At 71.5% G+C, this 56,204-nt stretch carries 52 protein-coding genes (2 of these 52 running past the window's edge); 27 read left to right on the forward strand and 25 right to left on the reverse strand.

All coding sequences use genetic code 11. From position 1 onward, the window contains the following. On the forward strand, window positions 1-148 hold the 3' end of the coding sequence (locus B0675_RS15770) for a DUF2550 domain-containing protein (protein WP_081219456.1). The gene continues 299 nt to the left of window position 1, outside the view; only the last 148 of its 447 coding nucleotides appear in the window; the start codon falls outside the window, past its left edge; it ends in the stop codon at window positions 146-148. A gap of 118 nt (window positions 149-266) precedes the next feature. Here B0675_RS15770 and B0675_RS15775 read toward each other — a convergent pair whose 3' ends face one another. The 4 genes from B0675_RS15775 to B0675_RS15790 all read right to left on the reverse strand — a co-directional run bounded on the left by B0675_RS15775 (window position 267) and on the right by B0675_RS15790 (window position 4,729). Next, on the reverse strand, window positions 267-2,105 hold the full coding sequence (locus B0675_RS15775; protein ID WP_081219457.1) for a glycoside hydrolase family 18 chitinase: 1,839 nt from the start codon (window positions 2,103-2,105) through the stop codon (window positions 267-269). 461 nt (window positions 2,106-2,566) lie between these two features. Continuing rightward, window positions 2,567-3,139 (reverse strand): cob(I)yrinic acid a,c-diamide adenosyltransferase, encoded by a 573-nt coding sequence (locus B0675_RS15780; RefSeq protein WP_081219458.1) that lies wholly within the window; start codon window positions 3,137-3,139, stop codon window positions 2,567-2,569. Window positions 3,140-3,152: 13 nt separating this feature from the next. Next, entirely contained in the window at window positions 3,153-3,902 is a 750-nt protein-coding gene (locus B0675_RS15785; protein WP_081219459.1) for an ABC transporter permease, read from the reverse strand. Between the two features lie 44 nt (window positions 3,903-3,946). Continuing rightward, a complete protein-coding gene (locus B0675_RS15790; RefSeq protein WP_081219460.1) occupies window positions 3,947-4,729 on the reverse strand; it encodes an ATP-binding cassette domain-containing protein in 783 nt (260 codons plus the stop codon). Window positions 4,730-4,809: 80 nt separating this feature from the next. On the opposite strand from B0675_RS15790, the gene B0675_RS15795 reads away from it, so the two are divergent. The 4 genes from B0675_RS15795 (at window position 4,810) to B0675_RS15810 (ending at window position 9,762) form a co-directional block, all read left to right on the forward strand. Continuing rightward, entirely contained in the window at window positions 4,810-5,451 is a 642-nt protein-coding gene (locus tag B0675_RS15795) for a TetR/AcrR family transcriptional regulator (protein ID WP_081219461.1), read from the forward strand. A 123-nt stretch (window positions 5,452-5,574) separates the two neighbouring features. Next, entirely contained in the window at window positions 5,575-6,423 is an 849-nt protein-coding gene (locus tag B0675_RS15800) for a 3-hydroxyacyl-CoA dehydrogenase family protein (RefSeq protein WP_081219462.1), read from the forward strand. Between the two features lie 216 nt (window positions 6,424-6,639). Beyond that, window positions 6,640-6,963, forward strand: coding sequence for an STAS domain-containing protein (locus tag B0675_RS15805; protein WP_053753244.1), 324 nt, complete (start codon window positions 6,640-6,642; stop codon window positions 6,961-6,963). Between the two features lie 267 nt (window positions 6,964-7,230). Next, window positions 7,231-9,762, forward strand: coding sequence for an AAA family ATPase (locus B0675_RS15810; protein WP_081219463.1), 2,532 nt, complete (start codon window positions 7,231-7,233; stop codon window positions 9,760-9,762). A 109-nt stretch (window positions 9,763-9,871) separates the two neighbouring features. Here the strand turns inward: B0675_RS15810 and nucS are convergent, their stop codons facing one another. Further along, window positions 9,872-10,543: an endonuclease NucS gene (nucS, locus tag B0675_RS15815; protein ID WP_081219464.1), complete on the reverse strand. Its 672-nt coding sequence runs from the start codon at window positions 10,541-10,543 to the stop codon at window positions 9,872-9,874. A 351-nt stretch (window positions 10,544-10,894) separates the two neighbouring features. Between nucS and B0675_RS15820 the strand changes: the two genes are divergently transcribed. Then, window positions 10,895-11,287: an SCO5389 family protein gene (locus tag B0675_RS15820; protein WP_081219465.1), complete on the forward strand. Its 393-nt coding sequence runs from the start codon at window positions 10,895-10,897 to the stop codon at window positions 11,285-11,287. Between the two features lie 102 nt (window positions 11,288-11,389). On the opposite strand, the gene B0675_RS15825 is transcribed toward B0675_RS15820, so the two are convergent. Continuing rightward, a complete protein-coding gene (locus B0675_RS15825; protein WP_081219466.1) occupies window positions 11,390-12,418 on the reverse strand; it encodes an LLM class flavin-dependent oxidoreductase in 1,029 nt (342 codons plus the stop codon). 222 nt (window positions 12,419-12,640) lie between these two features. Here B0675_RS15825 and B0675_RS15830 point away from each other — a divergent pair, with 222 nt between their 5' ends. Next, window positions 12,641-12,973, forward strand: a complete 333-nt coding sequence (locus tag B0675_RS15830) for an ATP/GTP-binding protein (RefSeq protein WP_081219467.1) — start codon at window positions 12,641-12,643, stop codon at window positions 12,971-12,973. Window positions 12,974-13,005: 32 nt separating this feature from the next. Here the strand turns inward: B0675_RS15830 and B0675_RS15835 are convergent, their stop codons facing one another. The 3 genes from B0675_RS15835 to B0675_RS15845 form a co-directional block, all read right to left on the reverse strand. Then, window positions 13,006-13,830 carry an ABC transporter permease subunit gene (locus B0675_RS15835; RefSeq protein WP_241539946.1) on the reverse strand — a complete coding sequence of 275 codons (825 nt, stop codon included), beginning with the start codon at window positions 13,828-13,830 and terminating at the stop codon, window positions 13,006-13,008. 17 nt (window positions 13,831-13,847) lie between these two features. Continuing rightward, on the reverse strand, window positions 13,848-15,101 hold the full coding sequence (locus tag B0675_RS15840) for an ABC transporter ATP-binding protein (protein ID WP_081219469.1): 1,254 nt from the start codon (window positions 15,099-15,101) through the stop codon (window positions 13,848-13,850). A gap of 228 nt (window positions 15,102-15,329) precedes the next feature. Beyond that, a complete protein-coding gene (locus B0675_RS15845) occupies window positions 15,330-16,220 on the reverse strand; it encodes a hypothetical protein (RefSeq protein ID WP_081219470.1) in 891 nt (296 codons plus the stop codon). Window positions 16,221-16,402: 182 nt separating this feature from the next. Between B0675_RS15845 and B0675_RS15850 the strand changes: the two genes are divergently transcribed. Beyond that, entirely contained in the window at window positions 16,403-17,392 is a 990-nt protein-coding gene (locus tag B0675_RS15850) for a hypothetical protein (protein ID WP_081219471.1), read from the forward strand. Between the two features lie 21 nt (window positions 17,393-17,413). Here the strand turns inward: B0675_RS15850 and B0675_RS15855 are convergent, their stop codons facing one another. Beyond that, entirely contained in the window at window positions 17,414-18,460 is a 1,047-nt protein-coding gene (locus tag B0675_RS15855) for a WYL domain-containing protein (RefSeq protein WP_081219472.1), read from the reverse strand. 90 nt (window positions 18,461-18,550) lie between these two features. Here B0675_RS15855 and B0675_RS15860 point away from each other — a divergent pair, with 90 nt between their 5' ends. Further along, window positions 18,551-18,964, forward strand: a complete 414-nt coding sequence (locus B0675_RS15860) for a VOC family protein (RefSeq protein ID WP_081219473.1) — start codon at window positions 18,551-18,553, stop codon at window positions 18,962-18,964. On the opposite strand, the gene B0675_RS15865 is transcribed toward B0675_RS15860, so the two are convergent. The 5 genes from B0675_RS15865 to mce all read right to left on the reverse strand — a co-directional run bounded on the left by B0675_RS15865 (window position 18,945) and on the right by mce (window position 26,584). Next, window positions 18,945-19,715, reverse strand: coding sequence for an ABC transporter permease (locus B0675_RS15865; RefSeq protein WP_081219474.1), 771 nt, complete (start codon window positions 19,713-19,715; stop codon window positions 18,945-18,947). The two genes, B0675_RS15860 and B0675_RS15865, sit on opposite strands and share 20 nt — an antisense overlap. A gap of 1 nt (window position 19,716) precedes the next feature. After that, entirely contained in the window at window positions 19,717-20,778 is a 1,062-nt protein-coding gene (locus B0675_RS15870) for an ABC transporter ATP-binding protein (RefSeq protein WP_081219475.1), read from the reverse strand. 157 nt (window positions 20,779-20,935) lie between these two features. Continuing rightward, window positions 20,936-21,871: a cellulose-binding protein gene (locus B0675_RS15875; protein ID WP_081219476.1), complete on the reverse strand. Its 936-nt coding sequence runs from the start codon at window positions 21,869-21,871 to the stop codon at window positions 20,936-20,938. Between the two features lie 183 nt (window positions 21,872-22,054). Continuing rightward, window positions 22,055-25,900 carry a polarized growth protein Scy gene (scy, locus tag B0675_RS15880; RefSeq protein ID WP_081219477.1) on the reverse strand — a complete coding sequence of 1,282 codons (3,846 nt, stop codon included), beginning with the start codon at window positions 25,898-25,900 and terminating at the stop codon, window positions 22,055-22,057. A gap of 243 nt (window positions 25,901-26,143) precedes the next feature. Next, on the reverse strand, window positions 26,144-26,584 hold the full coding sequence (gene mce / locus B0675_RS15885) for a methylmalonyl-CoA epimerase (RefSeq protein ID WP_081219478.1): 441 nt from the start codon (window positions 26,582-26,584) through the stop codon (window positions 26,144-26,146). A 148-nt stretch (window positions 26,585-26,732) separates the two neighbouring features. On the opposite strand from mce, the gene B0675_RS15890 reads away from it, so the two are divergent. From B0675_RS15890 to B0675_RS15905, 3 genes are all read left to right on the forward strand, one after another. Continuing rightward, on the forward strand, window positions 26,733-27,935 hold the full coding sequence (locus tag B0675_RS15890; protein WP_081219479.1) for an acetyl-CoA C-acetyltransferase: 1,203 nt from the start codon (window positions 26,733-26,735) through the stop codon (window positions 27,933-27,935). A 38-nt stretch (window positions 27,936-27,973) separates the two neighbouring features. After that, the gene (meaB, locus tag B0675_RS15895; RefSeq protein WP_081219480.1) at window positions 27,974-28,930 is read left to right on the forward strand and encodes a methylmalonyl Co-A mutase-associated GTPase MeaB; all 957 of its coding nucleotides are present in this window, start codon (window positions 27,974-27,976) and stop codon (window positions 28,928-28,930) included. Between the two features lie 239 nt (window positions 28,931-29,169). Then, on the forward strand, window positions 29,170-30,450 hold the full coding sequence (locus tag B0675_RS15905) for an MFS transporter (protein WP_081219482.1): 1,281 nt from the start codon (window positions 29,170-29,172) through the stop codon (window positions 30,448-30,450). 102 nt (window positions 30,451-30,552) lie between these two features. Here the strand turns inward: B0675_RS15905 and B0675_RS15910 are convergent, their stop codons facing one another. Continuing rightward, on the reverse strand, window positions 30,553-31,446 hold the full coding sequence (locus tag B0675_RS15910) for a PepSY domain-containing protein (protein ID WP_081219483.1): 894 nt from the start codon (window positions 31,444-31,446) through the stop codon (window positions 30,553-30,555). 162 nt (window positions 31,447-31,608) lie between these two features. Here B0675_RS15910 and B0675_RS15915 point away from each other — a divergent pair, with 162 nt between their 5' ends. Then, window positions 31,609-32,271 carry a response regulator transcription factor gene (locus B0675_RS15915; RefSeq protein WP_081219484.1) on the forward strand — a complete coding sequence of 221 codons (663 nt, stop codon included), beginning with the start codon at window positions 31,609-31,611 and terminating at the stop codon, window positions 32,269-32,271. After that, on the forward strand, window positions 32,268-33,902 hold the full coding sequence (locus B0675_RS15920) for a HAMP domain-containing sensor histidine kinase (RefSeq protein ID WP_081219485.1): 1,635 nt from the start codon (window positions 32,268-32,270) through the stop codon (window positions 33,900-33,902). The genes B0675_RS15915 and B0675_RS15920 overlap by 4 nt, the downstream gene beginning before the upstream one ends. A 133-nt stretch (window positions 33,903-34,035) precedes the next feature. On the opposite strand, the gene B0675_RS15925 is transcribed toward B0675_RS15920, so the two are convergent. The 4 genes from B0675_RS15925 to B0675_RS15940 all read right to left on the reverse strand — a co-directional run bounded on the left by B0675_RS15925 (window position 34,036) and on the right by B0675_RS15940 (window position 36,686). After that, window positions 34,036-34,512, reverse strand: a complete 477-nt coding sequence (locus B0675_RS15925) for a MarR family transcriptional regulator (protein ID WP_081219486.1) — start codon at window positions 34,510-34,512, stop codon at window positions 34,036-34,038. A gap of 92 nt (window positions 34,513-34,604) precedes the next feature. Then, a complete protein-coding gene (locus B0675_RS15930; protein WP_081219487.1) occupies window positions 34,605-35,405 on the reverse strand; it encodes an AIM24 family protein in 801 nt (266 codons plus the stop codon). After that, entirely contained in the window at window positions 35,402-36,052 is a 651-nt protein-coding gene (locus B0675_RS15935; RefSeq protein WP_081219488.1) for an AIM24 family protein, read from the reverse strand. The genes B0675_RS15930 and B0675_RS15935 overlap by 4 nt, the downstream gene beginning before the upstream one ends. A 1-nt stretch (window position 36,053) precedes the next feature. After that, a complete protein-coding gene (locus tag B0675_RS15940; protein WP_081221817.1) occupies window positions 36,054-36,686 on the reverse strand; it encodes an AIM24 family protein in 633 nt (210 codons plus the stop codon). A gap of 224 nt (window positions 36,687-36,910) precedes the next feature. On the opposite strand from B0675_RS15940, the gene B0675_RS15945 reads away from it, so the two are divergent. The 5 genes from B0675_RS15945 to B0675_RS41960 all read left to right on the forward strand — a co-directional run bounded on the left by B0675_RS15945 (window position 36,911) and on the right by B0675_RS41960 (window position 42,011). Continuing rightward, the gene (locus B0675_RS15945) at window positions 36,911-37,255 is read left to right on the forward strand and encodes a DUF3817 domain-containing protein (protein ID WP_081219489.1); all 345 of its coding nucleotides are present in this window, start codon (window positions 36,911-36,913) and stop codon (window positions 37,253-37,255) included. Beyond that, window positions 37,252-37,545, forward strand: a complete 294-nt coding sequence (locus B0675_RS15950) for an MTH1187 family thiamine-binding protein (RefSeq protein WP_081219490.1) — start codon at window positions 37,252-37,254, stop codon at window positions 37,543-37,545. The genes B0675_RS15945 and B0675_RS15950 overlap by 4 nt, the downstream gene beginning before the upstream one ends. Before the next feature lie 186 nt (window positions 37,546-37,731). After that, window positions 37,732-39,516 carry a cellulose synthase catalytic subunit gene (locus B0675_RS15955; protein WP_081219491.1) on the forward strand — a complete coding sequence of 595 codons (1,785 nt, stop codon included), beginning with the start codon at window positions 37,732-37,734 and terminating at the stop codon, window positions 39,514-39,516. A 3-nt stretch (window positions 39,517-39,519) separates the two neighbouring features. Beyond that, window positions 39,520-41,475 (forward strand): kelch motif-containing protein, encoded by a 1,956-nt coding sequence (locus tag B0675_RS15960; protein ID WP_081219492.1) that lies wholly within the window; start codon window positions 39,520-39,522, stop codon window positions 41,473-41,475. Between the two features lie 245 nt (window positions 41,476-41,720). Next, window positions 41,721-42,011: a glycoside hydrolase family 6 protein gene (locus B0675_RS41960; RefSeq protein WP_241539794.1), complete on the forward strand. Its 291-nt coding sequence runs from the start codon at window positions 41,721-41,723 to the stop codon at window positions 42,009-42,011. Between the two features lie 64 nt (window positions 42,012-42,075). Here B0675_RS41960 and B0675_RS15970 read toward each other — a convergent pair whose 3' ends face one another. Then, complete coding sequence (locus B0675_RS15970; protein ID WP_081219493.1) at window positions 42,076-43,059, reverse strand: DUF5937 family protein; 984 nt, start codon at window positions 43,057-43,059, stop codon at window positions 42,076-42,078. A 74-nt stretch (window positions 43,060-43,133) separates the two neighbouring features. On the opposite strand from B0675_RS15970, the gene B0675_RS15975 reads away from it, so the two are divergent. The 4 genes from B0675_RS15975 to B0675_RS15990 all read left to right on the forward strand — a co-directional run bounded on the left by B0675_RS15975 (window position 43,134) and on the right by B0675_RS15990 (window position 47,263). Next, the gene (locus tag B0675_RS15975; RefSeq protein WP_081221818.1) at window positions 43,134-44,507 is read left to right on the forward strand and encodes an MFS transporter; all 1,374 of its coding nucleotides are present in this window, start codon (window positions 43,134-43,136) and stop codon (window positions 44,505-44,507) included. A gap of 10 nt (window positions 44,508-44,517) precedes the next feature. After that, window positions 44,518-45,027 carry a MarR family transcriptional regulator gene (locus B0675_RS15980; protein WP_081219494.1) on the forward strand — a complete coding sequence of 170 codons (510 nt, stop codon included), beginning with the start codon at window positions 44,518-44,520 and terminating at the stop codon, window positions 45,025-45,027. 100 nt (window positions 45,028-45,127) lie between these two features. Further along, complete coding sequence (locus B0675_RS15985; RefSeq protein ID WP_081219495.1) at window positions 45,128-45,466, forward strand: DUF3817 domain-containing protein; 339 nt, start codon at window positions 45,128-45,130, stop codon at window positions 45,464-45,466. Window positions 45,467-45,562: 96 nt separating this feature from the next. Beyond that, window positions 45,563-47,263, forward strand: coding sequence for a methylmalonyl-CoA mutase family protein (locus B0675_RS15990; protein WP_081219496.1), 1,701 nt, complete (start codon window positions 45,563-45,565; stop codon window positions 47,261-47,263). Between the two features lie 271 nt (window positions 47,264-47,534). Here B0675_RS15990 and B0675_RS15995 read toward each other — a convergent pair whose 3' ends face one another. Next, complete coding sequence (locus tag B0675_RS15995) at window positions 47,535-48,161, reverse strand: TetR/AcrR family transcriptional regulator (protein ID WP_081221819.1); 627 nt, start codon at window positions 48,159-48,161, stop codon at window positions 47,535-47,537. A gap of 258 nt (window positions 48,162-48,419) precedes the next feature. Here B0675_RS15995 and B0675_RS16000 point away from each other — a divergent pair, with 258 nt between their 5' ends. The 4 genes from B0675_RS16000 to B0675_RS16020 all read left to right on the forward strand — a co-directional run bounded on the left by B0675_RS16000 (window position 48,420) and on the right by B0675_RS16020 (window position 52,668). Continuing rightward, window positions 48,420-49,397, forward strand: a complete 978-nt coding sequence (locus B0675_RS16000) for a tetratricopeptide repeat protein (protein WP_081219497.1) — start codon at window positions 48,420-48,422, stop codon at window positions 49,395-49,397. 618 nt (window positions 49,398-50,015) lie between these two features. After that, the gene (locus tag B0675_RS16010; RefSeq protein ID WP_081219498.1) at window positions 50,016-50,648 is read left to right on the forward strand and encodes a DUF6230 family protein; all 633 of its coding nucleotides are present in this window, start codon (window positions 50,016-50,018) and stop codon (window positions 50,646-50,648) included. 117 nt (window positions 50,649-50,765) lie between these two features. Further along, complete coding sequence (locus B0675_RS16015; protein WP_081219499.1) at window positions 50,766-51,344, forward strand: DUF6114 domain-containing protein; 579 nt, start codon at window positions 50,766-50,768, stop codon at window positions 51,342-51,344. Further along, the gene (locus tag B0675_RS16020) at window positions 51,334-52,668 is read left to right on the forward strand and encodes a hypothetical protein (protein ID WP_081219500.1); all 1,335 of its coding nucleotides are present in this window, start codon (window positions 51,334-51,336) and stop codon (window positions 52,666-52,668) included. The genes B0675_RS16015 and B0675_RS16020 overlap by 11 nt, the downstream gene beginning before the upstream one ends. Before the next feature lie 90 nt (window positions 52,669-52,758). On the opposite strand, the gene pyk is transcribed toward B0675_RS16020, so the two are convergent. From pyk to pta, 3 genes are all read right to left on the reverse strand, one after another. After that, a complete protein-coding gene (gene pyk, locus B0675_RS16025) occupies window positions 52,759-54,189 on the reverse strand; it encodes a pyruvate kinase (RefSeq protein WP_081219501.1) in 1,431 nt (476 codons plus the stop codon). Between the two features lie 96 nt (window positions 54,190-54,285). Further along, on the reverse strand, window positions 54,286-55,551 hold the full coding sequence (locus tag B0675_RS16030) for an acetate kinase (RefSeq protein ID WP_081219502.1): 1,266 nt from the start codon (window positions 55,549-55,551) through the stop codon (window positions 54,286-54,288). Continuing rightward, window positions 55,548-56,204, reverse strand: the 3' end of a protein-coding gene (pta, locus tag B0675_RS16035; RefSeq protein ID WP_081219503.1) for a phosphate acetyltransferase. 1,434 nt of this gene lie beyond the right edge of the window; 657 of the gene's 2,091 nt are visible here — the last part of the coding sequence; the start codon falls outside the window, past its right edge; the stop codon is at window positions 55,548-55,550. The genes B0675_RS16030 and pta overlap by 4 nt, the downstream gene beginning before the upstream one ends.

Below are 56,204 nucleotides of genomic sequence, written 5' to 3' on the forward strand. Positions count from 1 at the left end.
GGAACTCGCGCTGCTCTCCGACGCGATCATCCTGACCTGTCTCCACCGTGGTACGCGTCTCGAACTGGCGATGAGCGAGGACGCGCTCACCGGCTTCCTGGCGTGGCTGGAGGCGGCCCCGCCCGGCCAGCGCGTGAACGTCGCCTGACCCGACACCTGCCCTGCCCGTACACCGGCCCGGTCGGTGCCGCTCGGGCCGCCGGAAAAGAAAGCCGCGGACAGACCCGGAGGTCTGCCCGCGGCTTTCGTGCGAGGTGGTGCGGGGGTCAGCTCAGGCCGCTGTTGATGGCGCTGACGAGTTCACCATTGCTGGTGTCGCCGCTGAACTCCCAGAAGAACGCGCCGCCCAGACCCTGGGTCTTGGCCCACGACATCTTGCCGGCGATGGTCGACGGGGTGTCGTACGACCACCAGTTGCTGCCGCAGTGGGCGTACGCCGTGCCGGCGATGGTGCCGGTGACGGGGCAGGACGTCTTGAGGACCTTGTAGTCCTCGTTGCCCGGCTCGTACGTGCCCGGTGCGGGACCGGTCGCGGTGCCGCCCGGGGCGTCCTGGGTGACGCCGGTCCAGCCGCGCCCGTAGAAGCCGATGCCGATCAGCAGCTTGCTGGCCGGTACGCCCTTGGACTTGAACTTGGCGATCGCGTCGGCCGTGGTGAAGCCGGCCTGCGGGATGCCGCTGTACGAGGTGAGCGGGGAGTGCGGGGCGGTCGGGCCGTCCGCGTCGAACGCGCCGAAGAAGTCGTACGTCATCACGTTGTACCAGTCGACGTACTGCGCGGCGCCCGCGTAGTCGGCGGCGTCGATCTTTCCGCCCGAGGTGCCGTCGGCCGTGGTGGCGGCGGTGACCAGGTTGTTCGTGCCGAACTTGGCGCGCAGCGCCTGCATGACGTTCTTGTAGGCCGCGGCACCGCTGGTGTCGCAGGTCAGGCCACAGGCGTTCGGGTACTCCCAGTCGATGTCGATGCCGTCGAAGACATCGGCCCAGCGCGGGTCCTCGACCAGGTCGTAGCAGGACTGGGCGAAGGCCGCCGGGTTCTTGGCCGCGTCACCGAAGCCGCCGGACCAGGTCCAGCCGCCGAAGGACCACAGCACCTTGATGTTCGGGTACTTGGCCTTCAGCTCGCGCAGCTGGTTGAAGTTGCCGCGCAGCGGCTGGTCCCAGGTGTCGGCGACGCCGCTGACCGACTGGTCGGCGGTGAAGGCCTTGTCGTAGTCGGCGTAGGAGTCGCCGATCGCGCACTTGCCGCCGGTGACGTTGCCGAAGGCGTAGTTGATGTGGGTGATCTTGGCGGCCGAGCCGGACGTCACGAGGTTCTTGACGTTGTAGTTGCGGCCGTAGATGCCCCACTCGGTGAAGTAGCCGAGCTTGACGGCGTTGCCGGTGGGCGGGGGAGTGGTGCCGCCGCCGGTGGTGTGCACGGAGACCGCGCCGCTGACCGGACCGGTCTGGTCGGCGGTGTCACGGGCCTGGACCGTGTACGAGTAGTCGGTGCCGGCGGTCAGGCCGGTGTCCGTGTACGAGGTGGTCGTCACGGTCGCGACCTTGGTGCCGCCGCGCAGGACGTCGTAGTTCTTGACGCCCTTGTCGTCGGTGGCCGCGCTCCAGGAGAGCTTCACCGAGGTGTCGGTGACGGCCGAAGAGGTGGGCGTGCCGGGCGCGGAGGGCGCGCTGTCACCGGGGACGGTGGGGCCGCCGTCACAACTGCCGCCGTTCAGGGTGCAGTTGGTGGGCGAGCCGGAGCCGGCGCCGTTGAAGCCGAAGGAGAGGGAGGCGCCCGCGGCGAGGGTGCCGTTGTAGGACTTGTTCTTGGCGGTCCAGTGGTTCCCGGAGTGGGTGACGTCCGCGTCCCAGGCCGAGGTGACGGACGTGCCGGTGGGGAAGTCCCACTCGATGGTCCACGAACTGATGGCTGCGGTGCCGGTGTTCTTGACGGTCCACTGGCCGCCGAACCCTGTGCCCCAGTCCTGTGTCTTGGTGTACGTCGCGGTGGCGCTGGTGGCCGCCTGTGCGGGACCCGCGAGGCCGACGAGTGCGGCGAGGGGGAGGAGCAGGGTGGTGAGCCCCGCCACGGTTCTGTGTCTGGCTCTCTGCCGGAAGCGCATGGATGCCTCTCCTCTTTCGTCTGGTGCCTCGGTGGCGCCGTGACGAGCGGGGGAACCGCGACCGTGCTCAGCCCGGTGGGCGTGCGCGCGCTCGCGCTCCCGCCGCCCTCGCGCCCCCTCGGCCGGGGGTGTCGTGGGCATGGCTAAGCGCAGTGCGGCGAGAATAGAAAGGTCTGGACCACGGGTCAATAGGTCTGGACCAGTGCAATGTGCCGGGGGTGATCCCTCAACTACCCCGGAAGGAGCGCCGCTTGGGCTCGACGCCCGGGGCCGGGCGGGGCCGGCAGGTGGGCTGACGTGCAGGCTCGGCCGTCCGGCGCCGCGGGGCGATGCCGCGGGGCACGGCCACCGGGGGCCGTCCACGACCGGCAAAAAAGGTCCGGTCCGACCTCTGTCGGAGAGCGCCGACGACCCCTCGCCGTTCCTCCGGGCGAGGGGTGCGCTTCGGTGCGGCTCGGGTGCTAGCGCTCTCCGCCCGGAACCCACAGGACGTCACCGGTGTCCTTGTTGGCCGTGCGCGCGAGGATGAACAGGAGGTCCGACAGGCGGTTGAGGTAGGTGGCGGTGAGCGGGTTCATCGCCTCCCCGTGGACCTCCAGCGCCGCCCAGGTGGAACGCTCGGCGCGGCGGACGACCGTGCACGCCTGGTGCAGCAGGGCCGCGCCCGCCGTGCCGCCGGGCAGGATGAACGAACGGAGCTTCTCCAGCCGCTCGTTGAAGCGGTCGCAGTCCGCCTCCAGCTTGTCGACGTAGAACTGCTCCACCCGCAGCGGCGGGAACTGGGGGTCCTCGACCACCGGTGTGGAGAGGTCCGCGCCCACGTCGAACAGGTCGTTCTGGACCCGGGTGAGCACCTCGACGACCTCGGCCTCCAGGCCGCCCAGCGCGATGGCCGTGCCGATCACCGCGTTCGCCTCGTTGGCGTCGGCATACGCCGAGATCCGCAGGTCGGTCTTGGCGACCCTGCTCATGTCGCCGAGGGCGGTGGTGCCCTGGTCGCCGGTCCGGGTGTAGATGCGCGTGAGATTGACCATGGGGTCAGCCTAGTTAGGCGCCGGTCCTGCGGAAGACGCGTGTGCCCACTGTCACGGCGAGTGCGGCGAGGCCCAGGGCCACCAGGACGCCGTACAGCATGTGCGCGGTGGCGTAGGAGCCGACGTACGCGTCCCGTACCGCGTCCACCAGATAGCGGAACGGCATGAAGTGCGAGAGCACGTCCAGCCACCCGGGGGCCAGCGCCATCGGCAGCATCAGGCCGGACAGCAGCATGGACGGCATGGTCAGCGCGTTCACCGTGGGTCCGAACTCCTGCGGCGTGCTGACCTTCAGGGCGAGGGCGTACGACAGCGAGGCGAGCGAGACGGTCAGCAGGGCGACGAAGGCGAAGCCGATCAGGATACCGGCGAGGGGTGCGCGCAATCCCATCAGCAGGGCCGCGAGGACCAGCAGAACCCCTTGGAGGACGAAGACGGCGGCGTCGCGCAGCACCCGGCCGAGCAGCAGCGCGAGACGGCTCACGGGGGTGACCCGCATCCGTTCCACGATGCCGAGATTCTTCTCGATGATGATCGAGAACCCGGCGAACGCGGCCCCGAACAGGCCGAGTTGGAGCAGCAGGCCGGGGACGAGGACCTGCCAGGAGGTGCCCCGGGTGGCGAGGGGCAGACCGGTCAGGAGCGGTCCGAAGAAGAGCAGGTACAGCAACGGCATCAGGACGCCGAAGAGCATCGCGAAGCGGGAGCGCAGGGTCTGGCGGGCGTAGCGCCCGAAGATCAGCGCGGTGTCGTGGAGAAGCATCGGTCCTCGGTCCTGTGTGGCGGGGCGGTCGGCTGCGGGCGGTGTCAGACGGCCACGGGCGTGGCGTCGGCCGGGTCGGGGCCGCGTCCGGTGATGGCCAGGAAGGTGTCCTGGAGGGTCGCGTCGGGGGAGCCGCCGTGCGCCCGCTTCAGCCCGCCGGGCGTGCCGTCGGCGACGACCACACCCCGGTCGACGATCACCAGCCGGTCGGCGAGCGCGTCCGCCTCGTCGAGGTAGTGGGTGGTCAGGAAGACCGTGGTGCCGTGGGTGTCGCGCAGTTTGCGCACGAGGTCCCAGAGGTCGGCGCGGCTGCCGGGGTCGAGTCCGGTCGTCGGCTCGTCGAGGAAGAGCACCACGGGCCGGTGGGTGAGTCCCAGCGCGATGTCCAGTCGGCGTCGCTGACCGCCGGAGAGCGCGGAGGTGCGGCGGTCCATGAGGCCGGTGAGGCCGAGTTCGTGGGCCAGTTCGTCGGCCCGCTCGACCGCGCGCGGCCGGGGCAGCCGGTACAGCCGTCCCTGGGTGACGAGTTCCTCCCGCACGGTGACGTGCGGGTCGACGCCGCCCGATTGGGCGACGTAGCCACAGGCGCGGCGCACCCCCGCGGGGTCGCCGGCGAGGTCGCAGCCCGCGACGGTCGCGGCACCGCCGGTCGGGGCGAGCAGGGTGGTGAGCATCCGGAGCGTGGTGGTCTTGCCCGCGCCGTTGGGTCCGAGGAGGCCGAGGATCTCGCCGGGCCGCACCGTGAGGTCGATGCCGCGCACCGCCTCCACCGGCCCCCGCTTGGTCGAGAAGGTGCGGGCCAGCCCGGCCGTACTGATGATTGCCATGCCGCCAGAAAAACAGAGTCTCTCAAATTTTGCAATGACTCCAAGAATTCAGTCGGCCCAGCGAAAGCTACGATGCGGACATGGCGGAAGGGCTCAGGGAGCGGAAGAAGCGGCAGACGCGGCAGTACATCTCCGACGTCGCCACGGGCCTGTTCCTGGAGCGGGGCTTCGACGCGGTGACCGTCGCGGAGATCGCGGACGCCGCGGACGTCTCGGTGAACACCGTCTACAACTACTTCCCGGCCAAGGAGGACCTCTTCCTCGACCGCTCACGGGGCGTCGTCGACCGCCTCGCCGGCTGGGTCCGCGGCCGGGCGAAGGGCGAGTCGGCCGCCGCCGCCGTCCTGCGCGAACTGCGCGACGAGGTCCGGGCCGTGTCCCCGAGGCTCGGCCTGATGACCGGGTACGCCCGTTTCATGGAGGTCATTCAGGAGGCGGCCGCGCTCCGCTCGCGACTGTGGGCGATCGGTCAGGAGATCCTCGTCAACCTGGAGGAGGCGCTGCGCGAGGACGTCGGCGCGTCACCCGGGGACCCGCTGCCGGGCCTCGTCGCCGGTCAGATCAACTGGGTGCACCAGACCGTCATGTCGGTCATCGGCCGGGAGATGATGGCCGGCCGGAATCCGGACGAAGTGTCACGCGAGGTGCTTCTGCTCCTCGACGACATGGAGGACCTGTTGAGCCCCAAGGTGCTCAACTACGCCGTACGGGCGGTCGAATGACCCGTGCCGGTGTGATGTCCGTCAGATGAGACGTGACGCGCGTTACTTACCGGTCACACAGGCGCACACGGACGCTAGGGTCCGCCGGGAGAGCAACTCATTCAGCGTGTTGAGGGAGTCGGAGTGGCACGGAAGCTCGCCGTCATCGGAGCCGGACTCATGGGGTCCGGCATCGCCCAGGTCTCCGCGCAGGCGGGCTGGGACGTCGTCCTGCGCGATGTCACCGACGAGGCGCTCGGCCGTGGCCTCGACGGGATCAAGGCCTCGTACGACAAGTTCGTGAGCAAGGGCAGGCTGGAGGCGGCCGACGCCGAGGCGGCGCTCGCGCGCATCACCGCGACCACCGATCTGGACGCGGCGTCCGACGCGGACATCGTCGTCGAGGCCGTCTTCGAGAAGCTCGAGGTCAAGCACGAGATCTTCCGGGCCCTCGACAAGATCGTGCGCCCCGACACCGTGCTCGCCTCGAACACCTCGGCCATCCCGATCACCAAGATCGCGGCGGCCACCGAGCGCCCGGAACGCGTCGTCGGCGTGCACTTCTTCTCGCCGGTGCCGATGATGCAGCTCGTCGAACTGGTCCGCGGGTACAAGACGAGCGACGAAGCACTCGCCACCGCACGGGAGTTCAGCGAGTCGGTCGGCAAGACCTGCATCGTGGTCAACCGTGACGTCGCCGGCTTCGTGACCACCCGTCTCATCTCGGCCCTCGTCGTCGAGGCGACCAAGCTGTACGAGTCGGGCGTGGCCTCCGCCGAGGACATCGACCTCGCCTGCCGGCTGGGCTTCGGCCACGCGATGGGGCCCCTCGCCACGGCCGACCTCACGGGCGTCGACATCCTGCTGCACGCCACCGGCAACATCTACACCGAGACCCAGGACGAGAAGTTCGCACCGCCCGAGCTGATGCGCCGGATGGTTGACGCCGGTGACATCGGGCGCAAGAGCGGGCAGGGCTTCTACAAGCACTGAACGATCACCGCGGCGACGGACGACCCCGTCGCCGCATTCGGCACGAAACCGCACGCGCCTCTCGGGTGTCACCCCATGAGGTGAATTCGGTATCGGTTCGCTTACAGACGGCAACCTCTGCGGCCCTCAGGCAGTCAGACGGTGCACAACATACAGACGCGAAGACGCGGTAACAGACACACGCGGAGTTACGAGACGCATTCTCGGGGAGCGCATATGTACATCAGGGGCGACCACGCCGAGCTGGTCGTCGGGGGCCGCCTCGACGTACGCAGCGCGGCGGACGCCCGCACGGTCCTGCACACGGCCGTCGACGACGGAGTCGGCGACCTCGTGCTGGACCTGTCCGAGCTGGACTCCTGGGACGCCACCGGGCTCGGTGTCATCATGGGGGCCCACCGACGCGCCGGGCGGTGCGGCAGACGGCTCGTGCTGCGCGGGGTCCCACCGCAGATGCAGCGCCTGCTGGTGGCCACCCGGCTGCACCGGATCCTGGCGATCGAGGGTGGTATCGGGGTCGAGTCCCTGCCCCGCGTCTGACCCGGGCGAGCACCCCACCGCGCAGCGTGCGCGACCGCGTCCGCGCCCTGACCGGCGGGGGAAACGCATCCCGTGCACAATCCTCACGAAGCTGTGACGGTTCGGACGGCGCGGTACCCCGCCTGTTCGTAGATACTGTGCGAAGGTTTAGGGTTCGGCTGCCCGCCGCCTGAAACCCTACGAGCGGGCACCGGACCAGAAGCGACAGCGCGGTGTGCAGCACGGCCGGGAGGGCTTGGCACACGACGCTTTTGGGGGGCTTGGAACATGGACCCGACCAACCGGGGACCCGAAGAGTACGGCCATGACGACGACGGCCAGGCGCCTCGCCCGCGCCCGCCGCGCGACCCGCTCGCCACCGACCTGGGCCAGCACGCACCCGCCCTCGTCCGCACGGTCCAGCTCGTCTCGGGCGACTTCCTGCTCACGGTCAACCCCGTCGACGGCAGCGAGATCGAGAACTGCCCGCCGCACGAGCGGCCGCAGCCACCGGTGAAGCACGGCACCGCCGCACGCGCCGAACTGGCCCGCGCCGCCCGCCCGCCCGTGCCGCCCGGCCCCGCGCAGCCCCGGCTGCCCCTCCTGGAACGCCAGGAGGAACGCGAGCGGCTCGTACGCCTCCTCGCCCGCGGCCGTTCCGTACGGCTCACCGGCCCCTCCGGCGCCGGCCGCACCGTCCTGCTCGACGCCGTCGCCGACGACTGCGCGGACCTCGCCCCGGACGGCGTCGTCCGGCTCTGCGGGCACCGGCGCACCGCGGCGGACCTGCTCCACGACCTCTTCGCGGCCGTCTACGACGCCCCGCGGTACCGCCCCGACCGTGACGAACTGCTCCGCCTTGTCCGCGACATCGGAGCCGTCGTGGTCGTCGACGACATCGAGATCGGCGGCAGCGCCCTCGACGAACTCCTCGATGCCACCCCCGAGTGCGCGTTCGTCGTCGCCGCCACCCCGGACGTCCCGGCACCCTCCGGCGAGGCCCTCCTCGAAGAGGTCGTCCTCGGCGGACTCGACCGCAGCGGCGGCCTCGAACTCCTCGAACGCTCCGTCGGACGCGTCCTGACCGAGGAGGAGTCGAACTGGGCGGGCGACCTCTGGTTCGAGTCCGAGGGACTGCCCCTGCGCTTCATACAGGCGGGCGCCCTGCTGCGCCAGCGCGACCGGCTGCAGGCCGGCGAGGACGCCCTCGACGAGTACGGCGTCTTCCAGGAGGTCCCGGAGGACGCGACCTTCGAGGCGGCCGGCGACGCCCACGACGTGCCGCTGCCCTCCCTCGCCGAAGGGGCCGCGCCGGCCGCGCTGCTCGCGTCCCGGCTCAGCGAGTCGGCCCGCGCCACGCTGCGCTTCGCCGTCGCGCTCGGCGGCGAGGTGCCCCACCAGGCGCACCTGCCCGCCCTCGTGGGCGACACCCACGCCGACGCCGCGCTCGCCGAACTCGCGGGCTGCGCGCTGATCTCCCCGGTCGGCTCCCGCTACCGGCTCGCCGCCGGCGTGCAGGCGCAGCTGGAGGCCTCCGGATACGCGGACGGCCTGGAGGAACAGGCCCTCGCCGCGGCCCAGCACTATGCCTGGTGGGCCGGGCACCCCTCGGTCACCCCGGAGCGGGTCTCCGCCGAGGCCGACGCCGTGCTCGCCGCACTCACCTGCCTCGTGCCCGGCACGACCGCCCCGCTCGACGACGAGGACGAGACCCCCGCCGTCCGACTGGCCCGCACGGCCGGCCCCGCCTTCGCCGCCGGGCTGCACTGGAGCGCCTGGGAACGCGCCCTGCGCTCCGGCGCCGAGGCATCCCGGCTCTCCGGAGAGGTCGGGGAACAGGCCTACTTCCACCACGAGTTGGGCATCCTCGCGCTCTGCGGCGGCCAGCTGGACCGGGCCCGCGCCGAGCTGGAGGCGTCCATAGGCCTGCGCGGCGCCCTGGCCGACAAGCGCGGCACCACCGCCGGTCGCCGCGCCCTCGCCCTGGTCGCCGACCGCTCAGGAACCCCGTACGCCCTCGGCGGACGCACCGCGGGGGAGGAGGTGCCGGACGCCCGGCAGGAGGAGTCGATGTCGCCGCCCGGCGGCGTCCCGACGCCGTTCCCGACGGTCGTCGACACCTCCGGCGGCACCGTGACGGTGCTCGCCCACCCCGCCGACCCGGGCATCCCCGCGGACAAGCGCCAGAGCGTCGCCGGGCGCCTCGTCACCGGCACCCGCCGCAACCTGGTCGCCGCGGGCGCCGGTGCGCTCCTCGTCGCCGTCCTCGGCACCGTCGTCACCCTCGGCGCGACCTCGAACCACGACAGCGACACCCCGTCCGAGAAGGTCGGCGTCAACCCGTCGGCCAGTCAGGGCAGCGAGGACGACAGTCTCGGCGCCGACAAGGCGAAGAAGGCCGGCGACTCCAGTCCCACCGCCGGCACCCCGGCCCCGCCCACCGACCCCGGGCCCGACGGGACGTACGGCACGACGGACGATCCGACGCCCACCGCGACCGCCACGGGCGGGCCCTCCGACGACCCGACCGGCACCCACACGTCGGGCAAGCCGTCGAAGTCGCCGAGCAAGTCGCCCTCGAAGACACCGTCCAAGACACCCCCGGCCTCGCCTTCGAAGACGCCGAGTGGCTCGGCCTCGCCATCCACCTCGCCCACGGATTCGACCACCCCGCCGGACGAGTCGACCGAGCCCTCCACCTCCGACTCCGCGAGCGGCCCCGTGACGAGCGGCGCGCCGGCGAGCACGTCGGCCGGGGTGCCGGAGAGCAGCGGGCCGGCGAGCGGCGCCGCGGGTTCGCCCAGCGGCGCGGTGATCTGACAGCGAGCCGTACGACACGAGGGAGGGCCGGGTCCTGTGACGGACCCGGCCCTCCCTCGTCGTGCGTACGGCCGGGGCGCGGGGTGTCCCCCGCGCGGCGGCGTGCGGATCAGAACAGGCGCAGCTTGTCGTCCTCGATACCGCGCAGGGCGTTGTAGTCCAGGACCGTGCAGCCGATGCCGCGGTCGGTGGCGAGGACGCGGGCCTGCGGCTTGATCTCCTGGGCGGCGAAGATTCCGCGGACCGGCGCGAGGTGCGGGTCGCGGTTCAACAGCTCCAGATAGCGCGTGAGTTGCTCCACGCCGTCGATCTCGCCGCGCCGCTTGATCTCCACGGCGACCGTCGCGCCGTCGGCGTCCCGGCACAGGATGTCGACCGGGCCGATGGCCGTCATGTACTCGCGGCGGATGAGGGAGTAGCCCTCGCCGAGCGTCTCGATGCGGTCGGCGAGCAGCTCCTGGAGGTGCGCTTCCACGCCGTCCTTGATCAGACCGGGGTCCACGCCGAGTTCGTGCGAGGAGTCGTGGAGGACCTCCTCCATTGTGATGATGAGCTTCTCGCCCGCCTTGTTGACGACGGTCCAGGTGCCCTCCTCCTCGCCGGAGCCCTCCTTCAGCGTGCAGGGCGGAGACATCCAGTTGAGGGGCTTGTAGGCCCGGTCGTCCGCGTGGATCGAGACGCTTCCGTCCGCCTTCACGAGGATGAGGCGCGGGGCCGACGGGAGATGGGCCGTGAGCCGGCCCGCGTAGTCCACGGAACAGCGGGCAATGACGAGACGCATGGTCGGCAACGCTACTCGACCGGCGGTGGTGCACGCGATTCTCCCGCCCCACTCGCACCACCGATCGACCCGGAACGTGCGGTTCGCGCCTTTTGTTCTCGCGATCGCCTGGTTCCGGCCGGTCGGGCCCGGGTGGGCCATCCCATTGATCCTGAAGCCTCCGCGTTCGGAGGTGGCTGATTGTCGGCCTACTGACGGTTCGCTATGTGCCCATTCTCCTGGTGCCGCCACCTGGCGTTGCTTACCGTATAAGCGGGAGGTCGTGACGCGTGTACTCAGCGTGTCCGGCATCGTCAACTCCCCATCCCTGTCCGGCAACCCCCGAGGTCTGGGGGTGCGAGAGGAGAACCCATGTCGCTCGACGTCTCACCGGCCCTACTCCAACAGGCCGAGCGAGGCGAGGTCGACGAAGCTGACTTCGTCGACTGCGTCCGGACCTCCCTGCCCTATGCGTGGGAGATGATCAGCTCCCTGGTGGCCCAGCTGAAGGTCGACGGCGGCAACTTCGCCGACAACCAGACGCCCCCGCCGGACGAGCAGGCGCGTGGCCAGCTGCTGCGCGCGCTCGCGAGTGACGCGATACGCGGCGCGCTGCAGCGGCACTTCGGCGTGCGGCTGGCCTTCCAGAACTGCCACCGGGTGGCGGTGTTCCCGCTGGACGACGCAGTGGACGACACACTGGCACGCTTCACCTCGGTCCGCAGTCAACTGCTCAATCAGTCGCCGGAGTTCCGGGACTGCTGATGCGCTGACTCCGCTCGGCTTGCCGTTCCGTCCGCGGGAGGTGCTCTGGTACCGGGGCGGCAAGCCCACCGAGTGTCCGGTCCGTCGACCGGACCCGACCGGTCATCCGAGGTTCGGGAGGACCTCGGCCCCGAGCCGGCGTACGTTCTCCTCGGTCGCCGCCAGGTCGCCCGAGCCCTCGACGAGAAGGGCGAACCGCGAGATGCCGGTCCGCTCCGAGGTGGCCGCGAGCCGGTCCGCGCACAGTCGTGGCGTGCCCACCGGGTGCAGCCCGCAGAGCAGTTCGGTGTACGCCACCGGGTCGCGCATGGAACGGGCGCGGCCGTCGACCGTCACATGGGCGTTCAGTCCCTGCTTCAGCCAGCCCGGCATCGCCTTCACGAGCGTCTCCACGGCGTCGGTGCGGCGGTCCGCGATCTGGCAGACCCCCGCGGACACATGGGCGGCGGTGAGGATCTCGTCCCCGGAACGGCCCGCGGCGCGTGCGTGCGTGCGCCACAGCCCGACCATTTCGGCCTTCTCCTCGTCCCCGACGTGCATGCCGAGAAGCATCGGAAGCCCGCGCTCGGCGGCGAGCCGCACGCTCGCCGGTGAGGTGCAGGCCACCACGACCTCGGGCCCCGCGGTCTCGCACAGCGCCTCGGACGGCCGGGGGACGACGGGGACCTCACGGAACGGGAACCGCTCGGAGGTGCTCGCCACGGACGGCTCGCGCAGCCAGCGCATCAGCAGATCGAGGGACTCCGGGAACCCCTGTTCGTACGCCTCCAGGCCCGCTCCGAACACCTCCAGGTCGACCCACGGGCCGCCGCGGCCGACGCCCAGCGAGAACCGTCCGCCGGACGTCAGGTGCAGCAGCGCGGCCTGTTCGCCGAGCGCCACGGGGTGCGCGGTGGGCAGCACGCTGACGGCGGTGCCGACCCGGATGCGGTTCGTGCGGCCCAGCAGATACGCGGCGAGCGTGACGGCCGACGGGCACGTCCCGTACGGCACGAAGTGGTGTTCGGCCAGCCAGACCGCGTCGAGACCGGCCTCCTCGGCGACCTCGGCCGACCGCACCGCGCGATGCAGGGCCTCTCCCTGGCCCTGTCCCGGGAACTGGGCGGCGAGTACAAAACTTCCTACGTGCATCGAACTTTCCTGCTTCCTCGGCTCCGACAGGGAGCTCCCCCACCCGGCATAACCTCCTGACACGTGCCGAAGTCACGGCCTGGCGGCAAGATTTGCGGATTGTCTGGGAAATGGGCCGTCCGATGGGGCATCTGTGCGGGTCTGCGCTGTACGCCTACCCCCGGGTGCGCCGCGTAGGCTGGACGTGGCCCCTGCTCCCTGTATAGCTCCGTGAGGTGTCCCTTGTCCCCGCGTCGCAACCGTCCGAAGGACGCCGGCCCGTCCGGCACGAGCGCCGAGGCGGACCCGTCGGACCGCTACGGCGGCTGGCAGTCCACGGAGAGCTGGCAGGGCGAGGAGTGGAGCGTGCGCCATGTGGCGGGCGCGAGCGCACAGGGCAAGACCTACCGCTGCCCCGGCTGCGACCAGCTGATCCCCTCCGGGGTGCCGCACGTGGTGGCGTGGCCCGAGCACTCGGGCGTCGACGACCGGCGGCACTGGCACAAGGCCTGCTGGAACGCGAAGGACCGCCGCACCTCGCGGGTGCAGCGGTCCCGTAACGCGCCCAGGTTCTAGGCGACTTCAGGTTCCCGTAGGGGCCGTGGGCGTCACACGTCCCGGCGGTCCAGGAGGACGAAGGCTCCGACGATGGCGGCCGCCGTCACTCCGGCGAGCAGGCCGAGCTGCGCGCCGCCGTGGCCGCTCTCCCGGTCGATCTGGAAGATCCTGGCGAGGGCGTTCGGGGCGTTGTACTCCTGCATCTTCTCGCCGAGCGTGCGCATGCTCTCGGACATCATCAGGAACGCCGGCATGATCGCGGGGACCAGCACGACGCCGAGCATCGTGGTGATCGCGCCCGCCGAGTGACGGAGCATCGAGCCCACCGCGAGCGCCAGGACGCCGAGCAGGGACACGTACAGCGCGCCCATCACGACGGTGCCGCCCCACGGCACCGGGGACGGTTCGCTGTGCATCCCCTCGGTGATGAGGCCGACCAGCCCGATCGCGAAGGCCGAGACGACGAAGGCCACCGCGAAGAAGATGATCAGCTTCGCGGCGAGCACCCGGTGCCGCTGCGGCGAGGCCGTGAACGTCGTGCGGATCATGCCGGTGCCGTACTCGGACGAGACGACCAGCACGCCCAGCGTGATCAGGCAGATCTGTCCGAGCATCAGGCCGAAGAACGCGGGGATCGTGTACGGCACATCGCCGAAGTCCTCGTTCGTGGTCTGCGCGGCGACCAGGAAGCCGATGCCGATCACCAGCAGCAGGAAGATGCCGAGCGTCCACAGCGTGGAGCGTACCGACTTGATCTTCGTCCACTCGGAGTTGAGCGCGTGCCCGAGGTGGGTGCGGGTGACGGGGATCGGCGAGGTGTACGACGTGCCGGGCGCCGGGTGCCATTCGGGGGCAGCGGCGGTCTGCTGCGGCATCGGGGGCTGGGGCGTGCTCATCGGGCGTCCTCGGGCTTGGTCAGGTCGGCGGCGGGCGCGGGGGCCGGTGCGGGGGCGGGAGCCGGGGTCCCCGCGGGGGCCTGCGGAGCGGCGTACGGGTTGGCGTCCGCGGCACCGGGGGCGGCCGGGGCGCCGTACGGACCGTGGCCCGCGACGGGGGCGGCGTAGGGGCCGGCCTGCGGCTGTCCCTGGGGCATCGCGAAGGGCGGCTGACCGCCGTGCTGGGGCGGCGGCGGGGCGTACCAGCCGGGCTGGCCCTGGCCCGCCACGGGCAGCTGCGGCTGCGGTACGGCGCCGGGCGGGAGCTGCTGCTGGAGTCCGGCCTTCTGGTCGATCGTCGAGCGGTAGTCGACGGCGCCCTGCGTCATCCGCATGTACGCCTCCTCCAGCGAGGCCTGGTGCGGAGACAGCTCCCACAGGCGGACGTCGGCTGAGTGCGCCACGTCGCTGATGCGGGCGAGCGGCAGGCCGGTGATGCGCAGCGCGCCGTCCTGTTCGGGCAGCACCTGGCCGCCGGCCTCGGTGAGCGCGGCGGTCAGCTTCTCGCGCTGCTGCGGCTCGGTGTCCGGCGTGCGCACCCGGGCGAAGTCGGCCGAGTTGTGGGAGATGAAGTCCTTGATGTTCGAGTCGGCGAGGAGCTGGCCGCGGCCGATCACGATGAGGTGGTCGGCGGTCAGCGCCATCTCGCTCATCAGGTGCGAGGAGACGAAGACCGTACGGCCCTCCGCCGCGAGGGACTTCATCAGGTTGCGCACCCAGAGGATGCCCTCGGGGTCGAGACCGTTGACCGGCTCGTCGAAGAGCAGCACCTGGGGGTCGCCGAGGAGCGCGGCGGCGATGCCGAGGCGCTGGCCCATACCGAGCGAGAAGCCCTTGGAGCGCTTCCGGGCCACGTCCTGGAGGCCGACGACGCCGAGCACCTCGTCCACCCGGCGGGCCGGGATGCCCGACAGCTGGGCCAGGCACAGCAGGTGGTTGCGTGCGTGCCGGCCACCGTGCACGGCCTTGGCGTCGAGGAGCGCGCCGACCTGGCGGGGGGCGTTGGGCAGCTTGCGGTAGGGGAAGCCGCCGATCGTCACCTGCCCGGAGCTGGGGTTGTCGAGACCGAGGATCATCCGCATCGTCGTCGACTTGCCGGAGCCGTTGGGCCCGAGGAAGCCGGTGACGGCACCCGGCCGCACCTGGAAGGAAAGGTTGTACACGGCCGTCTTGGCGCCATAGCGCTTCGTCAGGCCGACTGCCTCGATCATGCTCCGCACCCATCGAAAGGTTCAGGACGGCGGGGCGCACGCCCCCGTAAGGCTTAGGAGGATATCCGGGCCCCGACGGTTCCACTCAAGAGAGAGTAAAACCGTGCTGGTCGGAGGGGTAAAGATCCAGGAGGGGCGCCGATTTCGCACGGCTGTCCTGTCAGGTACCCGTCGTCCCTGGTCGGCCGGGAAAGGGGAACCGGCGCCTCCTGATCGGTGGCCGGATCGTCAGGGGCCCGGCGGCAGCGAGTCCGCCAGGGGCGGCAGGTCGTCGTACAGCCGCAGCTCGGCCGAATCGTCCACGTACGGCAGGAAGTCGGTCTGCGGCAGCACCCAGCCCTCCTCGCCGAAGATCAGCGTGCCCCGCTCGCGCAGCGCCTTGTCGGCGCCCGCACTCCGCACCCAGGCGGCGGGGTCCGGGCCGAGCAGATCACGCAGCCGTGCCGAGGAGGCGAGCAGCGAGGCCAGCAGCGCGGACTGGTCGCCGCCGCCCGGCCGGGGCCGCCCGCTGTCCGGGTCCGCGAGCACACCGTGCGCGCTGAAGTAGATGTACGCGCCGCCGAGGCGCTCCCCGGACGGCATCGTCATCGTGAACGTGTCGCCCGGGAGTATCGCCCGCCGGTAGTCCGGGAACTCGGTGTCGTCGACCGCTTTGAGCTGCGTCGAGTCCAGCCAGGTCACCACCAGCGTCGTCTCGGCCGCCCGGTCGACGTACGGCGTCCCCGCCACGTAGCCCGCCGGACTGATGTGCCCCGAGCAGCCCACGCCGATGCCGTGCACCCGCACCGGGACCATCGGCACCGTCGCCGGGATGCCGAGCCGGGTCAGCTTGTGCGCGACCTGCCCGGGGGAGGCGTTCGACCCGACCGCGATCACCGGGTGCCGGCGGCCGGTGCCGACCTGCCCCAGATCGGCGAGGGCCTCGTCGAGGCGCTGCTGCTCCTGTCGCTCCTCCACCCACCACTCGCCGAGCCGCAGCGGCCGCACGTCCAGCTGCAGCAGCTCGCCGCCGGTCAGCAGCGACGGCTCGGTGGTGGGCCGGCCGGGATAGGTGAGGGGTTTCTTCGCGGGCACGTCGTCCAGGCCCAGCGCCTCAAGGCTTCGGTCCTTCGTCGTCACGGTGACGCCCTTCGGGGGGTGGTCGCGCGAATACGGGCACAGCCTTTCACGCGATGTCTACCCGGGACGGGGCCCGGTCTCCCCGACACAGCGGGGTTGGTGAGAACCGGCACCGGGAATCATGCCGTCCCCATTGTACGAGGGGACCCGAAGTCGGTTATGGGGGAAGCAAGTTGAGGCTCATGGGACGCGAGGTGCGGTGGCCGGGACGGCCCGCCGACACCCGCACACATCCGCGCTACCGCACGTCCGTTCGTTGGTGGATCGCGGGCCGCACCGTCCACGCCCTGCTCCTGATGACCCTCGGCGCCCTGGCCGGGCTCTCCGTGCTCATCGCGACGGCGTGGACGCTCACCGAGCACTCGCCGCGCTCCATGGCGGACCGGTTCTCGAACGAGGAGGCGCTCCTGGACCTCAGCCTCACCGTGCTGCGCGCCTGCGTCGGCACCGACAACCTCGAACCCGAACCGGACAGCACCGCGCACCAGACGCTCGCCACGGTCGCGTCCGTCACCGGCGCGCTGGTGCCCGCCGTGCTGCTCGGCATCGTCCTGATCAAGATGTTCGCGCTGCGGCCCTTCGTCTGGCGGCGGCGGGCCAGCATCTCGCACGCCTGGACCGCCGACTTCCCGGGCTACTCGCGGACCAACGCGAACAGCGACGACGCGATCATCGCCGTCCGGTTCTACAACCGCTTCGACAACCTCTCGGTCGTCGACCTGCGGGCCCGCGCGCACCTGCGCTATCTCGAACGCTCCCCGCACGACGGCAGCCTCGTCATCTACAAGCAGTGGCTGAAGGTCCTGGACGCGCAGGGCGAGCCGGCCGAGGAGCGCAGCTGGCTCGCGGTGGAGCGCGGGGCGCCCTTCACCGTGTGGATACCGGTCGAGGCGCCGGTGGGGGAGCTGCCGTTCCGGCGGATCCAGGGCAAGGACCTGGAGGGCTCGCACGGTGTGAAGCTCCTGGTCCGGCTGACCGCGCGGACGGTGGGCCTCGGCACCGAGGTCGCCGACGAGCGCTGGTTCGACCTGGAGGGCGGCGACTTCGAACTGGGCCGGTTCGTGCCGCTGCAGCCGGACCTCGACAAAGACGTGTGGCACTGGGAGGGCTGGACGGAGTTCGACGGCCTGACCGGGTCCCGGCCCGACGGCGACGGGACCGGAGCCGCGTAGGCGCGCCGTTCCGCCGGCCCCTCAGGACTGGCGGGCGCGGCGCGCGAACCGGTCCGCGAGCGCGACGACCAGCTCGCGCAACTCGTCGGGACGCTCGACGACGAACGGCAGATCGAGCGCGGCGAGCACCGGCGGCAGCCAGTCGAGCCGCTCGGCCCGTATCTCCACCCGCAGCCAGGGCGGACCGTCGGACGCGTCGGGCCCGTCGGACCCATCCGGTTCGCGGGCGTCGGTGGGTTCCGGGGCGGGGGAGGGCGACCCGGTGCTCGGAAGCGCCGTCACGCTCGCGACGCTCGCCGGGAGGCGTGTGCGGATCTGCTCGGCCGTGCCGCGGATCCGCAGCGTCACCTCGTGGCGGTAGGGGGCCGTGGCGAACCCCGACAGCACCCGCCGCGCCGGGTCGGGGCCCTCGATCGCCTCGAACGATCCGGGCAGGAGGCGCGCGTCGGCGACACGGTCCAGCCGGAAGGTCCGGTCCTCCCCGATGCCGGGGTCCCGGCCGGTGACGTACCAGCGGCCCGCGTGCGCCACGACGCCCTGCGGGTGCAGGGTGCGGTCGCCGCGCCGGCCCTCCCGGTCGGTGTACCGGATCGCCACCGGACGGCGGTGGCGGACCGCGTCGGCCAGCGTGAGCAGGATCCCCGCGTCCGGGGCGGCGGACTCGCCGGCCGGCTCCGTGAAGGCGAGGGACTCCAGGACCGCGTCGACGCGGGAGGCCAGCGGGCGGGGAAGCACCCGACGGATCTTCGCCGCCGCGGTCTCGCCCGCGGTGGCGGTCGCCGTCGTCAGCCCCGTGCGCCGGCCCGCGACCAGGCCGAGCAGGACGGCGACGGCCTCGTCCTCGCCGAGCATGAGCGGCGGCAGCCGGTGGCCGGGGCCGAGCCGGTAGCCGCCGTAGCGGCCGCGCACGGCTTCGACCGGCACGTCCAGGTCGATCAGATGGTCCACGTAGCGCCGCACGGTCCGTCCGTCGACGCCGAGCCGTTCCGCGAGTTCGGCGATCGTCCGGGTGCCGCCCGACTGGAGCAGCTCCAGGAGGGTGAGCACACGGCCGGTGGGTCGGGACATGCTCCGAGCCTAACCCCGATAGTGGACCGATTCTGTCCGGTATCGGGTCTAGCGTGCGCAGGGCACGGCACACCGATCCAGGAGAACGTCATGAACCTCGTATCGCTCCGCGTCATCACCGACGACGTCGCCCGCCTCGTCGCGTTCTACGAGAAGGTCACCGGCCTGCCGGCGACCTGGTCCACCGAGCAGTTCGCCGAACTGGCGACCCCCGGCGCCACCCTGGCCATCGCGGGCACGGCCACCGTCCCGCTGTTCGCGCCGGGCTCCTCCCGCCCCGCCGACAACCACAGCGCGATCATCGAGTTCCTGGTCGACGACGTGGACCGGGTCTACGCGCACCTGAAGGGCTTCGTCACCGACTTCGTCAACGAGCCCACCATCCTGCCGTGGGGCAACCGCTCGCTGCTGTTCCGCGACCCCGACGGCAACCTCGTCAACTTCTTCACCCCGGTCACCGCGGCCGCGATCGAGAAGTTCGGGACTACGCGTCCCGCTTCTTGAGCAGCGCGTATCCGCCGATCAGCGCCACGACCACCCACAGCACCATGATCCCGAGGCCGCCCCAGGGGCCGTAGGGGGTGTCGTCGTCGAGCGGGGTGACCACCCGCAGGATCCTGCTGCCGGCCTGGTCGGGGAGGTACTGGCCGACCTTCTTCGTCGCCGACACCGCGCCCAGGATGTTGGAGATCAGGAAGAAGAACGGCATCAGGATGCCCAGCGAGAGCATCGGGCTGCGCAGCATCGTCGCGATGCCCATGGAGAACATGGCGATGAGCGTGAAGTAGAGCCCGCCGCCGAGCACCGCGCGCAGCACACCCGGGTCGCCGATCGTCGCCTTGTGCGAACCGAGGGCGGCCTGGCCGAGGAAGAAGGTGACGAAGCTGGTGATCATGCCGACGGCGAGGGCGAGAACGGTCGCCACCGCGACCTTGCTGAAGAGGAACGTGCCGCGCTGCGGGACCGCGGCGAGCGAGGTGCGGATCATGCCGGTGCTGTACTCGTTGCCGACCACCAGCACGCCGAAGACGATGATCGCGAGCTGACCGAGGGTCATGCCCGCGAAGCTGATGAAGGTCGGGTCGAAGGACAGCTGGTCCCGTGTGCTCATGTTGTCGAACTCGTTCTTCGACAGCAGCGAGATGAGGAATCCCAGCGCGATCGTGACGACCGCCGCGAGACTGAGCGTCCACACCGTGGACGACACGGAGCGGATCTTCGTCCACTCGGACCTGAGGACCTGGGTGGCCGCCATGTCAGCCCTTCTTCCAGTCGCTGCCCCACTGCGGGGCCGGGGGCGGGCTCGGTGGCGTCTGGGGGCCGGGTGGGGGCGGCCGAACCCCGCGCGGGTCCTGCGGGTCCCCCGCCCCGAATCCGCCGGGCTGCCCGAGCGGGTGCTGCGGTCCGGGTGCGTCGGTGTGCGCGTGGTACTCCACCGACTCCGCCGTCAGCTGCATGAACGCCTCCTCCAGTGACGCCTGCTGCGGGCTCAGTTCGTGCAGCGTGATCTGGTGCCGGGCGGCCAGCTCGCCGATCTGCTCCGGGTCCCCGCCGTCCACTTCGAGGGGACCGCCGCCGGTCTCGACGACGGTGACGCCCGCGCCGTGCAGCACGTCGAGCAGCCTTTCCCGCTGCGGGGTGCGGATCCGTACGAAGGAGCGCGAGTTCTGACGGATGAAGTCGGCCATCGAGGTGTCGGCGAGGAGCCTGCCCTGGCCGATGACGACGAGGTGGTCCGCGGTCAGCGCCATCTCACTCATCAGGTGGGAGGAGACGAAGACCGTACGGCCCTGAGTGGCGAGGGACTTCATCAGGTTGCGGATCCAGTGGATGCCCTCGGGGTCGAGACCGTTGACCGGCTCGTCGAACATCAGGATCCGAGGATCGCCGAGGAGCGCGCCCGCGATGCCGAGCCGCTGGCCCATGCCCAGCGAGAACCCCTTCGCCTTCTTCTTCGCGACCCCGGTGAGACCGACGGTGTCGAGGACCTCGTGGACCCGGGCCGTCGGGATGCCGTTGCTCTGGGCGAGACACAGCAGATGGTTGAAGGCACTGCGGCCGCCGTGCATGGCCTTCGCGTCGAGCAGCGCCCCGATGTACTTCAGGGGGTCCTTCAACCGGTCGTAGTGCTGCCCGTCGACCCGTACGTCGCCCGAGGTGGGCCGGTCGAGCCCCAGCATCATCCGCATCGTCGTGGACTTGCCCGCACCGTTCGGGCCGAGGAAGCCGGTCACGATGCCCGGTCTCACGGCGAAGGTCAGGTTGTTCACCGCCACCTTGTCGCCGTACCGCTTGGTCAGCCCCTCGAGCTCGATCATGCCGCCACGCTAAGACGGCCCCCCGGCGGCTGCCACCCGAGAACCGCGTCCGCCCGAGGGCCGCACGCACCGGCCGACCTGACGGACCGTACGACAAGGCCCGCACCCTCGATGAGGGAGCGGGCCCTGGTGTCGTACCCCTGTCGGTACCGCGTGCCTACCGGGACTGCTGCGCCGGAACCCCACGCGAGATCGGCTCGTCCTCCGCCGGCGTGCTCGCGGCGGCCACCGCGGCGCCCGTGAGCGTCGCGAGCATCTCGCGGACGTTCGTGAGCTGCGCGTTGATCGAGTCGCGACGGTTGGTCAGGGCGGCCAGCTCGCGCTCGGACTCCGAACGGATGCGGTCGGCCTTCGCGTTCGCGTCGGCGACGATGTCCTCGGCCTGACGCTGGGCCGTCTCCACCGTCTGACGGGCGCGGCGCTCGGCGTCCGTCCGCAGTTTCTCGGCCTCCAGGCGGAGCTGCTCCGCGCGGTGCTCGATCTCCGCGAGACGCTTCTCGGCCTTGGCCTGACGGGACGCCAGGTCACGCTCGGACTGCTCACGGCGCTTGGCGAGGTTCGTCTCGAAGTCCGCGGCGGCCTGGGCGGCCTTGGCGCGGGTCTCCTCGAAGAGGGCGTCCGCCTCCTCCCGCTTCGACTGCGCGTCCTTCTGCGCCTCGGAACGCAGCTGCGAGGCGTCGCTCTTGGCCTTCTCGACGATCCGGACGCCCTCGTCCTCCGCCTTGGACTTGCGGTCCGCAGCGAACGATTCTGCGTCGTTGCGCACCTGCTGAGCCGCCGACTCGGCGAGCTCGCGGTGCTGCTCGGACGCGCGACGGGCCTCCTCGCGCAGGTCCTTGGCCTCCTCCTCGGCGAGGCGGAGGATCTTCTCGACACGCGCGCCGAGACCGGCGTACGACGGCTCGGCGTCGCTGACCTGGGCCTGGGCGTTCTGCGTCTCGAGGTGGAGCTCCTCGATGCGCTTTTCAAGGGCGGTGATACGGGCCAGAGCGCTGTCACGGTCGGAGACGAGCTTCGAAATGCGTTCGTCCACCTGAGCGCGGTCGTACCCACGCCGCACAAGCTCGAAGCCGTAGGGGGAAGTGTCGCTCATGGGGTTCCTGTCGAATGAGACCGGTGAGGTGATAGGTGGAATCCTAGGGGTCAAAGCGGTGTGTCATCGAGCGGATACGTGTTTGATCTGGAGAATGACACTCCTTTTGGGTGGCTAGCTGCCGGATGGCTTGCCAGACCCCGTACCAAAGGTCCGCCCAAAGCACGGAATGGGTGGTTCTGGCTAGCTCTCCGACGACTTGCCACCCGATCGGGGCGCCCCCACCGTCGCACCCGCCTTGACGCCGCCGTCCTTGCCGCCCGGCGCCTCGAAGGACTCCAACGCCTCCAGGACGTCCTGGACACGGGAGATCTCCGCGTTGATGTCCTCCCGCCGGCGCACCAGCACCTCCAGGTCCCGCTTGCCCTCCTCGACGGCCGCCTTGGCCTCCTGGATGGCCTCGGACCTGATCTTCTCGGCCTCGGCGATGACGGACGTCTTCTTCTGCTCGGCCTCCTTCAGGAGACCCTCCGCCTTCCGCACCGCCGCGATCCGCACCTTGCTGGCCTCGGAGTTCGCCTCGGACACCAGATCCTTGGCCTTCGCCTCCGACTCCGCGAGCTGGTCCTCGGCGGCCTTGATGAGCGCGTCGCACCGGTCGCCCGCGTTCTTCATCGCCTCGGCCGACTCGCGGCGGGCCCGCTCGTGCAGCTCCTCGATCTCCGAGGTGATGCGGTCGCGCAGCTCCTCCGCCCGTTCCCGGATCGCGGTGGCGTCCCGGCGCGCGCCGATCAGCAGCTCGTCCGCGTCCGTCCGCGACCGCTCGACCAGGGTGTTGCCCTCGACGGTCGCCTCCGAGACGAGCCGCTCGGCCTCGCCCCGCGCCACACCGACCATCGTGTCGGCCTGCGACTCGGCGTCCGCCGTCGTCTTCTGCGCGCTCTGCTGGGCCTCCGCGAGCAGCTTGTCCGCCTCGGACGCCGTCTCGGAGATGAGCGTGTCGACCTGCTCGGCGGCCTCGGAGCGCCGCTTGTTGGCCTCCTGCCGGGCCTCGTCGAGGGTCCGCTCGGCCTCCTCGCGCGCCGACGACGTGACCCGCTCGGCCTCCTCCGCCGCCCGTGCCCTGACCCGCTCCGCCTCCGACCGCACCCGCTCGGCGTGCTGCTGCGCGGAACCGACCGTCTCCGCGGCCTCCGCGCGCAGCCGCTCCGCGTCACCGGTCGCGTCCTCGATGAGCCGCTCCGCCTTGGTGACCGACTCGGTGCGGACCCGCTCGGCCTCCGCCGCGGTCTCCGTCTGCAGCCGCTCGGCCTCCGACGCCGCCTCGGTGATGAGGGTGTCCGCCTGCGTCGCCGCGTCCGAACGGATCCGGTTCGCGTCCTCCCGGGCGTCCGCACGCGTCCGCGAGGCGTCCTGCTCCGCGTTGGCGATGGCGTCGGACGCCTCCGTCCGCACCCGCTGCGCGTGCTCCGAGGCGTCCGACCGCAGCCGCTCCGCCTCGGCGATCGCCTCGGCCACCGTGCGCTCCGCGAGCGCGCCGGCCGCCCCGGTCTCCTCGGCGGCCTCCCGCCGCAGCCGCGACGCGTCCTCCGACGCCCGCTCCCGCTCGGCGTACGCGTCGGCGCGGACCTGGTCCGCCTCCTCCTGCGCCTCCGTGCGCGTGCGCTCCGCCGCGTGCTCGGCGGCCGACCGCAGCCCGGTGATCTCCTCCTGGGCCTGCTCGTGCAGCCCCGCCACCGCGTCCCGCACCTGCTGCGCGGTCTGCTCGGCGCTGGAGACCATCTCGTTCGCCCGCCGGTCGGCCTCCTCGACCAGCCGTACGGCCTCGGTCTGGGCCTCCTCGACGCGCTTGCGCGCCGAGGCGAGCAGCTCCTCGCTCTGTTCGCGGGCCCGCTCGCGCTCCTGGTCGGCCTCCTGGCGCGCCGAACCGAGGGTCTCCTCGGCCTCGCGGCGCCGCCGTGCGGCCTCCTCCTGCGCGGCGGCCAGCGTCTCGGCACCCTCGGCGGCCAGCCGCTCGGCCGCGGCCTGCGCCTCGGTCCGTACCCGGTCCGCGCTCTCCTGCGCCTCCGACTTCAGCCGCTCGGCCTCCGCGGCCGCCTCGGACCGCAGCCGCACGGCGATGGTCTCGCCCTCGGCGCGGGACGCCGACGCGTCCGCCGCCGCCTCGTCGCGCAGCCGCTCGGCCTCCGCCTCGGCCTGCGCCTGGAGGGTCCGGATCCGTTCCGCGGCCTCCGACCGCAGCCGCTCCGTCTCCTCGACCGCCTCCCGGCGGATCCGCTCGGCCTCGGCACGCGCGTCCGTCAGCGCCTGCTCGGCGGCCGTCAGCCGTTCCTCGGCCTCCGTGTGCAGCCGCGCGAGACCCTCGGCGGCCTCGGCCTGGCGGGCCTCTATGGCCCGCTCCGTCTCCTCGCGCTGCCGCTCGGCGGCCCGCTCCGCGTCCGCGGTGATCGTCTCGGCCTGCTCGACGGCGTCCGCGCGGTGCCGCTCGGCCTCCGCGCGGGTCCGCTCCAGCGTCTCCTCGGCCTGCCGGCGCAGCCCGGTCGCCCGCTCGATCGCCTCGGTACGGACCTTCTCGCTGTCCGTCGTGGCGGCCTGCCGCAGCTCGTCCGCGTCGGCCTTCGCCTTGGCGAGCAGCTCCTCGGCGGTCCGCGCCGCCTCCTCGATCTGCTGGACGGCCTCGCGCCGGGCCTCCGCACGGATGCGCTCTCCCTCGGCGACCGCGTCGGACCGCAGCTGCTCGGCGTCACCGCGCAGCCGCCGCGCCTCCTCCTGCAGTTCGACCGTCTTGGCGCGGTACTCCTTGGTGTCGTCCTTCGCCGTGCCCTTGAGTTCCTCGGCGATGTCGTGCGCCTCGGCCCGCAGCCGGTCGGCCTCGGTCTCCGCCTCCGTGCGGATCCGCTCGGCCTCCTCGGACGCCGCCTTCGTCGTCCGCTTGGCCTCCTCGGACGCCTTGTTCAGGACGTCCTCGGCGGTCCGGGCGGCCTTCGCGAGCTGCGAGGCGGTCTCCTCGGCCGTGAGGCTGCGCGCGCTCTCCTCGGCCTCCGCGACGATCGTCTCGGCCTTCGTCCGCGCGTCCTCGACGAGCTGCTCTGCCTCCGCCTTGGTGGACTCGGCCTCCTTCGTCGCCTCGCTGACCAGCCGGGCGACCTGCTCCTTCGCCGTCCGCGTGCGCTGCTCATTGGCCGACTCGGCGGCGGACAGCGTCTTGGCGGCCGCCTCCTTGGCCTCGGACAGCACCTTGTCCGCCTCGGACTGCGCCTCGCGAAGCCGCGTCTCGGCGGAGCTCATCCGCTGCTCGGCGGCCCGGCTCAGCTCGGTGGCCTGCCGGCGGGCGTTGTCCGACTCGCTCGCCGTGGAGCTGCGCAGCTGCTCGGCGTGGTCGGTGGCCTCCTGCGCCTGCGTCGACGCCGCGTTCAGCAGCCGCTCGGCGTCCGTACGGGCCCGGCGCAGCAGCGCCTCCGCCTCGGCGCGGGCGGCCTCGGCGTCGGTCGTGAGCCGCTGACGGGCCTCCGAGGCGACGCGCTCGGCCTCGGCGCGGGCGGCGGCCAGCGCCTGCTCGGCCTCGGCGCGCGACTCCTCCAGGAGCCGGCGGGCCTGCGACTCGGAGCGGGCCCGCAACTGCTCGGCCCACGCGACGTTCTCGTTGACGTGCGACTCGACGGTCTGGCGGCGCTCGGCGAGTTCCTGGTCGAGCTGCTGGCGGCGGGTGACCGCCTCCTGGTGCAACTCGGCCTGCAGCCGGGCCGCCTGCTCGGCGTGCTCCTGCAGGATGCGCTGCGTCTGCGCGCGCGCCTGGCTGATCTCCCGCTCGGCGTCCGTCCGCAGCTGGTCGGCCTGCATCTGGGCGTTACGGAGCAGCTGTTCGGCCTGATAGCCGATGTCCGCCCCGTCGTAGGCAGGACGGGTCGCCAGACTGCGGCGCGCCTCGTGCAGCTTGGCGCGCAGCACCTCGACCTGATAGCCGAGATCCTCGGCGTGCTGGACGGCCTTCTCCCGCTCGGTCTTCAGCCGTTCCATCTCGGCCTCGAACCGAGAGAGGTGGTCGACGTCAGCCGCCGGCTCTCGCTCCTGGCGTTCGTAGCCCCGCACTGCGCGGTCCCATCCGTCCCCTGGTCGAAAGTCTTTCCGAACAAGCTCCGTCCATCCGCTGAACGGGGCCCCCGGGGAATGGTGTCAGATCAACGGCGGAGCACGGGCTGCTGCCCCGACGCTCGCCCCCCGAAACCTGGACCCCGGCCCTTGGTCCCGCACGCCCGCAGACGGACAGGACCCCGGCCGTCCCCCGTGAAGGCGACGGCCGCCCCCAACCCTACCGGCCCAGATATACGGAGGTCAGTGCTCAGGTGACTCAACCGTCGCCGAAGTGACCAGTTCTGTCAGGACTCCATGACAATCCTTGGGGTGGAGGAAGGTGATCCGGGATCCCATCGATCCGGTCCGGGGCTCGTCGTACAGCACTCGGACGCCCTTGTTCCGGATGTCGGCGGCGTCGCCGTCGACATCCGCGGTGCCGAAGGCGATGTGGTGCACGCCCTCGCCGTTCTTCGCCAGCCACTTCCCGACGGCCGAGTCCTCCCGGGTCGGTTCCAGCAACTGGAGGTAGGAGGCACCCCCGTCGGACGTCTCGTTGATCTTGAGCATGGCCTCCCGGACGCCCTGCTCCTCGTTGACCTCGGTGTGGAACACCTCGAAGCCGTACGTCGCACGGTAGAACTCGACAGTCGTGTCGAGGTCGAAACAGGCGATCCCGATGTGGTCGATTCGCGTCAGCATGCTGCCAGTGCAGCGCCCCCGGCGTGGTTACGCAACGTGCGCGCGATCACACTGCGGGCCGGATGACGCATGGCCTACCGCTCAGTACATTCTCAGTAAACCCTCGTTCACTCCTCGGCTGTGCAAGCCGGTAAGGGGATCGCACCTCATGTCTGGAACGAACAGCACGACCTCGGTGATCGTCGCGGGCGCCCGGACGCCCATGGGACGGTTGCTGGGCTCGCTGAAGTCCTTCTCCGGGGCCGACCTCGGAGGATTCGCGATCAAGGCCGCCCTCGACCGTGCGGGCATCGGCGGCGACCAGGTGCAGTACGTGATCATGGGCCAGGTGCTCCAGGCCGGGGCAGGGCAGATCCCGGCACGCCAGGCCGCCGTCAAGGCGGGCATCCCCATGAGCGTCCCGGCCCTCACCATCAACAAGGTGTGCCTGTCCGGCCTCGACGCCATCGCCCTCGCGGACCAGCTGATCCGCGCCGGCGAGTTCGACGTCGTCGTCGCGGGCGGCCAGGAATCCATGACAAACGCCCCGCACCTGCTCCCGAAGTCCCGCGAGGGATACAAGTACGGCGCCATCGAGATGCTCGACGCCATGGCGTACGACGGGCTGACCGACGCCTTCGAGAACATCGCGATGGGCGAGTCCACCGAGAAGCACAACACCCGCCTCGGCATCCAGCGCCCCGAGCAGGACGAGATCGCCGCCCTGTCCCACCAGCGCGCGGCCGCAGCCCAGAAGAACGGCGTCTTCGAGGCCGAGATCACCCCGGTGGAGATCCCGCAGCGCAAGGGCGAGCCCGTCGTCTTCAGCAAGGACGAGGGCATCCGCGCCGAGACCACCGCCGAGTCCCTCGGCCGGCTGCGTCCCGCCTTCACCAAGGACGGCACCATCACCGCCGGCAGCGCCTCCCAGATCTCGGACGGCGCCGCCGCCGTGGTCGTGATGAGCAAGGCCAAGGCGCTGGAGCTGGGCCTGGAGTGGATCGCCGAGATCGGCGCCCACGGCAACGTGGCGGGCCCGGACAACTCCCTCCAGTCGCAGCCCTCGAACGCGATCCTGCACGCCCTGAAGAAGGAGGGCCTGGAGGCCGGCGACCTCGATCTGATCGAGATCAACGAAGCCTTCGCGGCGGTCGCGGTGCAGTCGATGAAGGACCTCGGGGTCACCACCGACAAGGTGAACGTGAACGGCGGGGCCATCGCCCTCGGCCACCCGATCGGCATGTCCGGGGCCCGTCTCGTCCTGCACCTCGCCCTCGAACTGAAGCGCCGCGGCGGCGGCGTCGGCGCGGCCGCCCTGTGCGGAGGCGGCGGTCAGGGTGACGCGCTGATCGTGCGGGTAGCCAAGGCCTGACACGCGTTCCACCCTGATCTCTCGTGAACGGAGCTGTGATGCAGGACGTCTCCTCGCTGGTGTCCCAGGCCAGAGAAGGGCGACCGCGGGCGGTGGCCCGGCTGATCTCCCTGGTGGAGGGCGCGGCACCGCAGCTCCGTGAGGTCATGGCGGCCCTGGCCCCGCTCACCGGCAACGCCTACGTGGTCGGGCTCACCGGATCGCCCGGCGTCGGCAAGTCCACGTCGACGTCGGCGCTGGTGACCGCCTACCGGCGGCAGGGCAAGCGGGTCGGTGTCCTCGCCGTCGACCCGTCCTCGCCGTTCTCCGGCGGCGCGCTGCTCGGCGACCGCGTCCGCATGTCCGACCACTCCTCCGACCCGGGCGTCTACATCCGCTCCATGGCCACCCGCGGCCACCTCGGCGGACTCGCCTGGTCGGCCCCGCAGGCGATCCGGGTCCTCGACGCGGCGGGCTGCGACGTGATCCTCGTGGAGACCGTCGGCGTCGGCCAGTCGGAGGTCGAGATCGCCCGTCAGGCCGACACCTCGGTCGTCCTGCTGGCCCCCGGCATGGGCGACGGCATCCAGGCCGCCAAGGCCGGAATCCTGGAGATCGGCGACGTCTACGTCGTCAACAAGGCCGACCGCGACGGCGCCGACGCCACCGCACGCGAGCTGAACCACATGCTCGGCCTCGGTGAGTCCCGCGGCCCGGGTGCCTGGCGCCCCCCGATCGTCAAGACGGTCGCCGCCCGCTCGGAGGGCATCGACGAGGTGGTCGAGGCCCTGGAGAAGCACCGGGCGTGGATGGAGGAGCACGGGGTCCTCGCCGAACGCCGGCTCGCCCGGGCGTCCCAGGAGGTCGAGACGATCGCCGTCACGACCCTGCGCCGGCGCATCGGCGACCTGCACGGAGACCGCCGCCTCAGCGCCCTCGCCGAACGCATCGTCGCCGGCGAACTGGACCCCTACCGCGCGGCGGACACCCTCGTCGAGGGTCTCACGGAGAGCTGACCCCGCTCGGGGCGGGCACCTCGCTCCCGCCCGGCGGGAAGTCCCGCGGCGCCCGCCCCATGACGCGGCGCGGCCGGGAACCCCCTGGCCGACTCCCCGCGCCCGCTGTTACGTTGAGCGCATGTTCCTCCTCCTGGCATAGGGCCCGCCCAGGCCCGCGACGCACGGCAGCACCGAGGCTGCGGCGTCGCGGCACTCCGGCGTCCCCTTTCCCGCCTCGCAGCTGAGGAACCACACCCATGTCCGGGTCATCCCCGCGGCCTTCGTACGCCGCGCTCTTCCGCATCCCGCACGCCCGCCGCACCTTCGCCGCCGCCCTGACCGGCCGCCTCTCGTACGGCCTCGTCTCGCTGGCCATGATGCTCAGCACCACCCACGCCACCGGCTCGTACGCCGTGGCCGGCACCGTCATGGCCCTGTTCGGCGCGGCCGGCGTGTTCCTCTCGCCCGCCCGGGCGGCCCTCATCGACCGGCACGGTGCCCGCCGCGCCCTGATCCCCATGGCCTCGCTGTACGCGGGCCTGCTCACCGCCTTCGCGGCGACCGCGTGGCGACCCGGCGCACCGGCCCTCGCGATCGGCGCGCTGGCCGTCGCCGCGGGCACCTGCACCCCGCCCCTCGGCCCCACGATGCGCACGGTGTGGAGCCGACTCGTCCCCGACGAGAAGCTGTTGCAGCGCGCGTACAGCCTGGACGGCGTCCTGGAAGAGGTCCTCTTCGTCTCCGGGCCGCTGCTCGTCGGCGCGGTCGTCCAGTGGGCGCCGCCCGCCGCCGCCGTCGTGCTGAGCGCCTTGCTGGTCTGGGCGGGAACCCTGGCGTTCGTGCTGTCCCCGGCCGTCGCGGGGGTCCGTCCGGCCAAGGCCGGAGCGGGCCGGGGCGAACGCCGACGGCGGGACGGCCGGGCCCTCGCCCAGCCCGTCGTCGTCGCGCTCGGTGTCGGTCTGTCCCTCGGCGCCGTCGACCTCCTGGTCCTGGCGTTCGCCGGACAACACCACCACGGGGCCGACACGGTGGCGTGGGTGCTCGCCGCCCTGTCGCTGGGCAGCGCCCTCGGCGGGCTGCTCAACGGCGCCGTCGACTGGCGGCTGTCGCCGGGCGCTCGACTGCCCCTGACGGCCGGCGGCCTGGGCCTCGCCCTGCTCGCCGCCGCGTTCGCCCCGGACCTCGGCACCCTGACCGTGGCCGTCGCCTGCGCGGGCTTCTTCGTCGCCCCGGCCCTCACCACGTCCTACCTGATCGCGGACGCCGCTGCCTCACCGGGCTTCCGTACCCAGGCCGGTGCCTGGGTCAACACCGCGGTGAACGCGGGGAGTTCGGGCGGCGCGGCCGGGGTGGGCGTGCTGGTGGGCCAGGTGTCCCTGGGCTGGTGCTTCGCGATCTCGGGGGCGGTGTCCCTGACGGCGGCGCTCGTCGCCCTGCGCGCGGCACCTACGACAGCACCCGCGGTGCGCCCGACAGCCAGGGCGTCGGCGGCCGAGGGAGAGGCCACCCCGGAGGACGCCGCACCCAGCCGCCTCTGACCGGCCGGGCGCGGGGCGGTCGTCGGACAGCCGGCAGGGCCGGGCGGGGGCGATCCCGTGTACGTCGCCCCCGCCCGGCCCGGCCGATCCCCGGCCTTCCGGTCAGTCGTCGTCCGAGCCGTGTCCCGAGCCGTGTCCCGAGTCGTCGTCCGAGCTGTCGTCCGAGCCGTGTCGTCCGTGGTGCTCCGGTCCGTCGTCCGAGCCGTGTCCGGCGCCGTGACGCTCGCGCCCGGTGTGCCCGGCGCCGTCGTCCGAACCGCGGGCCGCCCCGTCGTCCGAGCCGCGCTCACGCCCCGTACGGTCGTCCGGGGCGTGCGTGGCGCCCGTACGGTCGTCGTCGGCGTCGTGAGCGGCCCGGTCGTCGCTCCGGTCGTCCGCCCGGTCGTCCGTGCGGTCGTCCGACCTGCGGTCGGCGGTGATCCGGGTCGTGTCGAGGCCGACCCGCCACTCCTGCTCGACGCCGTTCGACGTCACGGTCTCCACCTTCCAGGCGGGCGTCCCGCGATCCACGTCGAGGTCGATCTCCGTGACCCTGCCCTTGGCGGCGGCGGCCCGGGCGGCCTCGGCGGCCGAGACGGACGTCCCGTCCAGCGCGGCGCGCACCCGGGCCGCGTCGTCCTCGTGGTCGGTCCGCGAACCGAGCACCGTACCGGCGGCGGGGGAGACCCGTACGTCGTGCCAGGTGCCGTCGCGGCCGACGACCTCGACCTCCCAGACCACGGCACCGTTCTCGTCGTCCAGTTCGGCGCCGACGGCGGTGCCCGGAGTGTGCTCCAGGGCGCGGGCGATGGCGTCCTGCGCCGTCACCGCCTTGCCGCCCGCCCCGTTCGTTCCCTCGACGGCCTTGTCGTCCCGGCGGTCGTCCGCCCCCGGCTGTCCGCTCGACCGCGTGGTGGGCGCCGTCGAGCCGTCGCCCGTGACGGCGAGGGACGTCGCCGTGCCCCCGGCGATCAGAGCCGCGGCCGCGACCGTGGCGATGACGATGTTGCGCTTCATGGAAAGCCCTCCCGAAGTCCACTGGTTCACGCTGTCCCGTCCCGGACGCTCCGCCACAAGCGGTGCGGCCGGGACGACGTGGACCAATCTGCGGGACGGACGCTGAAGGCAGCCTGAAGGAACCTGAAGCCGTCTTCAGCTTCGGTTTGCGACCCTGTCTCCATGCGCCTGTTGATCGTGGAGGACGAGAAGCGGCTCGCCCTGTCGCTGGCCGCGGGCCTGCGGGCCGAGGGCTACGCCGTGGACGTCGTGCACGACGGCCTGGAAGGCCTGCACCTGGCCGCGGGGGGAGGCTACGACCTCGTCGTCCTCGACATCATGCTGCCCGGCATGAACGGCTACCGCGTGTGCGCCGCGCTCCGCGCCGGCGGACACGACGTCCCGATCCTGATGCTCACCGCCAAGGACGGCGAGTACGACGAGGCCGAGGGGCTCGACACCGGCGCCGACGACTACCTGACGAAGCCGTTCTCGTACGTGGTCCTCGTCGCCCGGATCAAGGCGCTGCTGCGCCGCCGCGGACAGGCCGGAGCGTCCCCCGTGCACGTCCTCGGGCCGATCCGCGTCGACACCGCCGCCCGCCGCGTGCTGCGCGACGGGGACGAAGTCGCCCTCACCACCAAGGAGTTCTCGGTCCTCGAACACCTTGTCCTGCGGGCCGGCGAGGTCGTCTCCAAGGCCGACATCCTCGAACACGTCTGGGACTTCGCCTACGACGGCGACCCCAACATCGTCGAGGTGTACGTCAGCGCGCTGCGCCGCAAACTCGGCGCCGAACTCATCCGGACCGTACGTGGCGCCGGATACCGCCTGGAAGCGCGGTGAGGCGGCTGTTCGGTTCCGTACGGGCCAAGGCGACCCTCGGGGCCACCCTGGTCGTCGCCGTCGTGCTGGTCGTCGCGGGCGCCGCCGTGCTCCTCTCGCTGCGCGCGGACCTCGTCGGCCAGGCGAACGCGCAGGCGGACACGGCGGCCCGCCACGTGGCCTCGCAACTCGCCGCGGGCATCGCCTACAAGGACCTGGAACTCGGCGACGCCGAGGAACACCCCGTCCAGGTCGCCGACGAGGAGGGACGTCTCGTCGCCGCGAGCGACGACCTGGAGCGCGTCAGCGGCACCGGGGTCACCGCCGTCCGGCCGGTCCCCGCACCCTCCCCGTCCACCTCCACCTCCACCTCGCCCTCCGCCTCCCCGCGCCCCTCTCCCTCGGCGAGCGCGACGGACGACGACGCCGAGGACGACGACAGCGGAGACGACGGCCGCGGGCGGGGCCGGGGCGGCGGCAGCGGCGACAGCGGCGGCAAGGGCAGTGGCAGGAGCGCCGGAAGCGACGACGACGACAGCGACGCCGGCGACGACAGCGACAGCGGGAAGGGGAAGGGGAGCGGCGACGACAGCGGTGGGGACGACGACGATCCCGCCGTCGGGCAGATCTCCGAGGACGTGCACACCGGCCAGGGCACCGCCACCGTCGACGGTCACCCCGCGGACTACCGGTTCGCCGCCGTCGAGGTCACCACCCCGCAGGACGTCACCCTCACCGTCTGGGCCGGCGCACCCCTCGCAGCCGAACAGGGCGCCGTCCGCACGGCCCTCACCTCCATGCTGATCGGCCTCCCCCTCCTCCTCGGCACGGTCGCCGCGGTGACCTGGCGGGTGACCCGGCGCGCACTGCGCCCCGTCGAGGGCATCCGCGGCGAGATGGCCGCCATCACCGCCTCCCAGGACCTCGCACGCCGCGTCCCCGTCCCGGACTCGCACGACGAGGTCGCCCGGCTCGCCCGGACCACCAACGAGACGCTGTCCGCGCTGGAGGAGTCGGTGGAACGGCAGCGCCGGTTCGTCGCCGACGCCTCGCACGAACTGCGCAGCCCCATCGCCTCGTTGCGCACCCAGCTGGAAGTGGGCGCCGCCCATCCGGAACTGCTCGACGTGGCGGGCGCCGTCGAGGACACCGTACGGCTGCAACGGCTCGCCGCGGACCTGCTGCTGCTCGCCCGGCTGGACGCGGGGGAGCGGCCCGCCGACGGACGCTTCGACCTGGGCGCCCTCGCGGCCGAGGAAGCCGAACGCAGGACCGGGATCTCCGTGACGGCCGAGGACGGGGTCGAGGTGCCGGGGTCCCGCGGTCAGGTGGCGCGGGTGCTGGCCAACCTCCTGGACAATGCCCGGCGCCATGCCCGGGACCGGGTCGAGGTGCGGGTCCGGGCCGACGGCCGGTGGGCGGAGCTGAGCGTCGCCGACGACGGTGACGGCGTCCCCGCCGGTCAGCGGGAGCGGGTCTTCGAGCGGTTCGTACGCCTCGACGACGCCCGCAGCCGGGACGACGGCGGCGCCGGCCTCGGCCTCGCGATCGCCCGGGACGTGGCCGTACGGCACGGCGGAACCCTCACCCTCGGCGAGGCGCCCTCCGGCGGAGCGCTGTTCGTGCTCAGGCTGCCGCGCACGGCTCCCTGAAGGCCGGACATCCACGGACTGCCCGGGCCTGACCGCGGTTTCCCGCGGTGTGCCCGAGGCGCCCCACGGAAAAGCCGCAGCGCACTCGTGGCGAGTGCGCTGCGGCCCTGTTCCCAGCTCCCCGGCGGGAGTCCTACGGCTTGCCGCGCTGTCCGCGCAGGTGCTCGGCGATCGGCCGCAGGGACTTGTGCAGGTCCTCCAGCGCCTCGGGCGACAGCAGGTCGATGAAGTGCCTGCGCACCGAGGCGACGTGGTGCGGGGAGACCTTCTTCATGGTCTCCATGCCGTGCTCGGTGAGGACCGCGTACAGCCCCCGCCGGTCGGACTCGCAGTTCTCGCGGCGCACCAGGTCGGCGCTCTCCATCCGCGTGACCTGGTGCGAGAGTCGGCTCTTGGACTGGAGGGTGGCGGACGCCAGGTCACTCATCCGCATACGGTCGCCCTCCGACTCGGAGAGGTTCACCAGAATCTCGTAGTCGTTCATCGTCAGCCCGAACGGCTGAAGATCCCTTTCGAGCTGGTACGTCAACAGCCTGTTGACCTCCAGGTGGGTGCGCCAGGCGCACTGCTCCGCATCGGTCAGCCAGCGCGTGGCCGTCTCGGTCTCCATAAATGAAGTCTACCTAAAATGTTGAAAGGCGAACTAGTGAGGGTGGTGTGACGGTGCGCACGCGTTCGATGTCACACTCCGCAGACTACCGCTCACAGCCCGAAGCGACGCTGGAGGTCTCCCAGCTGTCCGGGAAGGCGCGGTGCCCCGGACTGCTGCCCGTACTGACCTTGGACCCCGCCCGCACCCGGCACTCCGGCCTGCTGCGGGACCGCTCCCGTCGCCTGCTCCGCCATCAGGATCTCGGTCGACTGGAGCAGCACCGTACCCGCCCCCACGAACTCGAACTGGTGCTCCTCGCCGGACGCCCCGCCGAGGCCCGTCATCGCACGTAGACCGCCCATCACGCCTGTCATGTACCCATGGTCGTAGTGGTGGCACGGGGAGGGGCAGTCCGCCCATCCGACGAGGGCCTGCGGGTCCACCCGGATCGGGGGTTCCATGAACACCACCGGGCCGTTCGACGCGGCCACGAACTTGCCTGTTCCGATCAGTGTCAGAAAGCCCGGCACGATCGACTGCTTCAGCGCGAGACTTGGCTGAAAAGCGAGCAAGTTGCCAGAGCGAATGGTCAAGTTGCCGTCGTCCAGGTCGTACGAATTCACGTCGAAGGCCCGGTCGGCGAGCAGCATCTTGCCCGAGCCCTCCGCCACGACCCAGTCGCTCGCGTGCAGAGGCGAATGGAACGACGTACGCACCAGACGGTCCAGACGGCCGTGCCCGATCCCGTTGAACTCCATCGTCCCGTAGTAGGCGATCATCTTGCCCTTCTGCAGGAACCACTGGCTCCCCTTGAGTTCCACGCAGAAGGTGTAGTTGTTCACGTTGTCGTCGACCGGCAGCGACATCGGATCGTGGATCACCGGGCCGCCCGGGACTCCGTACCCGCTCACAGTTTCTCCTCCGAGGCCTGCACGAACACCGAACCGCTGCCGCTCAGCTCCAGCTGGAACGCCTCGCCCGAACCGCGCCCCACCATGTCCCGCCATCCCAGCGCCGTCGACAGCTTGTTCCGCACGTCCCCGTGATGCGCCACGTACGCCTGCGGATCGACGTGCACCGGACGCTGCGGAGTGATCGGCACCTCGAACACACCGCCGTGCGCCATCACCGCCACCGCGCCGTGCCCCTTCAACGTCGTCGTGAACAGCCCCTGACCCGTCACCTGGCCCCGGACCATCCCCATCACGCCGCCCTGCGAGCCCAGGAACATCGTCCCCTGCTGCAACGCGCCGTCGAACGCCAGCAACCGGTCCGCCTCCACGTACAACGTGTCCCCGGACAGCTCGATCACCTGCACGTGATGACCGCCGTGCCCGAACAGCACGGTCCCCGCCCCCTCCACCGTCATCAGCGGAGTCGCCTCGTTCGCCAGGCGGCGGCCGATCATCGACATCACACCGCCCTGGCCACCCTGGACGTTCGGCGTGAACGACACCTCGCCCCGGTACGCCAGCATCGCGCCCCGCTGACTGAACAGCCGCTGCCCCGGCACGACCGTCGCCTCGACCACCTTCGAGTTCACCTCGCGGAACGGCATCTCACACATCCCCCGCGATCGTGTTCCGCTCACTGGGCTGCACGTACACCAGACCGTCACCCTCGAAGCGCATCTGGAACGCCTCGCCGCCGCCCTCGCCGAGCAGCGTGCGGAACGTCACACCGGACTGCAGCGACTGCCGCACGTTCCCCTGATGCGCGATGTACGCGCCCGGGTCCACCGTCAGCGGATACTGCGCGCTCACCCGCAGCACCACGGCCGGCCCGTCCGACGTGATCGCCGCCTGGCCGTGCCCCTCGACCGTCGTCGTGAACAACCCGTTGCCCTGCGAGGCGCCCCGCAGGCCGGTGAACGTCGTCCCCGTGCGCAGGCCCGCGTCCGTCGCCAGCAGATTGCTCGACTCGACGTACAGCTTGTCGCCCTGAAGCCCCACCAGATTGATCTCCGAGGCGCGGTCCGCGAACCAGCACGTCCCGTGCCCCCTCACCTCCATCACCGTCATCTGCTCGCCGGTCAGGCGGCGGGTGACCATCCCCCGGACCCCCTCACCGCCCCCGCTCAGCTTCTTGAAGGCCATCTGGCCGTCGTACGCGACCATCGAGCCGTTCTTCGCCTTCACGGCGTCCCCGGTCACATCGACGGCCAGCACCTTGCTGCCTTGAAGTCGAAACATCGCCACGAAGCGACGGTAGCCCCAGCGTGCCGCCGCCGACAGAGTCTCCGGGAGGATCCCACCCCCGAGTGGCCCCCGAGGGGATCGCCGGACCCCCCGCCCGAGCACCCACCCGGACCCTGGGACCGGCCGCCCGCCCCCGGATGCCACAATGGGCACGACGCTTGTGCTTGCGTTCACAAAGCAGCGTCGCCCGCCAGCGAAACTCCCACCGAAGGTGACCCGTGGACATAAAGACCGCCACCGCACTCCGCCGCCTCCGCCTGGTCTCGGCCCCCGAAGCCGTGTCCTTCCTGCTGCTGCTCGTCTGCTCGGTGCTGAAGCGGACCACGGACTTCAACGCCGTCCCCGTCATGGGCGCGATCCACGGTGTCCTCTTCATCCTCTACGTGATCTTCTGGGCCGACGCCTGGAACCGGGCCCGCTGGAGCGCCGGCACCGGCATCCTCTACTTCGTCCTCTCCGTCCTGCCCACGGGCGGCTTCTTCGCCGAGCGCAAGCTCAAGCACGAGGCCGAGAACGCGGTCATCGCCTCCCGCGCCCGTCAGGAAGGGATCGTCAACGCATGATCGTCGCCTTCTCCGTGACACCGCTCGGCGTCGGTGAGGACGTCGGGGAGTACGTCGCCGACGCCGTCCGCGTCGTCCGCGAGTCCGGCCTTCCCCACCGCACCGACGCGATGTTCACCTCCGTCGAGGGCGACTGGGACGAGGTCATGGCCGTCGTCAAACGCGCCGTCGCCGTCGTCGAGGAACGCGCGCCGCGCGTCTCCCTCGTCCTCAAGGCCGACATCCGACCCGGCGTCACCGACGGACTCACCAGCAAGGTCGAAACCGTCGAACGGCACCTGTCCGCCTGACGGCGCCTCACCTCGGCACCCGAGAACCCCGGTCCCCAGGACCGGGGTTCTCGTACGTCCGCGCCAAAGACCACCCGGCCGCCCGCCCCGCGCACCCCATCGGACGCACCCCGTTCGACACCCGGCCGAAACTCACCTTGTGTGTGGATAACGGCCAGTCAGGCCACCTCGACCACAGGAGGGCGCGTGCGGCCCGAGGGCTACGACTACGACACCTACAGCCGACTCGCCGGACCCCTGACCGACCCCGCCGGCACGGCCCAGCAGGTGCGGTACACCAAGCTCCTGTCACGCGAGCCCCGCCGAATACGCGCTCTCCTCCTGATGACCCTCGCGCCGGCCCTCACGGCCACGCTCCTCGTCTACCTCCTCTGGCCCACCCACTGGGTCGAACGCGAGAACGGGGAGACCTGGCTGGTCGGCCTCGACACGACGATGCTCGTCGCCATCGGCCTCATCGAACTCTTCATGGTCGTCAACGTCCTGAGCATCGCCCACGCCACCCTCGTCGCCCGCGACCCCGTCCCCCTCGTCCCCGAGGAGGGAACCCGGGTGGCCTTCCTCACCACCTACGTTCCCGGCAAGGAACCCCTCGCCACCGTCCGCGCCACCCTCGAAGGCGCCCTGCGCGTCACCCACACGGGACTCCTCCACGTCTGGCTCCTCGACGAGGGCGACGACGACCGGGCCAGGGCCCTGTGCGCCGAACTCGGCGTCCGCCACTTCACCCGCCACGGCATCCCCGAATGGAACCGCCCGCACGGCGCCCACCGGGCCGGCACCAAACACGGCAACTACAACGCCTGGCTCACCCTCCACGGCCACGCCTACGAGTACTTCGCGTCCGTCGACGCCGACCACACCCCGCTGCCCGGATTCCTCGACCGGATGATGGGCTACTTCCGCGACCCCGACGTCGCCTTCGTCGTCGGCCCGCAGGTCTACGGCAACTACGAGCACCCCGTCACCAAGGCCGCCGAGTCCCAGCAGTTCCTCTTCCACGCCCTGATCCAGCGCGCCGCCAACCGCTACCGCTCACCCATGTTCGTCGGCACCAACAACGTCGTACGCATCGCGGCCCTCCGCCAGATCGGCGGACTCCAGGACTCCATCACCGAGGACATGGCCACCGGGTTCGAACTGCACCGCCACCGCAACCCGCGGACGGGCCACCACTGGCGGTCCGTCTACACCCCCGACGTGCTCGCCGTCGGCGAGGGCCCCGCCTCCTGGACCGACTTCTTCACCCAGCAGATGCGCTGGTCCCGCGGCACCTACGACACCCTCCTCAAGCAGTACGGGAAGGCCGTCCTCACGATGCCGGCCGGCCGCCTCCTCTCCTACACGATGATGCTCGTCTACTACCCGATGACCGCCGTCAACTGGCTCCTCGGGGTCATCAGCTGCGTCCTCTTCCTCTGGTTCGGAGCCTCCGGAACCCAGGTCAGCGCCTCCCTGTGGCTCATGCTCTACAGCGACGCCGCCGCCCTCCGGATCGCCCTCTACCTCTGGAACCGGCGTCACAACGTCTCCCCCCACGAACCGGAGGGCTCCGGCGGCCTCGCCGGCATGGCCATGTCCGCGCTCTGTGCCCCCGTCTACCTCAAAGCGCTGGCCGACGCCGTCACCCGCCGCCCCAGCCGCTTCGTCGTCACACCCAAGGGCGGCGACACCAGCCCCGACCGGCTGCGCACCTTCCGCCTCCACCTCGGCTGGGCCGCGCTCCTCGCCGTCTCCCTCGGTGCCTCCGCCGTCCTCGGCCACACCCACGCGGCCATGCGGACCTGGGCCCTCCTCGCCATGGCCCTCTCCCTGGCACCCGTCGCGGTATGGATCGCCACCCTCCGCGAGGAACGCCGGTCCCGGCGGCAGCCGCGGCCCGCCGCCCCCCGCGTCCCGCAGCCCAAGGAGCCGGCCCTCGCCGCCCGCACCCCCGCCCCGGCGACCGGCTCCACCCCAGGAGGTACCTAGGCCATGGCCCGCCAGCCCTCGAAGAAGACGCGGAAGCGGCTCCTCGGCATCACCGGGATCGCCGTCCTGGCCGGACTCAACGCCCCCGCCGCCCTCGGCCTCGCCGGCGAGACCTACCACGCCTACACGATCTCCCGGCCCTCCTACGAGGCCACCTACGGCTCCTGGACCCAGGTCGACATCCCCCGCGCCTACCGCACGAACGCCATTCACGCCGCGCTGCTCCACACCGGGAAAGTGCTCATCGTCGCCGGCTCCGGCAACGAGCAGAAGAAGTTCGACAAGGGGTCCTTCGACACCGTCCTGTGGGACCCCGCGAACGACACCTTCAAGAAGATCCCCACCCCGGACGACTTCTTCTGCTCCGGCCATGCCCAACTCCCCGACGGGAGAATGCTCGTGGCCGGCGGAACCGCCCGCTACGAACAGCTCGACGGCGAGGTCCGGCGGGCCGGCGGCGGCATGCGTGTGAAGAACGAGAACCCCGACAAGGCCGTCGTCCTCAAGAAGGGCACCGTCTTCCGCTCACCCACGGGCGTCGCGTACGTCAGCCGGTCCGACATCACCGTGCCGAGGGCCCGGCGCGACCAGACCGCCACCTACGACCGGGCGGGCGTCATGCAGCCGTGGCGGACCACCGTCACCGCCGGCGAGGCGCGCGTCTTCGTCGAAGCCACGGAGAAGGGTCCCCGGGCGGTCACCGACACCGAGGCCCAGTACGAGATCGACGGCCTGCACGGCGAGGACGCCGCCAACACCTACGGCCTCTCCGAGAAGATCACCCTCGACAAGCAGGACTTCCAAGGCATCAGGGCCGCCTACGAGTTCGACCCCAGGGCCGAGAAGTACATCCCCGTCGACCCGATGGACAAGGCGCGCTGGTACCCCACCCTCGTCGGACTCGACGACGGACGCGTCCTCGCCGTCTCCGGCCTCGACGACGTCGGAACCATCGACCCCGGCGACAACGAGATCTACGACCCCCGCACCAAGAAGTGGACCCCGGGCCCCAAGCGCTACTTCCCCACCTACCCCGCCCTCTTCCTCACCCGGGGCGGCAAACTCTTCTACCCGGCCTCCAACGCCGGATACGGCCCGGCCGACCAGGGCCGCGACCCAGGCCTCTGGGACCCGCGGACGAACACCTTCGAGAAGGTGCCAGGACTACGGGACGCCGACGAGACCGAGACCTCCGCCTCGCTCCTGCTGCCGCCCGCGCAGGACCAGAAGGTCATGATCCTCGGCGGAGGAGGCGTCGGGGAATCGAGGAAGTCCACCCCGCGCACCGCCGTCGTCGACCTGAAGAAGGACAACCCCGCCTTCCAGGACGGACCCGACCTCCCGCAGGGCACCCGCTACCTGAACAGCGTGATCATGCCCGACGACACCGTCTTCACCACCAACGGCTCCCAGGACTACCGAGGCCGCAGCGCCAGCAACATCCTCAAGGCCCAGTTCTACGACCCCAAGGCCAACACCTTCCGCGAGGCCGCGTCGCCGACCGTGGGCCGCAACTACCACTCCGAGGCCCTGCTCCTGCCCGACGGCCGCGTCGCCACCTTCGGCTCCGACCCGCTCTTCGACGATCAGCGGAACACGAAGCTCGGCCACTTCGAGCAGCGCATGGAGATCTACACCCCGCCCGCGCTGCACCGGAACGGGAAGAACCGGCCGGTACTGGGAGAGGGGCCGGCCGCGCCGGACAGGGACGGGCGGGCGACCTTCGCCACGGACCATCCGGAACGCGTCACCAAGGCCCGTCTGATGCGCCCCAGCGCCGTCACCCACACCACGGACGTCGAGCAGCGGTCCATCGAACTCGGGCTGACGAAGACCAGGAACTCCGTGACCGTCGAGGTGCCGAAGGATCCGGCACTGGTCCCGCCGGGGTGGTACATGCTCTTCGTGACGGACGCCCGGGGGACACCCTCCGAGGCGAAGTGGGTGCGGGTCGGGTGAGCGACGGGAGCCGGACTCGGCTGGGCCGCGTCCTCGCGTCCTTCGCGTGCTGAGCGGCCCTCACGGCGTTCGGCCTCACCGCCGGTCGTCCGCAGGCGCCCGGGACGACGGCACCGCCGTCGCCGCGACGACGCAGCCGGCCGACACCGGGACCTCTCCCTTCCGGGTCGACCCGGAAGGCCCCGCGCCGGAGCAGGCCCGGCTCCGGCGACGCCGCGCTGCGGATCGCCGGCGAATCCGTCGCCATGTGGCCCACCGGTGAGGCCGACCCGGGCCCGGCCGTCCGGGCGGCCACCACGGCGGCCGCGCGGCAGGACCGCGCGGCGCTGTTCGTGGCCTGCAACATCCCCCACCGGGACTGCGGCCGGTACTCGGCGGGCGGCGCGGCGGACGCCGAGGCCTACCGGCGGTGGATCGGACAGGTCGCCGACGCCCTCGCCGGCAGCCGGGCCCTGGTCGTCCTCGAATCCGACGCGATCGCCCCCTCGCCGACGGTTGCACACCCGGCGCGTACCGCGAGGAGCGCGCCCAGCTGAGTACGCGTCGTAGCCGGCCCGCGGGTCGGGACACTGACCGGTCGCCCGCGCCTGCTCGTCGCCCTCACCCTCCCCCCGAGGCCAGGGCGGTCCCGAGCGGCGTCCGCTCGTAGAGCACCTGGTGTCCGTAGCGGCGCGAGACGAGGAGGCCGGAGTCGCGCAGGGCGGTGAGGTGGGCGGAGACGGAGGACGGGGCGAGGCGCAGCCGGTGGGCGAGGACCGTGGTGGTGGCGGGTTCGTCGAGGGCGGTGAGGACGGCTGCGCGGCCACGGCCGAGGAGGTGTACGAGCGCGTCGGAGGTGCTGCCGGTGGGCTCGGCCCAGAGGCCGCCGATGCCGCGGGCGGGATAGGCGAGGGTGGGCTGCCAGGGCGGTTCGAACCCGCTGATCACGTCGGGCCAGGAGAAGACGCTGGGCATGAGGACGAGCCCCTGTCCGGCGAGGTGGCGCTCGTGACGGCCTCCGCCCTCGATGGTGAGGGTGTGGGCGCGCCACCCGAGCCGGCGGTCGATCTCCGGGAGGAGTCCGCCGAGGCCGACGTGGGCGAGGCGGCGCGAGTGGAAGGCGATGTCGGCCTCCAGCAGGGCGCGCAGGCGGGGCCAGTCGGGTGCGACGAGGGTGTGCCAGGCCTCTTCGAGCAGGTCCGTGAGACGGGTGACGGTGCGGGCGGGGTCGGCGAGGAGGGCGCGGCCGTGCGGGGAGGTGAGGGCGCCGGGGGTGTCGGCGAGGGAGCGCGCGGTTTCCCCGCGGGCGACGGCGGGGTCGGCGGCGCGGACGGCGGCGATCTCCTCGTCGAAGGTGGCGGCGGGGCCGACGGGGGGCGGGCCGAGCCAGTCGGGGGAGTAGCCGCTGCGGGGCATCAGCAGCCAGAGCGGGGTGAGGTCGAGCCCGGCGGCCGCGGTGCGGATGCGGCGCAGCCAGTGCGCGTGATAGCCGTGCCGCGCGGGCCGGTTGAGGGTGCGGACCGCCTCCTGGGTCTCCCAGAGGGGAGAGATCGCGAAGCGGCAGTTGAGGAGGTCGTCCTCCCCGAAGTGCAGGAGTGACGGCACGGGGCTGCTCCGGAAAGATTCGGCTGGGACCGAAACTCTACGGCGGCGGCTCCCGCGGGGGCACGCTGCCGCACATGTCCGACACCCCGACCCCACCCGCGACGGCGAAGGCGCCGGAGGCCGCCGGGGCGCCCGCCGCGTCGCCCGCCGCCCCCACCGGATACGGCCCGGTCTTCGCCGTGCGCGAGTTCCGTGCCGTGTTCGTCGCGCACGCGCTCTCGCTGCTGGGACTGGTGGTCAGCGAGATCGCGCTGTCCGTCCTGGTCTACGACCTGACGCGGTCTCCGCTGCTGAGCGCGCTGACGTTCGCGCTGGGCTTTCTGCCGTACCTCGTCGGCGGGACGCTGCTCGCGGGGGTCGCGGACCGCTTTCCGGCCCGGCGGGTGCTGGTGGGGTGCGACCTGGTGTGCGCCGGATGCGTGGCGGTGATGGTGGTGCCGGGCGCGCCGATCGCGGTGCTGCTCGCGATGCGGGCGGCACTGGCGGTGGTGGCTCCGGTGTTCCAGGGGACCCGGACGGCCACGCTGGCCGATGTCCTCGGTGACGGGGAGCTGTTCGTGCTGGGCCGTTCGCTGCTGCGGATCGTGTCGCAGAGCGCCCTGCTGACCGGGTTCGGTCTCGGCGGCCTGCTGCTGACGGTGGTGTCCCCGCGACACGCCCTGCTGGTGACGGTCGGCACCTTCCTGGCGTCCGCGGTGTGTCTGCGGTGCGGGACACGGCGCAGGCCGGCGCGGGTGACCGGCGGGCAGGCGCTGGTGCGGGACTCGTTGCGGGGCGCCCGGCTGGTGCTGGCGGACCGTCGGGTGCGGGCACTGCTCCTGCTGTTCTGGGTGCCGCCGATGTTCGTGGTGGCACCGGAGGCGCTGGCCGCGCCGTACGCGGCGGGGCTGGGGGTGGGGTCGACGGGTCTGGGCCTGCTGATGTGCGCCCTGCCCGTGGGGACGATCGCGGGGGAACTGTTCGCGGGGTCGCGGCTGCGGCCGGCGACGCGGCACCGGATCACGTTGCCGCTGGTGTGTGTGACGTCGCTGCCGTACCTGGGCTACGCGCTGCGGCCGGGGCTCGGCTGGTCGCTGGCGCTGCTGGTCGTCGCGGGCGCGGGGTCCGCGTACACGCTGGGCCTGGACCAGTGGTTCGTGCGGTCGGTGCCGGAGGAGTTGCTCGGACGGGCGATGACGCTGAACACGGCCGGGCTGATGACGGTCCAGGGGCTGGGGATGGCGTTGTCGGGGGCGGTGGCGCAGTTCGCCGGGGTACGGGCGACGGTCGTGGGCGCGGGGGTGCTCGGGACGGTGCTGTGCGTGCTGCTGGCGGTGGCGGCGCGCCGTGCCGAGCGGGCGGTGGAACAGGGGACGGGCGGGCCGTCGGAGGGGGCGCGGATCCCGGTCGTCGTGGGGGAGAGGACCGAAACGCGAGACGGGGCTGACCACGATGTGACCGGCCGGTAAGGTCTTTGGCGTGTCGAAGCCGCTCAGTCTTGCTTTTGATCCCATCGCCCGTGCCGACGAGCACTGGCAGCAGCGCTGGGGGTCCGTGCCGTCGATGGCCGCGATCACCTCGATCATGCGCGCGCACCAGATCCTGCTGGCCGAGGTGGACGCGGTGGTCAGGCCCTACGGGCTGACGTTCGCGCGGTACGAGGCGCTGGTGCTGCTCACGTTCTCCAAGGCGGGCGAGCTGCCCATGTCGAAGATCGGCGAGCGGCTGATGGTCCATCCGACGTCCGTCACCAACACGGTGGACCGGCTGGTGCGGTCGGGGCTGGTGGACAAGCGGCCGAATCCGAACGACGGACGCGGCACGCTCGCCTCGATCACCGAGAAGGGGCGCGAGGTGTGCGACGCGGCGACGCGCGACCTGATGGGGATGGACTTCGGTCTGGGCGCGTACGACGCGGAGGAGTGCGCGGAGATCTTCGCGATGCTGCGGCCGCTGCGGGTGGCCGCGCACGACTTCAAGGACGAGTAGAGCGGTCCGGGTCCGGCTCCGGGGCGTCGGCGTCCGGTCCTCCGGGGGATGCGCGGGGGCGCGCGAAGATCGCGCAAATGGGGTGGTTACCCTCGTAGCCATGAAGAAGAGCGTGCTGACCCGCTACCGCGTCATGGCCTACGTCACCGGTGTGCTGCTGGTTCTGCTGTGCCTCGGCATGATCGCCAAGTACGGCCTGGGCGTCGACGGTGCCGCCGACTTCACCCGTGTCGTCGCCATCGCGCACGGCTGGCTGTACGTCGTGTACCTGATCTTCGCGTTCGACCTGGGGTCGAAGGCGAAGTGGCCGGTGGGCAAGCAGCTCTGGGTGCTGCTGGCGGGGACGATTCCCACGGCCGCGTTCTTCGTGGAGCGCAGGATCAGTCACGAGCTGGAGTCGCGGGTCGCCGAGGGCGCTCCCGCGGTCGCCAAGGCCTGATCCACCCCTGATCCGCACCGGATCGGTACCGCCGTACGGGATCGTGCGGCGGTTTGCCATCGACATTTACTAGGACGTCCTAGTAAATTCGAGAGTATGGACGCTGACGCCATCGAGGAAGGCCGCCGACGCTGGCAGGCCCGCTACGACGCCTCGCGCAAGCGCGAGGCCGACTTCACCACGCTCTCCGGCGACGCCGTGGAGCCGGTGTACGGTCCCCGGCCCGGGGACCACTACGAGGGCTTCGAGCGGATCGGATGGCCCGGCGAGTACCCGTACACGCGCGGGCTGTACGCCACCGGCTACCGGGGGCGGACGTGGACGATCCGGCAGTTCGCCGGCTTCGGCAACGCCGAGCAGACCAACGAGCGCTACAAGAAGATCCTGGCCAACGGCGGCGGAGGTCTCTCCGTCGCGTTCGACATGCCGACGCTGATGGGCCGCGACTCCGACGACCGCCGCTCGCTCGGCGAGGTAGGGCACTGCGGTGTCGCCATCGACTCGGCCGCCGACATGGAGGTCCTCTTCGGGGACATCCCGCTCGGTGACGTCACGACGTCGATGACGATCAGCGGGCCCGCCGTGCCGGTCTTCTGCATGTACCTCGTCGCCGCGGAGCGCCAGGGCATCGACCCGGCCGTGCTGAACGGCACGCTCCAGACCGACATCTTCAAGGAGTACATCGCGCAGAAGGAGTGGCTCTTCCAGCCCGAGCCGCACCTGCGCCTCATCGGTGACCTGATGGAGCACTGCGCCGAGAAGATCCCCGCCTACAAGCCGCTCTCCGTGTCCGGGTACCACATCCGGGAGGCGGGCGCGACGGCCGCGCAGGAGCTCGCCTACACCCTGGCGGACGGCTTCGGCTATGTGGAGCTGGGGCTCTCCCGAGGGCTGGACGTGGACGTCTTCGCCCCCGGACTCTCCTTCTTCTTCGACGCCCACGTCGACTTCTTCGAGGAGATCGCCAAGTTCCGGGCGGCCCGCCGGATCTGGGCCCGCTGGATGCGCGACGTGTACGGCGCGAAGACCGAGAAGGCGCAGTGGCTGCGCTTCCACACGCAGACCGCCGGTGTCTCGCTGACGGCCCAGCAGCCGTACAACAACGTCGTGCGGACGGCCGTCGAGGCGCTCGCCGCGGTCCTCGGCGGCACGAACTCGCTGCACACCAACGCGCTGGACGAGACGCTCGCGCTGCCCTCCGAGCAGGCCGCGGAGATCGCCCTGCGCACGCAGCAGGTGCTCATGGAGGAGACCGGCGTCGCCAATGTCGCCGACCCGCTGGGCGGTTCCTGGTACGTCGAGCAGCTCACCGACCGCATCGAGGCCGACGCCGAGAAGATCTTCGAGCAGATCAGGGAGCGCGGGCTGCGCGCGCACCCCGACGGCCGGCACCCCATCGGCCCCATCACCTCGGGCATCCTGCGCGGCATCGAGGACGGCTGGTTCACCGGGGAGATCGCCGAGTCGGCGTTCCAGTACCAGCGGTCGGTGGAGAAGGGCGACAAGCGCGTCGTCGGCGTGAACGTCCTCCACGGCTCCGTCACCGGCGACCTGGAGATCCTGCGGGTCAGCCACGAGGTGGAGCGCGAGCAGGTGCGGGAGCTGGCCGCGCGCAAGCAGAACCGTGACGAGGCCGCCGTGCGCGGCGCGCTGGCCGCCATGCTCGCCGCCGCCCGCGACGGCTCCAACATGATCGCCCCCATGCTGGAGGCGGTCCGCGCCGAGGCGACCCTGGGCGAGATCTGCGGCGTCCTGCGCGACGAGTGGGGGGTGTACACGGAGCCGGCGGGCTTCTAGCCCCCCACGACCGCCCGCACAACCGCCCGCGGCCCCGTCCGCCGTACGCGCCCGGTTCCCCGGCCCCCGCCGGGGTGCCGGGCGTCGCTCCGCGAGCGGGGCCCTCGCCCCGCTCGCGGGTGGAGTCCCCGCCGCCGTTCCCGAGCGCCCCGTCGTGAACGGCCCTCAGGCGCACGGCCACGTGCGTCCGCGCGCCCGCGCTGCGCCCGGCGTCCCCGCGTGCGTGCCGAGGGCTTCCCGCGCGGGCGGCCACCGGCGGCGCCCCGCGGGTTCAGTCCTCGGCGCTCGCGCCCGTCAGGCCGAGGAGCAGGACGCGGGTGAACGAGCGCACCCACTCCGCGTCCGCCGGTTCCGCGCTGACCAGGGTGCGGTGCACGACCGCCCCGGCGACCACGTCGAAGATCAGGTCGGCGGTGCGGGACGCGGTGCCCGGGTCCGTCTCCGGAGGCAGTTCGCCCCGGGCCTGGGCGCGAGCGCGGCCTTCCATGACCAGGCGCTTCTGCCGGTCCACGATGGACGTCCTGATGCGCTCGCGCAGCGGCTCGTCGCGGGTGGACTCCGCCACCACCGCCATCAGCGCCGTCTTGGCCTCCGGGCGGTCCAGGATCGCCGCGAACTGCAGCACGACGCCCTCGATGTCGGCGGCCAGGCTGCCCCGGTCGGGCAGCTCCAGCTCGTCGAAGAGGACGGCCACGGCGTCGACGACGAGTTCGTTCTTGCCCGCCCAGCGGCGGTAGAGGGTCGTCTTGGCGACACCTGCACGGGTCGCCACGTCCCCCAACGTCAGCTTGGACCAGCCCAGTTCGACCAGGGCAGCACGGGTCGCCTCCAGGATCGCGGCGTCCGCGGCGGCGCTGCGGGGGCGGCCCGTCCGGGCTGCCGGGGGGTGACCGTGCATGTCAGTGACCATATCCGGCCGCCTCACCGGCGATATCCGGCGGTTGTGTGAAGCCGTGAGGGAGATCACCGGGGGACGGCGGACAGGCGTGCCCCCGGACAGTTACGCTACGACTCGTAGCGAAAGCTCGAACGCGGCGACAACCGCACCGGGCGCCAGGTGGGGACCCGGCGCCGAACAGGCCGGACGGGGACCGGCTTTCAGCATGCTTTTCACACGGCTTTTCACACGTGCGCGAGGAAGGGGGAGGATGTACTCATGCAGCCACGGAACATGTCCATGAGCGGAGTCGTCGACCTCGCCGCGGTGAAGGCGGCCCAGGAGGCCAAGGCGAAGGCGGAGCAGGCGCGCGCCGACGCGGCCCGGCAGGGCGGCGGAGGCGGGGCCGTCACTCCCGCGAGCCTCGTCATCGACGTCGACGAGGCGGGATTCGAGCGCGAGGTCCTGCAGCGTTCCACCGAGGTGCCGGTCGTCATCGACTTCTGGGCCGAGTGGTGCGAGCCCTGCAAGCAGCTCAGCCCGGTCCTGGAGCGGCTGGCCGTCGAGTACAACGGCCGGTTCCTGCTCGCCAGGATCGACGTCGACGCCAATCAGATGCTGATGCAGCAGTTCGGGGTCCAGGGGATCCCGGCCGTTTTCGCGGTGGTCGCCGGCCAGGCGCTGCCCCTCTTCCAGGGGGCCGCCGCCGAGGCGCAGATCCGCGGGACGCTGGACCAGCTCGTCCAGGTCGCCGAGGAGCGGTTCGGTCTGACCGGCCTGACGGTCGACGGCGACGCGGAGCCCGGCAGTGCCCCCGAGGCCCCGGAGATGCCCGCCGGGCCCTACGACGCCCTGCTGGAGGCCGCCGTACAGGCGCTGGACGCGGGCGACTTCGGCGGTGCCGTACAGACGTACCGGAACGTCCTGAGCGACGACCCGGCCAACAGCGAGGCCAAACTGGGACTCGCCCAGGCCGAGTTGCTCCAGCGGGTGCAGGGTCTCGACCCCCAGCAGGTGCGCAAGGACGCCGCCGAGAAGCCGGGTGACGTCGCCGCGCAGATCGCGGGCGCCGACCTGGACCTGGTGGGCGGCCACGTCGAGGACGCCTTCGGGCGGCTCATCGACACCGTGCGCGTGACGGCGGGCGACGACCGGGACGCCGTACGGGTGCGGTTGCTCGAACTCTTCGAGGTCGTCGGGGGCGACGACCCCCGCGTGATCGCGGCGCGCAGGGCCCTCGCGAGGGCCCTGTTCTGACCAGTTCCTAAACGTCAGGGCCTGTGATGCCCGCGTGAAACATTGGCCGACAGAGGGGCAAGTGGCCGCGCTTTACCAAAACTTGGTAAACGCGGCCGCTGTTACTCCGAGTAAGTCGAGGGCGTTGAACTGTCTGGTTCCGTCCGCCAATCAACCACTCTGTGACCCCCTTCGAGGGCACCCTGAGTCGCTGACCGACACCGGCCGGTCGTCCTTCGGTTATCCCGCCGTTACTAGCGAGTAACGAACCCCCTTGTGCGGGCGGCGAGAATGGACCACGATCGGCGACGCTCGGTCCATTCCCGTACCCCGCCCGCCAGTCGGGGCAGCGGATTCCCTGGGTCCCCACCGAGTAGAGCCGAAGGCAGTGCTGTCGGCTCTTGGGCAGGGGGGTCTCCGCCGTCCGGTGGAGCCTGTCCAGCAGGTTGTGCGTGATGTGTGTCAGGCGCGACCAGTGGTTGTCGCTCGGGGGTGATCGCCGGTGATTCGGGTGCAGTCGCACCTCCGGGTACAGGCGCTCTCCTTCCCGAGGACGTAGCACTTCTCCCATCCCTGCCCGGCTGAGCCGCCGAAAGGGGCAGTCAGGGCCAGGAGATGTACGTCCGAGAAGGAGGAAATATGGAGTCCCAGGTGCGTGGCGGGACCAGATGGAAGCGGTTCGCGGTCGTGATGGTGCCTTCGGTGGCCGCCACGGCAGCGATAGGTGTCGCCCTCGCGCAGGGCGCCCTCGCCGCGTCGTTCAGCGTTTCCGGTCAGTCGTTCAAGGTGTCTGCTGACCGGCTCGACGGTACGGGCTTCTCGCAGTACGGAGCCATCGACTCGGGTTACACCCTCGACGGCAACAAGACGGCTCACCCCGTCGCGGTCTCGGCGTTCAAGAACGCCAAGATCACCAACATGTGCCAGTCCGTCGTCACCCCGGACATCCCGCTGCTCGGTTCCGTCAGCCTCGTGCTGAAGGCCGGCGGCGGTGACACGCCGGTCGAGGCGGACAACCTGTACATCGACGTCGAGGACCTCCAGGCCAACGCGACGTTCCGCGGCATCGACATCGGTGTTGCCGCCAAGGACGCCAGCAAGGGCCCGGGGCTCAAGAGCGGCGAGACGGCCAACCCGTACGGGTTCGCCCAGCAGGCCGACTCGGCCACCCTGACGGACGTGAAGCAGACGGCGTGGGCCACCACGGCGGGCACGTTCAAGCTCAGCGGCCTGAAGATGTCGGTCGCCAAGGGCGTCAAGGAGTGCTACTAGGCACGCCTGGGGCGGGCGACAGGGGCCTCGGCCGCTTCGCCCGCCCCGCTCCGCACGCATAGGCGGAGCGAACATGTGTACTTCTCACAGCAAAGCCGTTCCAGGGAGCTGTTTTCCATGAGCGCCGAGACTCCTGCCGCGCCCGGCCAGAACGACGAGCACTACCTCCAGGTGTTCCGGCGGAACTTCCGTACATGGAGGGGCGACCGCCCGTTCTGGGCCGGCCTGTTCATCGTGCTCGGCGGTGTCCCCATCGCGTACTTCCCGTACGCGAAGCTTCAGCTCGGGCACCTGACGCTGGCGATGTCCACCACCGCGGGCGCCGGTTCCCTCATCATCGGCGTGCTCCTCGTGGTGCTCGGGATCAGTCTCTGGTTCCAGAAGCACGTCCGGACGTTCGCCGGAGTCGCGGCGATCCTCCTCGCCCTGGTGTCCATCCCGGTGTCCAACCTGGGCGGCTTCCTGGTCGGCTTCCTCTTCGCCCTGATCGGCGGCGCCATGGCCGTCTCCTGGGTTCCGGGTGAACCCGACGAGGCGTACGCCGCGCCGGCCTCCTACGCCGAGCGGGACGAGCCGCAGGGCGTGGCGGCCGAGCCGGCCGGACCCGCCGCGACCGCGAACGCTGTGGACGACCCGAACGATCTGTCAGGAACGAGCCCGAGCAACGGGGCGAACGGGAGGCACAGTGCCGGCTGACAAGGTGACCCACGGGACTGAGGTGGACGAGTCCCGTGTGAGAACCGGGCCGCGCCACGCGGCCCCCAGGAAGCCGCTGTTCACCAGGTTCCACGTGCCCGCCGGCAAGGCGATAGCCATAGCCGCGATGCCGACCGCGGTCCTCATGGGAATGGGCCTCACGCCGACACTCGCCCAGGCGGACGACCACTCCACGGCCAAGAGCCTGACGGCCGACGAGTACCAGGCGTGCGTCGAGGCCGTCACCGGCGCCGACGACAAGAAGGACGCGTCGGAATCGGCGTCGCCGACCCCCTCGGCCGGCGCGAGCGAGTCGTCCGGCACGGCCACACCGACCCCCTCCGCGTCCTCCGACGCGCAGGACTCCACGGACTCGGGCAAGACCTCTTCGCCGGATTCAGGTTCCGACGACAAGGCCGAACCCACCCCCTCCGCGTCGTCCTCCGCACCGAGCACGTCGGACAAGTCGGCGGACAGCGCCGCCACTCCGGCCCCCACGGCGTCCAAGACCAAGAACCCGCTCGACCCCCTGGGGATCGGCGACGCCATCAAGGACATCCTGACGCCCGACGAGAAGGAGAGCGCCACCCCTGCTCCCTCCGCGTCGGCCTCCGCGGGCGACGACAAGGGTGACGGGGCCGGCACGACCGCCTCGCCCGACGACAAGAGCTCCTCCGGCACCGTGAAGGACACGACCGACAAGGTCACCGACACGGTCAAGGACACCCTCAAGGACACCACCGACACGGCCTCCGAGGCGGCGAAGGACACCACCGACGCCGTCAAGAAGGCCGCCGAGGACGCCGGGGTGACGCCGAGTCCCTCCGCGAGCTCCACGACGGACCCCAAGGACTGTCCGGTCGCCACCGACGACGAGGGCGGCGTCGACAACCCGGTCACCCTGCCCGACGACCCGTGGTACCTCAACGCCAGCTCCCTGCTCCTCAAGGGCGCCGACTACCAGGGCGTCGTCAAGGTGAGGACCGCCGACGGCACCGTCAAGAAGGTCCTCAAGTACGTCATCTCCGACGGCACCGACATCGGGGACCTGCACCAGACGGTGGACGACAAGCAGGCCGGCAAGACCTACCACGTGCAGGCCGCCAAGGGTTCGACGTCCACCATCCGCGACGGCAAGACGATCATGTACACGGAGAGCATCTCCGGGAACCTGCTCGGTCTGATCCCGATCACGTTCGACCCGGACAACCCTCCGCCGCTGAACATCCCGCTGATCTACTTCACCAAGGTGAAGGTCGTCCAGGCGGGCCAGTTCGGCGGCACCCTGACCATCCCCGGACTGCACCAGTACACGACCGGCTGAGTCGTCCGGAACCCGTCCGGGAGCCGCACAAGACGCCGAGGGCGCCCCCTGTCCGACAGGGGGCGCCCTCGGCGTCGTACGGAGGCGGGGTCAGGCGTGGTCGACCTCGCCCAGGTGGTGCACCCGGACCATGTTGGTGGTGCCGGGGACGCCGGGGGGCGAACCGGCGGTCATCACGACGACGTCGCCCTCGTTGAACCGCTTGAGCTTGCGCAGCTCGCGGTCGACCAGCTCGACCATCTCGTCGGTGCTGTTCACGAACGGCACGACGTGCGACTCGACGCCCCAGCTCAGCGACAGCTGGTTGCGGGTCCCCTCGTCGGTGGTGAACGCCAGGATCGGCTGCGCGGCGCGGTAGCGGGAGAGGCGGCGCGCGGTGTCGCCGGACTCCGTGAACGCCACCAGGCCCTTGCCGCCGAGGAAGTCGGCGATCTCGCAGGCGGCACGGGCGACCGAACCACCCTGCGTACGCGGCTTCTTGCCCGGGACCAGCGGCTGCAGACCCTTGGAGAGCAGTTCCTCCTCGGCCGCGACGACGATCTTCGACATCGTCTTCACGGTCTCGATCGGGTACGCGCCCACGCTGGATTCGGCGGACAGCATGACCGCGTCCGCGCCGTCCAGGATCGCGTTCGCGACGTCGGACGCCTCGGCGCGCGTGGGACGGGAGTTGGTGATCATCGACTCCATCATCTGGGTCGCGACGATCACCGGCTTGGCGTTGCGGCGGCACAGCTCCACGAGGCGCTTCTGCACCATCGGGACCTTCTCCAGCGGGTACTCGACGGCCAGGTCGCCGCGGGCCACCATGACGGCGTCGAACGCCGTGACGACGCCCTCCATGTTCTCGACCGCCTGCGGCTTCTCCACCTTGGCGATGACGGGGACCCGGCGGCCCTCCTCGTCCATCACCTTGTGGACGTCGTTCACGTCGTCGGCGTCGCGCACGAAGGACAGGGCGACCATGTCGCAGCCCATCCGCAGGGCGAAGCGCAGGTCCTCGATGTCCTTCTCCGACAGCGCCGGCACGTTCACGGCCGCACCGGGCAGGTTGATGCCCTTGTGGTCGGAGATCACGCCGCCCTCGATGACGACCGTCTTGACCCGGGGGCCGTCGATCTCGACGACCCGCAGCTCGACGTTGCCGTCGTTGATGAGGATCTGGTCGCCGTGCGAGACGTCGCCGGGCAGGCCCTTGTAGGTCGTGCCGCAGATGTGGCGGTCGCCGGGGACGTCCTCGGTCGTGATGACGAACTCGTCACCGCGCTGCAGTTCGACGGGGCCTTCGGCGAAGGTCTCCAGGCGGATCTTCGGACCCTGGAGGTCGGCGAGCACGCCGATGGCGACGCCGGTCTCGGCCGCTGCGGCCCGGACCCGGTCGTACCGCCCCTGGTGCTCTGCCTGGGTGCCGTGGCTGAAGTTGAATCGGGCCACGTTCATGCCGGCCTGGATCAGCGCGACCAGCTTCTCGTGGGAGTCGACCGCGGGGCCGAGAGTACAGACGATTTTCGAACGGCGCATGGGGCGATCCTATCGGTTTGTTTCGCTGCGGAATATTCCGTCTGGCGGAAGATACAAATGGGCGGGCGGCCGCTCAGGCGTGGCCTTGCGGCCCGCTCAGGCAGCACCCTCTCCGACCAGCGCATACGTCTGTGTGGCGATCTCCAGTTCCTCGTCCGTCGGCACCACGGCGACCGCTACTCGCGCGTAGGGCGGCGAAATAAGTCGCGCCTCGTCCCCGCGTACGGCGTTCAGGTCACCGTCGACCACGAGCCCCAGCTCCTCCAGGCCCGCGATCGCGGCCTCCCGGACCGGCGCCGCGTTCTCGCCGACACCGGCGGTGAAGGCGATGGCGTCCACCCGGCCGAGCACCGCGTAGTAGGCGCCGATGTACTTCTTCAGGCGGTGGATGTAGATGTCGAAGGCGAGCCGCGCCTGCTCGTCGCCCTCGTCGACACGGCGGCGGATCTCCCGCATGTCGTTGTCGCCGCACAGGCCGGTCAGACCGCTCTTCTTGTTGAGAAGAGTGTCGATCTCGTCCGTGGACATGTTCCCAACACGCTTCAAATGGAAGATGACGGCCGGATCCACGTCGCCCGACCGGGTCCCCATCACCAGCCCCTCCAGCGGCGTGAGGCCCATCGAGGTGTCCACGCAGCGGCCGCCCCGGACCGCCGACGCCGAGGCGCCGTTGCCCAGGTGCAGCACGATGACGTTGACCTCCTCGGGCGCCCTGCCGAGCAGTTCGGCCGTCGCCCGCGACACGTACGCGTGCGAGGTGCCGTGGAAGCCGTAGCGGCGGATGCGGTGCTCGTCGGCGGTCCGTACGTCGATCGCGTAGCGCGCCGCGGACTCCGGCATCGTCGTGTGGAACGCGGTGTCGAAGACCGCGACCTGCGGCAGGTCGGGACGCAGCGCCATCGCGGTGCGGATGCCGGTGAGGTTCGCCGGATTGTGCAGCGGCGCCACCGGGATCAGCCGCTCGATCTCCGCGAGGACCGCGTCGTCGACGACCGTCGGCTCCGTGAACGTCCTGCCGCCGTGCACCACCCGGTGGCCGATCGCGGCGAGTTCGGGGGAGTCCAGGCCGAGCCCGTCCGTCGCCAGCTCCGCGGCCACCGCCTTCAACGCGGCCTCGTGGTCGGCGAACTCGGCCGCCGACTCACGGGTCTCGCCCGTGGTCAGCGCGGTGTGCCGGAGCCGCGAGGTGCCCTCGCCGATGCGCTCCACCAGGCCGACGGCGAGCCGGGAGCTGTCCCGCATGTCGAGGAGCTGGTATTTGACCGACGAGGAGCCGGAGTTGAGGACGAGGACACGCGTGGCGGCGGAGGCCGGGCGGGCCTCGCCGGACGGCGCGGGGGCGGGGGACGGTTCGGCAGTCACTGCGCGGGAGCCTTCTGGTCGGGGGTCTGGGCCTGGATCGCCGTGATGGCGACGGTGTTGACGATGTCCTGGACGAGCGCGCCGCGCGACAGGTCGTTGACGGGCTTGCGCAGTCCCTGGAGCACCGGGCCGACCGCGATCGCGCCGGCGGAGCGCTGCACGGCCTTGTACGTGTTGTTGCCGGTGTTGAGGTCCGGGAAGATCAGTACGGACGCCTGGCCCGCGACCTCGGACTCCGGCAGCTTGGTCGCCGCGACCGACGGCTCCACGGCGGCGTCGTACTGGATCGGCCCCTCGATCCGCAGGTCGCCGCGGCGCAGCCGCACCAGGTCCGTCGCCTCGCGCACCTTGTCGACGTCGGCGCCCGTGCCCGAGGTGCCCGTCGAGTACGACAGCATCGCGATCCGCGGCTCCACCCCGAACTGCTCGGCGGTGGCGGCCGACTGGATGGCGATGTCGCAGAGCTGTTCGGCGTCGGGGTCGGGGTTCACCGCGCAGTCGCCGTAGACCAGGACCTTGTCGGCGAGGCACATGAAGAACACGGACGAGACGATCTTCGAGTCGGGCCGGGTCTTGATGATCTCGAAGGCGGGCCGGATGGTCGCGGCCGTCGAGTGCACGGCCCCCGACACCATGCCGTCGGCGAGGCCCTG

The sequence above is a fragment of the Streptomyces sp. M41(2017) genome (assembly GCF_002078175.1).
In the GTDB taxonomy this organism is placed as follows: Bacteria; Actinomycetota; Actinomycetes; order Streptomycetales; family Streptomycetaceae; genus Streptomyces.

What these genes read in the sequence shown, in the direction of transcription:
- B0675_RS15960 (WP_081219492.1), top strand. Translation starts at nt 39,520, where the DNA reads ATGGCCCGCCAGCCCTCGAAGAAGACGCGGAAGCGGCTCCTCGGCATC.
- B0675_RS15810 (WP_081219463.1), top strand. Translation starts at nt 7,231, where the DNA reads ATGGACCCGACCAACCGGGGACCCGAAGAGTACGGCCATGACGACGAC.
- B0675_RS15870 (WP_081219475.1), bottom strand. Translation starts at nt 20,778, where the DNA reads ATGATCGAGCTCGAGGGGCTGACCAAGCGGTACGGCGACAAGGTGGCG.
- B0675_RS15795 (WP_081219461.1), top strand. Translation starts at nt 4,810, where the DNA reads ATGGCGGAAGGGCTCAGGGAGCGGAAGAAGCGGCAGACGCGGCAGTAC.
- nucS (WP_081219464.1), bottom strand. Translation starts at nt 10,543, where the DNA reads ATGCGTCTCGTCATTGCCCGCTGTTCCGTGGACTACGCGGGCCGGCTC.
- B0675_RS15910 (WP_081219483.1), bottom strand. Translation starts at nt 31,446, where the DNA reads ATGAAGCGCAACATCGTCATCGCCACGGTCGCGGCCGCGGCTCTGATC.
- B0675_RS15825 (WP_081219466.1), bottom strand. Translation starts at nt 12,418, where the DNA reads ATGCACGTAGGAAGTTTTGTACTCGCCGCCCAGTTCCCGGGACAGGGC.
- B0675_RS16000 (WP_081219497.1), top strand. Translation starts at nt 48,420, where the DNA reads ATGCAGCCACGGAACATGTCCATGAGCGGAGTCGTCGACCTCGCCGCG.
- meaB (WP_081219480.1), top strand. Translation starts at nt 27,974, where the DNA reads ATGCAGGACGTCTCCTCGCTGGTGTCCCAGGCCAGAGAAGGGCGACCG.
- B0675_RS15865 (WP_081219474.1), bottom strand. Translation starts at nt 19,715, where the DNA reads ATGGCGGCCACCCAGGTCCTCAGGTCCGAGTGGACGAAGATCCGCTCC.
- B0675_RS15840 (WP_081219469.1), bottom strand. Translation starts at nt 15,101, where the DNA reads ATGATCGAGGCAGTCGGCCTGACGAAGCGCTATGGCGCCAAGACGGCC.
- B0675_RS15935 (WP_081219488.1), bottom strand. Translation starts at nt 36,052, where the DNA reads ATGCCGTTCCGCGAGGTGAACTCGAAGGTGGTCGAGGCGACGGTCGTG.
- B0675_RS15820 (WP_081219465.1), top strand. Translation starts at nt 10,895, where the DNA reads ATGTCGCTCGACGTCTCACCGGCCCTACTCCAACAGGCCGAGCGAGGC.
- B0675_RS15905 (WP_081219482.1), top strand. Translation starts at nt 29,170, where the DNA reads ATGTCCGGGTCATCCCCGCGGCCTTCGTACGCCGCGCTCTTCCGCATC.
- B0675_RS16015 (WP_081219499.1), top strand. Translation starts at nt 50,766, where the DNA reads ATGAGCGCCGAGACTCCTGCCGCGCCCGGCCAGAACGACGAGCACTAC.
- B0675_RS15805 (WP_053753244.1), top strand. Translation starts at nt 6,640, where the DNA reads ATGTACATCAGGGGCGACCACGCCGAGCTGGTCGTCGGGGGCCGCCTC.
- B0675_RS15860 (WP_081219473.1), top strand. Translation starts at nt 18,551, where the DNA reads ATGAACCTCGTATCGCTCCGCGTCATCACCGACGACGTCGCCCGCCTC.
- B0675_RS15850 (WP_081219471.1), top strand. Translation starts at nt 16,403, where the DNA reads ATGGGACGCGAGGTGCGGTGGCCGGGACGGCCCGCCGACACCCGCACA.
- B0675_RS15990 (WP_081219496.1), top strand. Translation starts at nt 45,563, where the DNA reads ATGGACGCTGACGCCATCGAGGAAGGCCGCCGACGCTGGCAGGCCCGC.
- B0675_RS15875 (WP_081219476.1), bottom strand. Translation starts at nt 21,871, where the DNA reads ATGAGCGACACTTCCCCCTACGGCTTCGAGCTTGTGCGGCGTGGGTAC.
- B0675_RS15855 (WP_081219472.1), bottom strand. Translation starts at nt 18,460, where the DNA reads ATGTCCCGACCCACCGGCCGTGTGCTCACCCTCCTGGAGCTGCTCCAG.
- B0675_RS15890 (WP_081219479.1), top strand. Translation starts at nt 26,733, where the DNA reads ATGTCTGGAACGAACAGCACGACCTCGGTGATCGTCGCGGGCGCCCGG.
- pyk (WP_081219501.1), bottom strand. Translation starts at nt 54,189, where the DNA reads ATGCGCCGTTCGAAAATCGTCTGTACTCTCGGCCCCGCGGTCGACTCC.
- B0675_RS15915 (WP_081219484.1), top strand. Translation starts at nt 31,609, where the DNA reads ATGCGCCTGTTGATCGTGGAGGACGAGAAGCGGCTCGCCCTGTCGCTG.
- B0675_RS16010 (WP_081219498.1), top strand. Translation starts at nt 50,016, where the DNA reads ATGGAGTCCCAGGTGCGTGGCGGGACCAGATGGAAGCGGTTCGCGGTC.
- B0675_RS15940 (WP_081221817.1), bottom strand. Translation starts at nt 36,686, where the DNA reads ATGTTTCGACTTCAAGGCAGCAAGGTGCTGGCCGTCGATGTGACCGGG.
- B0675_RS15985 (WP_081219495.1), top strand. Translation starts at nt 45,128, where the DNA reads ATGAAGAAGAGCGTGCTGACCCGCTACCGCGTCATGGCCTACGTCACC.
- B0675_RS41960 (WP_241539794.1), top strand. Translation starts at nt 41,721, where the DNA reads ATGTGGCCCACCGGTGAGGCCGACCCGGGCCCGGCCGTCCGGGCGGCC.
- mce (WP_081219478.1), bottom strand. Translation starts at nt 26,584, where the DNA reads ATGCTGACGCGAATCGACCACATCGGGATCGCCTGTTTCGACCTCGAC.
- B0675_RS15780 (WP_081219458.1), bottom strand. Translation starts at nt 3,139, where the DNA reads ATGGTCAATCTCACGCGCATCTACACCCGGACCGGCGACCAGGGCACC.
- B0675_RS15785 (WP_081219459.1), bottom strand. Translation starts at nt 3,902, where the DNA reads ATGCTTCTCCACGACACCGCGCTGATCTTCGGGCGCTACGCCCGCCAG.
- B0675_RS15995 (WP_081221819.1), bottom strand. Translation starts at nt 48,161, where the DNA reads ATGCACGGTCACCCCCCGGCAGCCCGGACGGGCCGCCCCCGCAGCGCC.
- B0675_RS15835 (WP_241539946.1), bottom strand. Translation starts at nt 13,830, where the DNA reads ATGCCGCAGCAGACCGCCGCTGCCCCCGAATGGCACCCGGCGCCCGGC.
- B0675_RS15975 (WP_081221818.1), top strand. Translation starts at nt 43,134, where the DNA reads ATGTCCGACACCCCGACCCCACCCGCGACGGCGAAGGCGCCGGAGGCC.
- B0675_RS15790 (WP_081219460.1), bottom strand. Translation starts at nt 4,729, where the DNA reads ATGGCAATCATCAGTACGGCCGGGCTGGCCCGCACCTTCTCGACCAAG.
- B0675_RS15775 (WP_081219457.1), bottom strand. Translation starts at nt 2,105, where the DNA reads ATGCGCTTCCGGCAGAGAGCCAGACACAGAACCGTGGCGGGGCTCACC.
- B0675_RS15925 (WP_081219486.1), bottom strand. Translation starts at nt 34,512, where the DNA reads ATGGAGACCGAGACGGCCACGCGCTGGCTGACCGATGCGGAGCAGTGC.
- B0675_RS15950 (WP_081219490.1), top strand. Translation starts at nt 37,252, where the DNA reads ATGATCGTCGCCTTCTCCGTGACACCGCTCGGCGTCGGTGAGGACGTC.